General features: G+C 62.6%; 43 protein-coding genes and 2 pseudogenes. 22 read left to right on the top strand and 23 right to left on the bottom strand.

Translation table 11 applies throughout. From position 1 onward, the window contains the following. Positions 1-200: 200 nt before the first annotated feature. Both NKH12_RS18550 and NKH12_RS18545 read right to left on the bottom strand, forming a co-directional pair. The gene (locus NKH12_RS18550; protein ID WP_352954460.1) at positions 201-1,451 is read right to left on the bottom strand and encodes an RNA polymerase sigma factor; all 1,251 of its coding nucleotides are present in this window, start codon (positions 1,449-1,451) and stop codon (positions 201-203) included. Between the two features lie 7 nt (positions 1,452-1,458). After that, positions 1,459-1,827: a YciI family protein gene (locus NKH12_RS18545; protein WP_352954459.1), complete on the bottom strand. Its 369-nt coding sequence runs from the start codon at positions 1,825-1,827 to the stop codon at positions 1,459-1,461. Between the two features lie 241 nt (positions 1,828-2,068). Here NKH12_RS18545 and NKH12_RS18540 point away from each other — a divergent pair, with 241 nt between their 5' ends. From NKH12_RS18540 to NKH12_RS18530, 3 genes are all read left to right on the top strand, one after another. Further along, entirely contained in the window at positions 2,069-3,028 is a 960-nt protein-coding gene (locus NKH12_RS18540) for a TAXI family TRAP transporter solute-binding subunit (RefSeq protein ID WP_352954458.1), read from the top strand. A 158-nt stretch (positions 3,029-3,186) separates the two neighbouring features. Continuing rightward, on the top strand, positions 3,187-5,277 hold the full coding sequence (locus NKH12_RS18535) for a TRAP transporter permease (RefSeq protein WP_352954457.1): 2,091 nt from the start codon (positions 3,187-3,189) through the stop codon (positions 5,275-5,277). After that, entirely contained in the window at positions 5,274-5,651 is a 378-nt protein-coding gene (locus tag NKH12_RS18530; RefSeq protein WP_352954456.1) for a DUF1850 domain-containing protein, read from the top strand. The genes NKH12_RS18535 and NKH12_RS18530 overlap by 4 nt, the downstream gene beginning before the upstream one ends. Positions 5,652-5,725: 74 nt before the next feature. Here the strand turns inward: NKH12_RS18530 and NKH12_RS18525 are convergent, their stop codons facing one another. Continuing rightward, positions 5,726-6,169: a thiol-disulfide oxidoreductase DCC family protein gene (locus NKH12_RS18525; protein ID WP_352954455.1), complete on the bottom strand. Its 444-nt coding sequence runs from the start codon at positions 6,167-6,169 to the stop codon at positions 5,726-5,728. Positions 6,170-6,379: 210 nt separating this feature from the next. After that, a complete protein-coding gene (locus NKH12_RS18520) occupies positions 6,380-6,526 on the bottom strand; it encodes a hypothetical protein (protein WP_023801394.1) in 147 nt (48 codons plus the stop codon). 426 nt (positions 6,527-6,952) lie between these two features. On the opposite strand from NKH12_RS18520, the gene NKH12_RS18515 reads away from it, so the two are divergent. Both NKH12_RS18515 and ligD read left to right on the top strand, forming a co-directional pair. Continuing rightward, on the top strand, positions 6,953-7,459 hold the full coding sequence (locus tag NKH12_RS18515) for a YciE/YciF ferroxidase family protein (protein ID WP_027154740.1): 507 nt from the start codon (positions 6,953-6,955) through the stop codon (positions 7,457-7,459). A gap of 61 nt (positions 7,460-7,520) precedes the next feature. Continuing rightward, a pseudogene (gene ligD / locus NKH12_RS18510) lies at positions 7,521-8,539 on the top strand (DNA ligase D); the annotation flags it as partial. Positions 8,540-8,542: 3 nt separating this feature from the next. Here ligD and NKH12_RS18505 read toward each other — a convergent pair. After that, positions 8,543-9,217, bottom strand: a complete 675-nt coding sequence (locus NKH12_RS18505; RefSeq protein WP_352954454.1) for an ArsR/SmtB family transcription factor — start codon at positions 9,215-9,217, stop codon at positions 8,543-8,545. 68 nt (positions 9,218-9,285) lie between these two features. Here NKH12_RS18505 and NKH12_RS18500 point away from each other — a divergent pair, with 68 nt between their 5' ends. The 3 genes from NKH12_RS18500 (at position 9,286) to NKH12_RS18490 (ending at position 10,278) form a co-directional block, all read left to right on the top strand. Continuing rightward, positions 9,286-9,513 carry a DUF1127 domain-containing protein gene (locus NKH12_RS18500; protein WP_352954453.1) on the top strand — a complete coding sequence of 76 codons (228 nt, stop codon included), beginning with the start codon at positions 9,286-9,288 and terminating at the stop codon, positions 9,511-9,513. 91 nt (positions 9,514-9,604) lie between these two features. Then, positions 9,605-9,937 (top strand): NIPSNAP family protein, encoded by a 333-nt coding sequence (locus NKH12_RS18495; protein WP_352954452.1) that lies wholly within the window; start codon positions 9,605-9,607, stop codon positions 9,935-9,937. Next, positions 9,934-10,278: an antibiotic biosynthesis monooxygenase family protein gene (locus NKH12_RS18490; RefSeq protein ID WP_352954451.1), complete on the top strand. Its 345-nt coding sequence runs from the start codon at positions 9,934-9,936 to the stop codon at positions 10,276-10,278. Before NKH12_RS18495 ends, NKH12_RS18490 begins: the two co-directional genes overlap by 4 nt. Before the next feature lie 6 nt (positions 10,279-10,284). Here the strand turns inward: NKH12_RS18490 and mbfA are convergent, their stop codons facing one another. Next, positions 10,285-11,268, bottom strand: coding sequence for an iron exporter MbfA (gene mbfA, locus NKH12_RS18485; RefSeq protein ID WP_352954450.1), 984 nt, complete (start codon positions 11,266-11,268; stop codon positions 10,285-10,287). A gap of 178 nt (positions 11,269-11,446) precedes the next feature. Here mbfA and NKH12_RS18480 point away from each other — a divergent pair, with 178 nt between their 5' ends. The 3 genes from NKH12_RS18480 (at position 11,447) to NKH12_RS18470 (ending at position 13,746) form a co-directional block, all read left to right on the top strand. Next, positions 11,447-11,770 carry a hypothetical protein gene (locus tag NKH12_RS18480; protein ID WP_352954449.1) on the top strand — a complete coding sequence of 108 codons (324 nt, stop codon included), beginning with the start codon at positions 11,447-11,449 and terminating at the stop codon, positions 11,768-11,770. Positions 11,771-11,982: 212 nt separating this feature from the next. Then, a complete protein-coding gene (locus NKH12_RS18475; protein ID WP_352954448.1) occupies positions 11,983-12,966 on the top strand; it encodes a threonine/serine dehydratase family protein in 984 nt (327 codons plus the stop codon). Between the two features lie 93 nt (positions 12,967-13,059). Next, positions 13,060-13,746, top strand: a complete 687-nt coding sequence (locus tag NKH12_RS18470; protein ID WP_352954447.1) for a glutathione S-transferase family protein — start codon at positions 13,060-13,062, stop codon at positions 13,744-13,746. 72 nt (positions 13,747-13,818) lie between these two features. Here NKH12_RS18470 and NKH12_RS18465 read toward each other — a convergent pair whose 3' ends face one another. The 4 genes from NKH12_RS18465 to NKH12_RS18450 are packed head-to-tail and all read right to left on the bottom strand — an operon-like array spanning position 13,819 to position 17,376. Continuing rightward, on the bottom strand, positions 13,819-14,955 hold the full coding sequence (locus NKH12_RS18465; RefSeq protein WP_352954463.1) for an ABC transporter permease: 1,137 nt from the start codon (positions 14,953-14,955) through the stop codon (positions 13,819-13,821). A gap of 8 nt (positions 14,956-14,963) precedes the next feature. Continuing rightward, positions 14,964-15,884: an ABC transporter ATP-binding protein gene (locus tag NKH12_RS18460; protein WP_352954446.1), complete on the bottom strand. Its 921-nt coding sequence runs from the start codon at positions 15,882-15,884 to the stop codon at positions 14,964-14,966. Continuing rightward, complete coding sequence (locus tag NKH12_RS18455) at positions 15,881-16,720, bottom strand: HlyD family secretion protein (RefSeq protein WP_352954445.1); 840 nt, start codon at positions 16,718-16,720, stop codon at positions 15,881-15,883. The genes NKH12_RS18460 and NKH12_RS18455 overlap by 4 nt, the downstream gene beginning before the upstream one ends. Further along, a complete protein-coding gene (locus tag NKH12_RS18450) occupies positions 16,717-17,376 on the bottom strand; it encodes a CerR family C-terminal domain-containing protein (RefSeq protein ID WP_502910813.1) in 660 nt (219 codons plus the stop codon). The genes NKH12_RS18455 and NKH12_RS18450 overlap by 4 nt, the downstream gene beginning before the upstream one ends. Positions 17,377-17,518: 142 nt before the next feature. Here NKH12_RS18450 and NKH12_RS18445 point away from each other — a divergent pair, with 142 nt between their 5' ends. Continuing rightward, complete coding sequence (locus NKH12_RS18445; protein WP_352954443.1) at positions 17,519-17,992, top strand: CYTH domain-containing protein; 474 nt, start codon at positions 17,519-17,521, stop codon at positions 17,990-17,992. Then, positions 17,989-18,936 (top strand): CHAD domain-containing protein, encoded by a 948-nt coding sequence (locus NKH12_RS18440; protein ID WP_352954442.1) that lies wholly within the window; start codon positions 17,989-17,991, stop codon positions 18,934-18,936. The genes NKH12_RS18445 and NKH12_RS18440 overlap by 4 nt, the downstream gene beginning before the upstream one ends. A gap of 54 nt (positions 18,937-18,990) precedes the next feature. Here NKH12_RS18440 and NKH12_RS18435 read toward each other — a convergent pair whose 3' ends face one another. The 4 genes from NKH12_RS18435 to NKH12_RS18420 form a co-directional block, all read right to left on the bottom strand. Further along, positions 18,991-20,724, bottom strand: coding sequence for a SulP family inorganic anion transporter (locus NKH12_RS18435; RefSeq protein WP_352954441.1), 1,734 nt, complete (start codon positions 20,722-20,724; stop codon positions 18,991-18,993). 117 nt (positions 20,725-20,841) lie between these two features. Then, the gene (locus tag NKH12_RS18430) at positions 20,842-21,111 is read right to left on the bottom strand and encodes a helix-turn-helix domain-containing protein (RefSeq protein ID WP_352954440.1); all 270 of its coding nucleotides are present in this window, start codon (positions 21,109-21,111) and stop codon (positions 20,842-20,844) included. Positions 21,112-21,339: 228 nt separating this feature from the next. Beyond that, complete coding sequence (locus NKH12_RS18425) at positions 21,340-22,041, bottom strand: phosphatase PAP2 family protein (protein ID WP_352954439.1); 702 nt, start codon at positions 22,039-22,041, stop codon at positions 21,340-21,342. A 121-nt stretch (positions 22,042-22,162) separates the two neighbouring features. Next, positions 22,163-22,501 carry a hypothetical protein gene (locus tag NKH12_RS18420; protein WP_352954438.1) on the bottom strand — a complete coding sequence of 113 codons (339 nt, stop codon included), beginning with the start codon at positions 22,499-22,501 and terminating at the stop codon, positions 22,163-22,165. A 205-nt stretch (positions 22,502-22,706) separates the two neighbouring features. Between NKH12_RS18420 and NKH12_RS18415 the strand changes: the two genes are divergently transcribed. Next, positions 22,707-24,713 carry a PhoX family protein gene (locus NKH12_RS18415; protein ID WP_352954437.1) on the top strand — a complete coding sequence of 669 codons (2,007 nt, stop codon included), beginning with the start codon at positions 22,707-22,709 and terminating at the stop codon, positions 24,711-24,713. Positions 24,714-24,803: 90 nt separating this feature from the next. On the opposite strand, the gene NKH12_RS18410 is transcribed toward NKH12_RS18415, so the two are convergent. Next, complete coding sequence (locus NKH12_RS18410) at positions 24,804-25,565, bottom strand: ABC transporter permease (RefSeq protein ID WP_352954436.1); 762 nt, start codon at positions 25,563-25,565, stop codon at positions 24,804-24,806. Continuing rightward, the gene (locus tag NKH12_RS18405; protein WP_352954435.1) at positions 25,562-26,488 is read right to left on the bottom strand and encodes an ABC transporter ATP-binding protein; all 927 of its coding nucleotides are present in this window, start codon (positions 26,486-26,488) and stop codon (positions 25,562-25,564) included. The genes NKH12_RS18410 and NKH12_RS18405 overlap by 4 nt, the downstream gene beginning before the upstream one ends. 228 nt (positions 26,489-26,716) lie before the next feature. Between NKH12_RS18405 and NKH12_RS18400 the strand changes: the two genes are divergently transcribed. From NKH12_RS18400 to NKH12_RS18375, 6 genes and pseudogenes are all read left to right on the top strand, one after another. Continuing rightward, on the top strand, positions 26,717-28,075 hold the full coding sequence (locus NKH12_RS18400; RefSeq protein ID WP_352954434.1) for a cytochrome ubiquinol oxidase subunit I: 1,359 nt from the start codon (positions 26,717-26,719) through the stop codon (positions 28,073-28,075). Between the two features lie 11 nt (positions 28,076-28,086). Continuing rightward, the gene (locus tag NKH12_RS18395) at positions 28,087-29,091 is read left to right on the top strand and encodes a cytochrome d ubiquinol oxidase subunit II (protein ID WP_352954433.1); all 1,005 of its coding nucleotides are present in this window, start codon (positions 28,087-28,089) and stop codon (positions 29,089-29,091) included. Between the two features lie 201 nt (positions 29,092-29,292). Further along, the gene (locus tag NKH12_RS18390) at positions 29,293-30,063 is read left to right on the top strand and encodes a transporter substrate-binding domain-containing protein (RefSeq protein ID WP_352954462.1); all 771 of its coding nucleotides are present in this window, start codon (positions 29,293-29,295) and stop codon (positions 30,061-30,063) included. Positions 30,064-30,103: 40 nt separating this feature from the next. Next, positions 30,104-30,775 (top strand): amino acid ABC transporter permease, encoded by a 672-nt coding sequence (locus tag NKH12_RS18385; RefSeq protein ID WP_352954432.1) that lies wholly within the window; start codon positions 30,104-30,106, stop codon positions 30,773-30,775. 10 nt (positions 30,776-30,785) lie between these two features. Beyond that, positions 30,786-31,445 (top strand): amino acid ABC transporter permease, encoded by a 660-nt coding sequence (locus tag NKH12_RS18380; protein ID WP_352954431.1) that lies wholly within the window; start codon positions 30,786-30,788, stop codon positions 31,443-31,445. Beyond that, positions 31,423-32,147 (top strand): annotated as a pseudogene (locus NKH12_RS18375) (amino acid ABC transporter ATP-binding protein). The gene NKH12_RS18380 and the pseudogene NKH12_RS18375 overlap by 23 nt, the downstream one beginning before the upstream one ends. Before the next feature lie 256 nt (positions 32,148-32,403). Here the strand turns inward: NKH12_RS18375 and msrA are convergent. From msrA to NKH12_RS18360, 3 genes are all read right to left on the bottom strand, one after another. Next, a complete protein-coding gene (msrA, locus tag NKH12_RS18370) occupies positions 32,404-33,144 on the bottom strand; it encodes a peptide-methionine (S)-S-oxide reductase MsrA (RefSeq protein WP_352954430.1) in 741 nt (246 codons plus the stop codon). 110 nt (positions 33,145-33,254) lie between these two features. After that, complete coding sequence (locus tag NKH12_RS18365) at positions 33,255-33,533, bottom strand: hypothetical protein (protein WP_352954429.1); 279 nt, start codon at positions 33,531-33,533, stop codon at positions 33,255-33,257. A gap of 256 nt (positions 33,534-33,789) precedes the next feature. Next, a complete protein-coding gene (locus NKH12_RS18360) occupies positions 33,790-34,839 on the bottom strand; it encodes a TadE/TadG family type IV pilus assembly protein (protein ID WP_352954461.1) in 1,050 nt (349 codons plus the stop codon). Between the two features lie 163 nt (positions 34,840-35,002). Between NKH12_RS18360 and lepA the strand changes: the two genes are divergently transcribed. Then, the gene (lepA, locus tag NKH12_RS18355) at positions 35,003-36,808 is read left to right on the top strand and encodes a translation elongation factor 4 (protein ID WP_352954428.1); all 1,806 of its coding nucleotides are present in this window, start codon (positions 35,003-35,005) and stop codon (positions 36,806-36,808) included. A gap of 118 nt (positions 36,809-36,926) precedes the next feature. Here the strand turns inward: lepA and NKH12_RS18350 are convergent, their stop codons facing one another. The 4 genes from NKH12_RS18350 to NKH12_RS18335 form a co-directional block, all read right to left on the bottom strand. Continuing rightward, entirely contained in the window at positions 36,927-38,144 is a 1,218-nt protein-coding gene (locus tag NKH12_RS18350) for an XRE family transcriptional regulator (RefSeq protein WP_352954427.1), read from the bottom strand. 3 nt (positions 38,145-38,147) lie between these two features. Beyond that, positions 38,148-38,600, bottom strand: coding sequence for a hypothetical protein (locus NKH12_RS18345; protein WP_352954426.1), 453 nt, complete (start codon positions 38,598-38,600; stop codon positions 38,148-38,150). Then, a complete protein-coding gene (locus tag NKH12_RS18340; RefSeq protein WP_352954425.1) occupies positions 38,573-38,848 on the bottom strand; it encodes a hypothetical protein in 276 nt (91 codons plus the stop codon). Before NKH12_RS18340 ends, NKH12_RS18345 begins: the two co-directional genes overlap by 28 nt. A 218-nt stretch (positions 38,849-39,066) precedes the next feature. Next, on the bottom strand, positions 39,067-39,366 hold the full coding sequence (locus NKH12_RS18335) for a hypothetical protein (RefSeq protein WP_352954424.1): 300 nt from the start codon (positions 39,364-39,366) through the stop codon (positions 39,067-39,069). A 311-nt stretch (positions 39,367-39,677) separates the two neighbouring features. Between NKH12_RS18335 and NKH12_RS18330 the strand changes: the two genes are divergently transcribed. Then, the gene (locus tag NKH12_RS18330) at positions 39,678-40,304 is read left to right on the top strand and encodes a CDGSH iron-sulfur domain-containing protein (protein ID WP_352954423.1); all 627 of its coding nucleotides are present in this window, start codon (positions 39,678-39,680) and stop codon (positions 40,302-40,304) included. Positions 40,305-40,453 lie beyond the last annotated feature (149 nt).

Below are 40,453 nucleotides of genomic sequence, written 5' to 3'. Positions count from 1 at the left end.
CTCGACAACCAGAGAGAAGACGGACAAAACCCGTTTTACGGGGCATGCACATGTGGCATTTCGATTCACTCAAAACTTTCCCCGGACAGCCCTGCCGTAAACGGGGAGAAATGCCCGGCAGGGCAATGAGGGGCGGCGCCAGCGCTCGGCCTTAGATCCCAAACATCGGATCATGTCTGATCCCCGGCCTTTCCCGGACCTCATTCTTCGGCTGCGAGTCCCGCCCGTCGTTCCTGCAGGAACCGGCGCACGGCGGGGTCGCGTTCGAGGCCGATCGCCCGGTCATAGGCCTCAGTCGCTTCCCGAGTTTTGCCGAGCCTGGCCAGGAGGCCGGCGCGGGCGGCCCAATAAGGCTGATAATCATGCAGCCGCTTGTCGTCGCCAAGTTCATCAAGAGCGCTCAATCCCGCTGCTGCGCCGTCGGCCTCGGCAATGGCCACCGCACGGTTGATCGACACCACCGGCGAGCCGGCAATCACCGAGAGCGCGTCGTAAAGATGTCGGATCGCGACCCAGTCGGTCCGGCCGGTCAGCCGCCGCGTCGTATGGGCGGATTGCACGGCTGCCTCGAGTTGGTAGCGGCCGACGACGCCGCTGGTCGCGGCGCGCCTCAGCAGTGTCTCTGCTTCGTCGATCAAGGCGCCGTCCCACAGCGCGAGCTCCTGCTCGGCCAATGGCACATAGTCTCCGGCGGCGTTGCGTCGCGCCGCACGCCGCGCCTCGGCAAACAGCATCAGCGCCAGCAGGCCGAGCGCTTCCGGCTCATCCGGCATCAGCGACGCCACCAGCCGGCCGAGCCAGATGCCTTCGGTCGCGAGATTGCGGCGCCGGGTCTCGGTGCCGGCCGGGTCGGACCAGCCTTCGGCGAACGCGGCGTAGATCGCTTCCAGCACCGCATCCAGCCGCTCGCCAAGCTCTGCCCGCTCCGGCACCCGGAACGGAACGCCGGTCTCGCGGATGCGACTTTTGGCGCGCACTAGGCGCTGGCCCATCGTTGCCGGCGATACCAGGAAAGCCGAGGCGATCGTTGCCGCGTCGAAGCCCAGAATCGCCTGCAGGATCAGCGGCGCGCGCACGCCGGCCTCGATCGCTGGATGGGCACAGGCAAACATCAGCCGCAGCCGCTCGTCGGGCAGGTCTTCATCGACCATGCGGGCCTCGATCTCCTCGGCGATCAGCCTGAGATGGTCGCGGCCCGCTTCGCCGGTCAGCCGCCGTCTGACGGCGTCGACGCGGCGCCGGCGCGCCACCGCCAGCAGCCAGGCTTCCGGCTTCTGCGGCACGCCTGTTTGCGGCCAGCGCTCCAGCGCCGCCGCAAAGGCGTCGGCCAGCGCGTCCTCGGCGCCGGTCACGTCACGCATGCGCGCGGCGAGATAGGCGATCAGCTTCCCGTAGCTTTGCCGGGCGGCCGCTTCCGCCGCCGCCCGCGCGATCTCCGGGCGTCTGTCCATCACATGGTCATTTCTCAGATAAGTACTCCGTCATTTCCCAGATCGGTCGCACCTCGACCGTGCCGGTGCTGGCTGCCGGACAGCGCGCAGCCCATTCGATGGCCGTGTCGATGTCCGTCGCTTCGATCATGTAGAAGCCGGCAAGTTGCTCCTTGGTATCGGCATACGGGCCGTCGAGCACGTTGGTCTTGCCGTTGGCCATCCGCACAGAGGTCGCGGCCTGGGTCGGCTTCAGCCGGTCGCCGGCCAGCCAGGCGCCGGATTTCTTCAACGCCTCTGTATAGGCGCCATAGGCTGCGCTGATCTCGAAGGTCCTATCGGTCGGCGCATTCGCCATTGCGGCTTCGTCATTGTAGATCAAAAGCATGTATCGCATGGTCTTCTCCCGTTTTTCGAAGGCCGCATCGTTGCCGGCCGCACCAATGTCGCGCAGCCTGGCGCGATTTCGACAGACGCTGCAAAAATCTTTCGGCTCGGATGGCATCTCGCGCAAGCGGACACTCAATCGTTCGTCTAATCAGTGCAATACCGGGTTGGCATTTCCCGCCCGCTGTCTAAACTCGCGTCGGTTCGTGCTGGAGAGGGTGGTACGGCTGATATTTCAGGGAGGAAATCATATGCTCAATTTCAGGACGAAGTTTGTTGCCGCCGGCGCGCTGGCGCTGTCGCTAGGTCTTGGCGCGGCGTCGGCCAAGGCACAGGAATTCATCAACGTGCTGACCGGCGGCACTTCGGGCGTCTATTATCCGCTCGGCGTCGCGCTGTCGGAAATCTACGGCAAGGGCATCGAAGGCGCCCGCACCCAGGTGCAGGCGACGAAAGCTTCGGTCGAGAACCTCAACCTGTTGCAGCAGGGCAAAGGTGAGATCGCCTTCGCGCTCGGCGATGCCGTCAAACTGGCCGCCGAGGGCAACACCGAAGCCGGCTTCCCGGGCAAGCTCGATAAGCTGCGCGGCATCGCCGCCATCTACCCCAACTACATCCAGATCGTTGCCAGCAAGGAGTCCGGCATCAAGACGCTCGCCGACCTCAAGGGCAAGAGCCTGTCGGTCGGCGCACCGGCCTCCGGCACCGAGCTCAACGCCCGCGCCATCTTCGCCGCCGCCGGGCTGAAATACGAGGATCTTGGACAGGTCGAGTATCTGCCCTTCGCCGAATCGGTCGAGCTGATCAAGAACCGCCAGCTCGACGCCACGCTGCAATCGGCCGGGCTCGGCGTTGCCTCGATCCGCGATCTCGCCACGTCGGTGCCGATCAACGTCGTCGCCGTGCCGGCGGAGGACGTCGCCAAGATCGGCTCGCCCTATCTTTCGGTGGCCATTCCCAAGGGCACCTATGAGGGCCAGACCGAGGATGTCGCGACCGCCGCCGTTGGCAATTTCCTCATCACCCATGCCGACGTCTCCGACGAGACCGCCTATCAAATGACCAAGCTGCTGTTCGAAAATCTCGACCAACTCGCTGCTGCTCACGCCGCCGCCAAGGCGATCGACATGGCCAAGGCGCTCGACGGCATGCCGGTGCCGCTGCATCCCGGCGCCGAGCGGTATTACAAGGAGAAGGGGTTGGTGAAGTAGGGCGCTCCCTCCCCCTCGAGGGGAGGGTGCCGAGCGAAGCGAGGCGGGTGGGGTCGGTTCAGGCCGCGCACTGCCGCAACGACCCCACCCGTCCATCCGCCTTCGGCGGCTGTCCACCCTCCCCTCAAGGGGGAGGGGCGCCCGCCAGGAACCCGCCAATGACCGAAACCCCGACCGTTCTTTCCCCCACAGCCGAAGCCCCGGTCGAGGGCCTGCCGCCGGGTTTCGGCGAAGGCATCGCCGGCAAGGCCGCCTTTCTCATCGCCATCGCCTTCTCCGTCTTCCAAATCTACATCGCCGCCTATGGCAGCCTGCCGAGCCAGGTGGTGCGCGCCATGCATGTCGGCTTCTTGCTGCTGCTCGGCTTTGGCCTGATCGCCAATCTGCGCGCTACAAGCACACCGGCGAAAGCAGCGTTCTGGGTGCTCGGCGTGCTCGGCTTTGCCACCGGCCTTTACAATTGGGTGTTCTATACCGACCTCATCCGGCGTTCCGGCTTCCTCACCCCGCCGGACCTGATCGTCGGCACGGTGCTGGTCGTTCTGGTCTTCGAGGCCGCGCGGCGGCTGATGGGGCTGCCGCTTGCCCTGATCGCTTTGATCTTTCTCGCCTACGCTTTCTTCGGCAATCATCTGCCGCCGCCCTTCATCCATCGCGGCTATGATTTCGCTCAGCTCGTCGACACCTTCGCCTTTGGCACCGAAGGCATATACGGCACGCCGGTCTACGTCTCGGCCGCCTATATCTTCATCTTCGTCGTCTTCGCCGCCTTTCTCGAACGCGCCGGCATGATCGCGCTGTTCAACGATTTCGCCCTTGGCTTGGTCGGCACATGGCGCGGCGGCCCGGCCCAAGTCTGCGTCCTGTCCTCGGCGCTGATGGGCACGATTTCCGGCTCCGGCGTCGCCAATGTGGTGGCCAGCGGCCAGTTCACCATCCCGCTGATGAAGCGCTTCGGCTTCCGGTCCGCTTTCGCCGGCGCCGTCGAGGCGACCTCGTCGATGGGTGGCCAGATCATGCCGCCGGTGATGGGCGCGGTCGCCTTCATCATGGCCGAGACGCTGAACATTCCCTATGCCGAGGTGGTCAAGGCGGCGATCATCCCGGCGCTGCTCTATTTCGGCGCCTGCTTCTGGCAGGTCTACCTGGAAGCCGGCAAGGCCGGCCTGCAGGGCATGGCCAAGGCCGACCTGCCCAATCCGTGGGACGCGGTGAGAAGACATTGGCCGCTGGTGCTGCCGCTGGCCGCGCTTATCTATCTGCTGTTTGCCGGCTATACGCCGATCTTCGCCGGCACCATGGGTCTGGCGCTGACCATCGTGCTCATCCTCGGCACGCCGCTGGCGGCGCTGATCGGGCCGCTCGCCTTTCGCGTCGTCTTCTGGCTGGCGCTCGGGCTTGCCGCCGCCTCTTTCATGAGGTTCGGCGTCAATATCCTCAGTTTTGTGATCGCAGCGCTAATTGTCGCCTGCGTCACCTTCAGGGGCGGGCGCGAGACACTGCAGATATGCATAGATTCGCTGGCCGAGGGGGCAAAGAATGCGCTGCCGGTCGGCATCGCCTGTGCCATCGTCGGCGTTGTGATCGGCACTTTGACGCTCACCGGCATCGCCTCGACCTTCATCGGCTGGATCATCTCCATTGGCGAGAACAATCTGTTCCTATCGCTGGTACTGACCATGCTGACCTGCTTGGTGCTCGGCATGGGCATACCGACGATCCCCAATTACATCATCACCTCGTCGCTGGCCGGGCCGGCACTGCTGTCACTCGGCGTGCCGCTAATGGTCAGTCATATGTTCGTTTTCTATTTCGGCATCATGGCCGACCTCACACCGCCGGTGGCGCTGGCCGCCTTCGCCGCCGCGCCGATGGCCAAGGAGAGCGGCCTCAAGATCGGCATCCAGGCCACCAAGCTTGCCGTCGCCGGCTTCGTCGTGCCGTTCATGGCGGTCTACACCCCGGCGCTGATGCTGCAGGACCCCGGCCCGATCGCCGCCCAGTTCGGCTATCCCGTCGAGGTCGCCTATATCGTCGCCAAGGCCTGCATGGGTATTGCCCTGTGGGGCGCAGCCGCCGTCGGGTTCCTCGCCCGGCGCATGGTCTGGTGGGAACGGCTCGTCGCCTTCGCCGCCGGCGTGCTGCTGGTTGCCGCGCTGCCTGTCACCGACGAAGCCGGCTGGGCGCTCTCTTTCGTCTGGATCGGCTGGCACTGCTGGCGCGCGCGGCAGGCGTCCGGCGCCGCATGAGCCTCTGTATCCTGGCTGCCGGCAAGACGGTGACGCTCACTGTTGCCGCCTTCACGCTTTCCTGGACGCATTCGGTGGAAAAAACGCATTGGCAGGAAGACTGGAAGGTGATGCCTTCCGGCGTGCAGATCGCCGAGGCGCGGATCAAAGGCTCGGGCGCCGGCATGGAACCGCCGGAAGGCTCGGTGCTGCGGAACGGTTGGTGGGTCTATAAACCCAAGATGGCGCCGCAGCGAAGCCTTGCGCTCGCGGCCTCCGGCGCGACGGGTGAAGGCTGGACGCTGTGCACGGGTCAGGGCTGCCGCGAACTCGCCAATACGGCAGGCGACACGATCTTGCTGGAGCCGTGCGAAGGTTCGAGCCAGCCGCGGTAGCGGATGATTCCGGCAAAGGGGGGTGCCGATCCGCCGGCGGTATCGGGCAGGATAGAGGCCTTGCAGTGGCCGGCCTAGCCAATCAGCCGCCCTTTCAACTCGGCGGATGGAATCTCGCAGCTCTCTTTCCTGCCGAACAGCGCGTAACGGTTCTTCGCAACGCGATCGTAGAGCCAGTCGCGGAGTGGGCGCGGCAGCAGGAGTAAAGACCTCGCCGCCCGCCACGGCCAGCCGAGTTCGGCCATGGCGGCAACGAGACTGTCGAGCCGGGTAAACGCCTCGCCGTCGATGAGGGCCAGATTGGTTTCGTAGCTGTCGGTACGCAGCCTGTATTTTCGAAACAGCGCTTCACCGAGCGGTGACTGCGCCGTGGCGAAGCGGAAGCGGCTTTTGCGGTCGAGCCTGACCACCATGCGCACGAAGCCAGAACACAGCACGCAGACGCCATCGAACACGATCAACGGCTGGCTTGCATCGAAGGCTGGCTTTTCAGGAGGATGGTCTGGCTGGGTGGTCACGCGAGTCCCGGCTGCTTGGTGTCAAACGACACTAAGCTTGCCAGGGGCGAGATCAAAGCCCCAGAATCTCAAAGCCTTGAATCTCAGAACCTTGGCGATGTCGCCGCCGCCTGTCGGCGAACGCAGGACGTTCCGCGCGATAGGTCGTCGCACGGTGATCGGCGGCCGGCCTGCAGATCCGGCTGTCGTGACGGCTTGCCATGGTCGTCATCAGTGCGCGCTGATGCCGAGCGTGTGGCCGCGGCGTGCGCAAGCGGGGCCTGGGCCGCGCATGTAATAGCGCTCCGGCCGGTAGGTCGGCGCGACGAATTCGCGGATGGCGGCAGCGTAGCCGATGAGGTGCGTCAAGAAGTTCATTTTCCCTGTCCCTGTCCCTATTTCGGATGTCCCTTCCGAATTGCTGGGATCATAGCGTCGAGGCGTGAATAGTCGGTGAACACGATGTTAATCTTTGGTCAAAAAGGCCTTGGTTCGTGGCTGGAATGCGGCTGATTCGGGGTCTTTCCATGCAGTTCGTCGGCATTCCGGCTAGTGTGACTTTTGCATCACATATGTTTCGTTTGGATGTCGCTCTGACGCGCTTGTGTTTCAACTTTGGCCGGCGCCGCGAAATTTCCGTGCTTGCCCAAATTTCCCTGCTTGCTCGGAAAAGCCAGGAACCCGCCCGATCGCCGCACGTTGACGCTAAGAGCCGGGACCCACCCGGCCCCAGCAGGCAGCGGCTTCCGTGCGGAACCGCCGTCGGGACTCCAACACAGCAAGAACAATGGAAAGGCAAAAGCCATGGGTTTCTTTTCGAAAGACATCAAGACGCTGGATGACCTCTTCGTCCACACGCTGCGCGACATCTATTACGCCGAAAAACAGATCGAGAAGTCGTTGCCGAAGATGATCGACAAGGCGACCGATCCGCAGCTGAAAGCCGGCCTGGAGAAGCACCTCGGCCAGACCAAAGGCCATATCGAGCGGGTCGAGAAGGTGTTCGAGCTGCATGGCGTGAAAGCCAAGACGGTCAACTGCCCGGCCATCGACGGCATTCTTGAGGAAGCCGATGAAGTCAGCGGCGACATCGACGACAAGGACGTTCTCGACGCCGCCCTGATCGCCTCCGCGCAGGCAGTCGAGCACTATGAGATAACCCGTTATGGCACGTTGATCGCTTGGGCCAAGCAGCTTGGCCGCACCGACTGCGCCAATGTCCTGGCCAACAACATCAAGGAAGAGCAGGCGACCGACCGCAAGCTTACCGAGATTGCGGAAGCCAAGGTCAACCTTCAGGCCGCCGAGTAGACTGTCGATCGAGGCAGGGCCGGACAACCCGGCTTTGCCTCACTTTCCGTACCTGAACGTCGACCGTATGATGCGCCACGCTCGTTCGAGGGATTGCGCGAGGACAAACCGGCGGAGGAAGTCGTGCAGGAAAAGCCGAAAGCACCCGCAGGCAAGGCCGACACCAAGGCAAAGCCTGCCGGCGACAAGGGGATACTCACCTCTGTGAAATCCGCGCGGGCGGCGAACACCGTCGTAAAGCTTTCTCATCCCGACAAGCTTCTGTGGCCGCAGGAGAAGATCTCGAAGCAGGGCCTGCTCGATCATTACGCTTTGGTCTGGCCGCGCATGCAACAATTCGTCGTCAACCGGCCGCTCAGCCTGGTCCGCGCGCCGGACGGCGTCGAGGGCCAACGCTTTTTCCAGAAGCACGCGTCGGCCGGCATGCATGACAAGATCGCCAGGATGAAGGATCCGACGGACGGCGAGGAGATTCTGTTCATCCGCGATTTCGACGGTGTCGCTGCCTTGGTCCAGCTCGGTGTGGTCGAGATCCATATCTGGGGCTGCACCATCGACGAACTGGACAAGCCGGACCAGATCATCTTCGATCTCGATCCCGACGAAGGCGTCGACGTGAAAGCGGTGCGCGCGGCGGCGCTTGAAATTCACGGCCAGCTCGATGAGCTGTCGTTGCCGAATTTCGTCAAGACGTCGGGCGGCAAGGGCTACCATGTCGTCGTGCCGCTGAAACCTTCAGCGGATTGGGATGAGGTGAAAGACTTTGCCCATGATTTCGCCCGCGCCCTCGAGCAGGCGGCACCCGAGCGCTACACGGCGACGCTGTCGAAGAAGGCGCGCACCGGCAAGGTCTTCGTCGACTATCTGCGCAACGGCCGCGGCTCGACCACGGTGGCGCCCTATTCGTCGCGGGCCAAGAAGGGTGCTACCGTATCGATGCCGGCGATCTGGGCGGAGATCGAGGCGGGGTTGGTGCCGAACGCATTTCCGATCGGCGACAAGACGACGCTGAAGCAGTTGGCGAAAGCCGATCCGTGGGCGGATTTTTTCAAGCAGGGCAAGCCGCTCAAGCGCGGCTGACAATCATGCGAGAAACACCCTCTCGAAAGCCTGCTTGCCCGACGGCGAAAAGACGACCGCACGGCTGTCCTTTTCGCGCCGCGCCCATTTCTCCAGAAGGATCTTGTCGAGAATGGCAGCGCCCAGCGTGCCGGCCAGATGCGAGCGCCGCACGCTCCAGTCGAGGCAGGCTCGGCACAGCGGTCGTCGCGCCTTGCTCTCGACATCAATGCCGATCGCGGCGAAATGCGAGACGGCCGACGGCCCAAGCCTGATCTCCTTGTCGTCGCAGATGAGGACTTGTCGAGCGACAAGACGATCCAGCATCGCCACGGCCTGCTCGCCGGCGAGGTGGTCGTAGCAGACCCGCGCCACGCGCATTGCCGCATCACGCGGACCCGGCCGCACCCGCTGCGGCCCAACCGCAGCAGCGACGCCGGTGATAGCCTCGATCATGCCTGCCACCTGCGGCCCGGCGAGCCCGTAGTAGCGATGCCGCCCCTGGCTTGCCAGCGTCAGCAGCCCGCCTTCCATCAGTTTCGACAGATGCGAGCTGGCAGTCGGCAGCGAAACGCCGGCTTCGAGCGCCAGTTCGCTCGCTGTCAGTGCCGTACCGCCCATCAGCGCCGTCAGCATGTTTGCCCGCGCCGGATCGCCGACCAGGCTGGCGATGCGGGCTATGTCAGGTCCTTCACGCATAGTTCGTCCATCATCGAAGCATCCTTGTCAGATAATCACTATTCTCGGTTCAGATCAAGGAGACGACGATGACCGCAAGAGCCGCCCCCAGCGCCGTATCCGCTAGCCGCTTCGGCCGTCGGCCGTTCCCGTTCATCATCTTGCGCCGGGTGCTTCTGCGGCTCCTGGCGCGGTGGTACGACCGCCATCTGCAGCGCCTCGACCTCGCCGAGATTGACGAGCACCTTTTGCGCGATCTTGGCCTGACGTCAGACGACGTTCGCCGCGAATGCGCAAAGTCCTTCTGGCAAGCGTGATCAGCGTGGAAATTGCCTAGCACATCGTTCCACAGAATATTTCGACCCCGCTCGAACTGTCGGCGCAACGAATTCAGCAAGGAGACAAAAGATGACCATCACCTGCTTCATCCGCTACGAGATCGACCCGTTCGGCAAGGCGGCATTCGAGGAGTATGCCCGCAACTGGGGTCAGGCGATCCCGCGCTGCGGCGCCGATCTGATCGGCTATTTCGCGCCGCATGAGGGCTCGGCCACCACCGCCTACGCCGCCTACAACATCGACAGCCTTGCCGCTTACGAGGCCTACCGTGTCAGGCTCGCGGCCGATCCGGCCGGCAGGGCGAATTACGAATTCGCCCGGCGTGAGAAATTCATCCTGAAGGAGGATCGCACGTTCCTGAAGCTCGCTTCCGGGCCGCACGCCTCTCTGGTGAAGCTATGATCGCCGTCATCTTCGAGGTCGAGCCGGCAGCGGGCAAGCGCGACGCCTATCTCGGCCTCGCAGCCAACCTGCGCCCGCTGCTCGACGGCATCGACGGGTTTCTCACCATCGAGCGCTTTCAGAGCCTCACCGACCCGAACCGCATCCTGTCGCTGTCGTTCTGGCGCGACGAGGAGGCGGCGAAGGCCTGGCGCAACACGGAGGAACATAGGCAGGCGCAGAAGGCCGGCCGCGGCGGCATCTTTGCCGGCTATCGTCTGCGCATCGCCCATGTCGTGCGCGACTATGGCCTGACCGAACGTGCCGAGGCGCCTGAGGACAGCCGGGCGCTGCATGGGTAGGGATTGCTAAGCATTCCCGATCAGCACGCCCGCCGCGAACACCAGCCCGCCGCCCAGCACAACCTGGAAGGCGGCGCGCCAGAACGGCGTCTGCATATAACGGTTCTGTACAAAGGCGATCGCCCACAGTTCGAAGAACACCACCACGACCGCGAGAATTGTCGCGGTCCAGAAATACGGAATGAGGTAAGGCAAGGCGTGACCGAGACCACCCAGCGCCGTCATGACGCCTGTGGTGATGCCGCGTTTCACCGGCGAACCGCGGCCCGACAGTTTGCCATCGTCGGAAGCCACCTCGGTGAAACCCATCGAGATGCCGGCGCCGATCGAGGCGGCAAGCCCGACCAGGAAGGTCTGGAACGTGTCGTGCGTGGCAAAGGCCGCGGCAAAGATCGGCGCCAGCGTCGACACCGATCCATCCATCAGCCCGGCCAGTCCCGGCTGCACATAGGTCAGGATGAACTGGCGCTGCTCGGCCGCTGCCTCCTCGTCCTTCACCGCGCCCGGCACATGCTTTTGCTCCAGCCGCTGTGCCAGCGTCTCGTGACCCTGTTCGGCCACCGCCAGATCGTCGAGCAGCTTTCGCGTCGAGGCATCGCTGGTGCGTTTCGCCGCCTCGACGTAGAACAGGTACGCCTGACGCTCCATCGACTCGGCTTGGCTGCGCACATGTTCGATGCCGAGCGGCCTGACCAGCCAGTCGGGCTTGCGCTCGTAATAGCCCTTCACATGCTCGCGCCGGATCAGCGGAATGCGCTCGCCGAAACGCTCGCGGTGAAGTTCGATCAGCGAGTCGCGATGGCCGTCCTCCTCCTCGGCCATTTCCTCGAACACTTTGGCCGAATGCGGAAAGCTATCCGCCAAACCGTCGGCATAGGCACGGTAGATACGCCCGTCGTCTTCCTCGGAAGAGATGGCTAGCGCCAGGATCTCTTGCTCCGAGAGCGACTCGAAAGGACGGCGGTCAAAACCGAAAACACGGGAAAGCATGAGAAATTCACCCTAGTTTAGAACGATTCTAAACTAGGGTTTGGCGCGCCTTTGGTCAATCACGCCCGTTGGCCGGGCGTTCAAAATTAGGAACTCTGGGAATCCTTCTCTGCCCCTTAATTATTGGCGAATGTTCACCTATATAGCTGAACCTAAGCCAAGAGAAAGGAATCCGTAGATGCCGGCAAAACAGCCCGCCCATGCTTTCGACCCGAAGCCCGTTCTCGACCTGATCGCCGGTATCGAGGCCGACCTGCAGCGCCTCAAAGGCCTGGTCGAGCAGCAGGTCGAAAAATTCGATCCGGCCAATCCGCACAATAAGGCCCCTGACGGGAAGCTGACGGAGGAGGGCGTCGAGTGCTGCTACCGCCTGTTCGACGAGGGCAAATCGCGCTATTCGGTTGCCCAGCAGATGAAGATTTCCTTCGCCGCCGCCACCCATCGCTTCAACAACTGGCGCAAGATGGGCGGCGCTAAACGGCAACGAACGCTTTTGGGGTGACCGGTCGGCGAAGCCGATCAATCGACAATGATTTATCGATTGAAGCGACGAACGCCCGGAGCCATAGCGGAGGGCCGGGAAGGCGGTAGGTGACAGGCACACAGCCCTCTTCCTACTAGCGGGAATTTGTAACGGTCACATTTTTTCATTGGTGCGCCGCCTCCCTTTCCGGGCATCATGAGAGGTAACATGTCTTTCCACGGGACCACTTCATGATCGCACCGACGCCTCCCGCCATCGCCGATATCCACGCCGCAGCAGCGCGATTGTCCGGCCTGATCGTCGAAACGCCGCTGATCGAATCGCCGGAGCTGAACAAGCGCTTCGGCGCCAGGATACTGTTCAAGCCGGAGACGTTGCAGCGCACCGGCTCGTTCAAGTTCCGTGGCGCCTACAATAAACTGTCTTCGCTGAGCGACGAGGAGCGCAGCCGTGGCGTCGTCGCCTTCTCGTCGGGCAACCATGCGCAAGGCGTCGCCGCCTCGGCGGCGATGTTCGGGGTCAAGGCGGTCATAGCCATGCCCACTGACGCGCCGGCAATGAAGGTCGGCAATGTCAGGAAAATGGGCGCGGAAGTGGTTCCGTTCGACCGTTTCCGCGATGACCGAATGACGGTGGTTCGCCCGTACATCGAACGGGGCATGGTCCTGGTCCCGCCTTTCGACGATCCGGCCATCATCGCCGGCCAGGGCACGATCGGCCTCGAACTGATGGCGCAGGCGAAAGCGCTCGGCGTGAGCCTCGACGCGGTCGTCATTCCCTGCGGCGGCGGCGGCTTGAGCAGCGGCATCTCCATCGCGGTCAAGGATGCATCACCTGATACGGCCGTCTGGGCGGTGGAACCCGAGCATTTCGACGACACCTGTCGCTCCTTGGCCAGAGGTGCGCGGGTTTCGATCGAACCCGGCCATATCTCGATCTGCGACGCGCTCCTCACCGCCGAGCCGGGCGCGATCACCTTCGAGATCAACCGCAAGAATCTCACCGGCGGCATTGCCGTTTCCGACAGAGCCGCGGCACAGGCAATGCGCGACGCCATGGCTCACCTCAAACTGGTGGTCGAGCCCGGCGGCTGCGTCGGGCTGGCCGCGCTGTCGTCGGGCGAGATCGAGCTATCAGGCAAATGCATTGCCGTGGTGCTGTCCGGCGGCAATGTCGATTTCAGCACCTATGCGGAGATCATGGCGGCGGCTTAGGTGGCGATCAGTTCCGGTCGCGCGCCGATACAAAGCGTCAAAGCGCCCCTTGGGCGTCCAGTCGAACCAGCACCATTCAAAGGCTGACACGGAATGAAACTGCTCTTCAGCCGCAATCCCAATCCTCGCCTCGCGGTGGCGGTGGCACGCTATCTCGACGCTAAGGTAGAGTTTGAATTCGCCTCCCCCTTCGCTCCCGGGCAGGCTGAGCGATATCGCCCGCTAAATCCAAATCTTTCACTGCCCATACTCGTAGGCTCGGGGAAAAGCCTCTGGGAGACCGACGCCATAGCCTGCCGGCTGTCACGCGACGCGCATTCGGATCTCTGGCGGACCGGCGACGACGAACCCGAGATGATCCGATGGCTCAGTTGGGGCAAAGAGAACTTCGCGAGAGCTTGCGACGTCGTGCATTTCGAACGCGGGACCAAACAGCGGTATGGGATTGGCCCGATCGATCAGCACCGGGTTGAGGAGGGATTGAGGGACTTCCGCACTGCCGCTGCAACACTTCAGGCCGCGTTTTCCGAGCGAGAATGGCTGGTCGAAAATTCCGTTTCCTATGCCGACTTTCGAATGGCGACGTTTCTGCCCTTCAACGACGTCGCCAGATTGCCGCTCGACGATTACCCTTCGGTCAGCCGCTGGTATCGTCGGCTTGAAGAAATCGACGCCTGGCGCGATCCCTTCAAAGGACTGGACGCACCTGAATTGCCACCGGTCCCGGCCAGGCCAGACCCGCATAAAATTCTCGATCCGAATGATCATGCATCCAAGTGAGCTGAGCTGCTGTTCGAGTTGGAGTTTCGCCCTCCACTCATTTCGGCCATTTGCGTAGGCTGCTTGAGCTGACTAGTCCAGCGTCCGGCGGAATCGCACCAGTGCCACGCCGGCAAACAGCGCCACGAACACCACCAGCCAACCGATTTCGGTTGCGACCGCCGGCAGGTCGGCGCCCTTCAGCATCACCGCGCGGATGATGCGCAGGAAATGCGTCAGCGGCAGGATCTCGCCGAAGATCTGCGCCCAGCCTGGCATGCCGCGATAGGGGAACATGAAGCCCGACAACAGGATCGACGGCAGGAAGAAGAAGAAGGTGAGCTGCAGTGCCTGCATCTGCGTGCGTGCCATCGTCGAGATTGTGTAACCGAGCAGCACCAGCGCCAGCACAAAGACCAGAACCGCCGCAAGCAGCAGTGACAACGACCCGGTGAACGGAACGCCAAACAAAAGCTTGGCCGCCGCCAGCACCACCACCACTTGGACGGCGCCGACCACCAGATAAGGCAGCACCTTGCCCAGCATGATCTCAAGTGGGCTGGACGGCATCGCCAGCAGGTTTTCCATCGTGCCGCGCTCGGTCTCGCGCGTTAGCGCAATCGAGGTCATCATCACCATCGTCATCTGCAGGATGACCCCGAGCAGGCCGGGCACGATGTTGTATTGCGAGATACCTTCCGGATTGTAGCGCCGGTGCACCACCACTTCGAGCTGGCCCCGGGCAGCTTCGGCGGCCGTCTCCTGAATGCCGCGTGCCCTGAGCAGCGCCTGATTGGCGACGGTGCCGAGCGTCGAGATGGCGCCGCTGGCGACGGCCGGGTCGGTCGCGTCCGCTTCGATCAGGATCTGCGGCTGGTCGCCGCGCTCGACCCGCCGGGCAAAATCGGCGGGGATGGTGACGACGAAGGCGACGTCGCCACGCGCCATCAGGAATTCCGCCTCGGCGGCACTTTGTGCGACATGGTCGAACCGGTAATAGCCGGTGGTCTGCAGTGCCGAAACCATGGCCCGCGTGTAAGGATCGCTGCTCATCGCCACCAAGGCTGCCGGCAGGCTCTTCGGGTCGTTGTTGATGGCATAGCCGAACAGCACCAGCTGCATCAGCGGCACGCCCAGCATCATGACGAAGGTGATGCGGTCACGCCGCATCTGGATGAACTCCTTGATCAGCAGCGCGCCGAGCCTGGCGAGGGAAAAGACGCTGTTTATCCCGTTTCTCATCCCATATTGTCCTTCGAGCCTGACATGAACTGGATGAACACATCCTCCAGGCTGGTCTCGCCCGGCGTCACCGTGACGCCCTTGTACTGTTTCTCGACATCGGCGAGGGCTGCCTGAAGCGCCTTCTTGTCGGAACCGACGACATGCAGCGTCGCGCCGAACGGCGCCACCTGGTCGACGCCGGCCTTGCCCTCGAGCGCGACCGCAACCCGATCGAGCTGCGGGCCCTGCACGATGAAGGTCGTCAGTCCGGCGTTCCTGACCACCTCGTCGACCGTGCCGGTGGCCAGCATCTTGCCGTAGGAAATGTAGCCGATGCGGTGGCAGCGCTCGGCCTCGTCCATGTAATGGGTGGATACCAGCACGGTCAGTCCGCCGCTGGCCAGCCGGTGGATCTCGTCCCAGAATTCACGCCTGGCTTTCGGATCGACGCCCGCCGTCGGCTCATCGAGCAACAGCAATCTGGGCTTGTGCATGATGCAGGCGGCCAGTGCCAGCCGCTGCTTCCAGCCACCGGACAGTGTACCGGCCAACTGGTCCCTGCGCGAGGTGAGGCCAAGATCCTCCAGCGTCCTGCCGACATGCTCGTCAAGCGGCTTCAGCTCATAGAGCCGCGCCACGAATTCAAGGTTCTCGGCGATGGTCAGATCCTCGTAGAACGAGAATTTCTGCGTCATGTAGCCGACTTCCCGCTTGATCCTCAGACTGTCGGTGCGGATATCGAAGCCGAGCACCGTGCCTTCGCCCTCATCCGGCGTAAGCAGGCCGCACATGATGCGGATGGTCGTCGTCTTGCCCGAACCGTTCGGGCCGAGGAAGCCGACGATCTCGCCCTCTGCCACCGTCATTGTCACATGGTCGACGACGGTCTTGTCACCAAAACGCTTGACCAGGCCATGGACATCGATGGCGTTCATTTGCCGATATCCGCCAGATCGACATCGACGATCTGCCCCGGTTGCAGCGCGCCGGCATCGCCCTCCGGCCGAGCCTCGACCAGATAGACCAGCTTCTGCCGGGTCTCGAGTGAGTAGATCACCGGTGGCGTGAACTCCGGATCCGGCGACACATAGCTGACGCGAGCCTTCACGTCCGGCCCGCAGCCGTCGCAATGGACTTTAAGCAGCGTGCCGACTTTCACCGACGAAAACGCGTTTTCCGGCACATAGACGCTGAGCTTCACCGCGCCGTCCGGCAGCATCGAAATGACAGGTGCGGTCGGGCCGGCGGTGTCGCCCGGATTGCGGATCACGTCGTTGACGCGGCCGGGCGACAGCGCCGCCAATACACGCTTCGACAGCCGCCATCGCGCTTGCTCCAGCGCCGATTGCGCCTGGCTGACCTGATTCTCGGCGGCCTTGATCGTTTCCGGCCGTGCCGGCAGGCCGCCGCCGGCGTGATTGGCTTCCGCCTGGCCGACCTGCGCGTTGGCCGTGGCCACCGGCGCCTTGAGCACCTCAATCTCTTCCGGCCGTGTGCCGACCTGCTGGTCGGCAAGTTGCGCCTGGGCCTGGGCAAGGGCCGCCTCGGCTTGCGCGACGGCTATTTTTGCGTCGGCGCTTTCCAGCGTCACCACAGGCGTACCCGGCGCGACGCGGTCGCCGCGCTTGACCGAAATCGTCTCGACCTGCGCCACCTCGATCGGCGCGAGCAGCACATAGTCGCCCTCGACATAACCGACGGCGAGTGGTGCCGCCGGTGCGCAGGCGCTGAAAAGCAGGGCGGCGAGCGGCACAGAGCAGAGGAAACTCATGACCTACGATCCTTTCGGGCGGCCAATATGGCCCCAAGATTATCCGTCACCGCCGCCGCAATCTTGGTGGCCTCGGCATCTCCGATCGCTCGCCAGCCCATGCGGCGCATCACCGCCTCGCGGCCGATGCGGAAATAGACGACCTGGCCGATCAGCGTGAACACGGTAAGTCGGGTAGCCTCGCTTTCGGCCGGCTCGCCCGTTGCCTGCTCCCAGATCAGGCAGAGCCGGCGATGCGTCGGCTCGAACACGCCGTCATAGATGCGGTCGAGTGCCGCCGTCGGATGCGAAAGTTCACGCAGGACGAACTGCACGATCTCACCGGCCTCCGGCCTAGCCACGATGAAGGCCACCATCCGCTCCAACGCGGTGAAGAGTTGTGCCCGCGCCGCTTCGGGGTCGCCCGCTTCTGAATCGCCCCCATTGGAATCGCTTGGCGCCTGCAGATTGCCGATCGCCTGGCCGGCAATGGTCTGGATGGTGTCGACGATATAATCGGCCGCGGCCGCACGAAGCCCTTCCTTGCCGCCGAAATGATAGGCGATCGAGCCGATATTGGCCTTGGCCTCAGCCGCGATCTCGCGCGTCGAGGTGCCGTCGAAACCCTGCCGTCCGAACAGCGTCAGCGCCGCACGGACAAGTGCTGCGCGCGTCATGTCGGCGGGAGATGTCTCGCGACGCGGAATTTTGGCGTTTGTTGGCTTGCTCACACCAAGTATTTAATCAATCGAATGATTAAAGTCAACCCCGCCTGTCTCGTCTTGCCATCTCCAGCCGCACGCGCTTTATTGCGAAGCCATGGTCAAGGAAATCGAGCGCAAGTTCCTGGTCTCCGGCAATGAGTGGCGGGATCTGGTCGAAGCGGATATCCGCATTCGCCAGTTCTATCTCGCCGCCGCACCCGGCCGCTCGGTGCGCGTGCGCATCAGCGACGGCGCCTCGGCAAAGCTGACGCTCAAATTCGGCAGCAAAGCCCGCGAACGTGACGAATTCGAATATCCGATCCCTCTGGCCGAGGCGGAAGAGATGCTGGCCTTCGCGATCGGACGTGTCATCGAGAAGACACGCCACCATGTTAGGCATCGCGGCCATCTCTATGAAGTCGATGTCTTCGGCGGGACGCTTAGCGGTCTGGTGGTCGCCGAGCTTGAGACGCCCGAGGACGTGCCGGACGAAATGCTGCCAGATTGGCTCGGCCGCGAAGTCACCGGCGAGGAGAGGTTCTACAACGCGTCGCTCGCCCTCGAGGGGATTCCGGAGATCGCCGCATGAGTTATCGCATCAATCCGCGCCTGCCGTTGACCGGCGAGGTTCGGCGCATCCTCGCCGAGGAGATCGGCAAGGCGCGGGTTCATCTGGACACGGCACGCGACAGGCCGGAACAGGCGCTGCACAAATGCCGCAAGCGGCTGAAGAGCGTGCGCGCCTTGCTGCGACTGGTCCGTTCCGGAGACGAAACATTTTGCGGGACCGAGAATCAGTGCTACCGACAGGTGGCTGCCCTGCTTGCCGGTCCGCGCGAGGCAACCGCGCTGGTTGAAACCATCGACCGACTGGCAGCAAGCTTTCCCGAGCAAAGCGCCGGCGGCGGTCTCGATGCCGTTCGCGACACGCTCGTGGCGCGCCAGCACGAATTGCATGGTGGAGCCGGCCTCGGCGCAGCGATAGCTGCCGCGATTTCCGCTTGCGAGGAGGGTATCAGCCGGATCGATATGCTGGCCTTGCCCGACCAGCCGGAACAGGCCGCCGATGTGCTTGCCGAAGGCGCCCGCATCACTCTGCGTCGCGCCAGAAAGGCGCTGGACAAGGCAGGCTCCCGCGGCGCGGCCGATGATTTCCATGATCTGCGTAAGGCGGCAAAGACTCACGGCATGCATCTGTCGCTGCTCGGAAGGCTGTGGCCGACGCCGATCAAGGCCCGGCGCAAGGCGGTCGACGAACTCGGCGAAAGACTGGGCGAACTGCATGATGTGTTCGTCCTGCGAACGCTTCTCGATGCCGACGATCGGCCGCTCGGCTCTCCTCAAGAAACGCGGCTCCTGAACAAGCTGTTGAAGCGCTCGGAGAAAAGCCTGAAAAAGACCTGTCTCGCCGCGGCAGCCGATCTGTTCGGCGACAGCCCCAGGCGCTCGACAAGGAAACTCGCGCGCAAAGTGCGCGACGATCTGGCCGCTCCGCCGCACGAAGACGCCAGCGCGCCGGGCGCCGCCGTCTGACGCGGTCCTTGCGTCGGTATCCGTCCCAAGATCGTTGACAAAAGAGGAGGAGGTTTAGACCTCTCCCGGGGCGGCTTTCTTCAGTTGCGCCCGCGCATCCCTGATCGAGGCGGCGTATGTCACCAGCGGCCGTTTGACGCCGTGGTTGATCAGCATGCGACGTGTCTGCGGCGAAGCGCCTGAGATGATGAAGCGCACGCCGGCGCGCCTCGCCTTGTGAGCAGCGCCCTCGATGACGTTGGCCGCGGTCGAATCGAAGAACGGCACCGCCGAGCAGTCGAGGATGAAGTTCTTGCGCTGGTCGGCGATGCGGTCCAGCACCGTGGCGACGGTCGAGGCGGCACCGAAGAAGAAGGCGCCCGAAATCCGGTAGACGACGGTGTCGGCATCGCTCGCTTCGCTGGAATCGTATGCGTTGGCGGCGTCGGTTCTGTCGGCGAGATCGTCCTGCACCAGTCTCTGGTCCGGCTCAACCGCAATGCTCTTGGCCATGCGGTCGATGAACAGGATCGAGCCCAGCGCGAAGCCGACGACGATGCCTTCGGTGAGGTCCCGGAAGATGACGATCAGGAACGTCGCCATCAGCACCAGCGCGTCGCCGCGCGAGGCACGCAGCAACGTGGCAAAGGCCTGCTTCTCGAACATGTTCCAGCACACCACCGCCAGCACGCCGGCAAGGGCTGCAAGCGGGATGTAGCTGGCCAGCGGCGCCGCGACCAGCATCAGGGCAAGCAGGAGGACCGAGTGGATCATGCCCGAAACCGGTCCATGCGCGCCGGCCCGCACATTGGTCGCCGTGCGGGCGATGGTGCCGGTGGTGCAGATGCCGCCGAACAGGGCGGACGCGATGTTGGCAAAGCCTTGCGCCACGAGTTCGCAGTTGGAGCGGTGCCGCCTTCCCGTCATGCCGTCGGCGACCACCGCCGATAGCAGCGATTCAATCGCGCCGAGCAGCGCAAACGCCATGGCGTCCGGCAGGACGTCGATCGCCCTGTCGAAGCTGATCGGCGGAAAGGCCGGCATCTGCAGGCTGCGCGGGATGCCGCCGAAGCGCGTGCCGATCGTTTCGGCAGGCAGCGAGAACAGCGCCGCGACAAGCGACGCCAGACTGATGGCGATCAGCATGGCGGGCCATTTCGGCCGCCACCGCTTCATCAGGGCAATGGCGACGATGGTCAGTACTGCCACGGAGGTGGCGGCGAGATTGATCGTGCCGGCGGCCTCGCCGATCGCCATCAGCTTCGGCACCAACGGTCCAGGTTCTATGCCGGGGAGCTTCAGCCCGAACAACTCGACGATCTGGCCGGAGAAGATGATGACGGCGATGCCGGCGGTGAAGCCGACGGTCACTGGGTAGGGAATGAATTTGATGTAGGTGCCAAGCCTGAGATAGCCGATGGCGAGCAGGAAGATGCCGGCCATCATCGTCGCCAGCAGCAACCCGTCGACACCGACCCGCGTCACCGTTGCCGCCACCAGCACGATGAAGGCGCCGGCCGGTCCGCCGATCTGGAAGCGGCTGCCGCCGAGCGCCGAGACGAGGAAGCCGCCGATGATGGAGGTGTAGAGCCCGCGCTCCGGCGTCACGCCCGATGCGATCGCGATCGCCATCGACAGCGGCAGCGCCACGATGGCCACAGTCAGTCCGGCGATGGCATCGGCCTTGAAATGCTCTGGTGTGTAGCCCTCGCGCAGCACCGTCACCAGCTTCGGCGTGAACAGTTCGGAAAATGTCGGCTTTGCCGGACTTTGGGCCGGTTGATGAATTGCCCGTCGGGTTCGATCCATGGACTGCCTTCCGCTCCTGATGCATGTCGTTTTGGGACGACGACATGCATAAAAACCAAGGAGGCGGCGGGATCGTCGGCAGGACTGTCGGCGGTCGCCGTCGCGACTTTTGTCGGCTCAGCCGGGCGAGTTCTGCGGCACGATCGGCTTGAGGCGCACGCCCCTGCCGCCGCGCTCGCTGACCTGGTTCTCGCCGATCAGTTCCACGCCCGCCTCATCGAGGGCCTGGATGACCTTCATCAGCGTGTCGACCACGCCCCTGACCACGCCGTCGCTCGCTTCCATGCGCTGGATGGTTGGAAGCGATACTCCGGCGCGCTCGGCGAGCGTCTTCTGATCGATGCCGGCCAGCGCCCTTGCGGCGCGCATCTGCGCGGCAGTGATCATCGGTTAAAACTCCTGTCTGAGTCTGCGCCACATGTATAATACCGCCATCATGATGGTTCAACCATCATAATGCATGTGTCAGGCGTGCACGGGCGCTTGCGTCCTGGGGAGCCCCGCGCGCTACGCGTCGTGTATCGACAGTTTTCCTGCTGGCAGGTTGCGGGCGTAAGATCGTCAACACGCTGATTTGACCGCGCCGACCGACACAGCGCCGTCTGACCAGCCGGTTCAGCCGCCGACGGTCTGCCCGCGCCATCGCTGTAGCGCCCATGCGGCCAGCCAGCACAGCATCGCCCAGGCGAAGCCGGCGCACCAGCCGGCCAGCACGTCGGATGGCCAATGAACGCCGAGATAGACGCGGCTGATGCCGACCAGCAGGGTCGTCAGCACCGCCAGTGCCAGCACATAGATCTTGGTCGTTCGCCCAGGCAGGAAGCGCGACGCCATGCTGCCCAGCGTCAAATATGTCACCGCCGACAGCATCGCGTGGCCGCTCGGAAACGAAAGCGATGCCACGTCGGCGAGATGCGAGACCAGATCGGGGCGCGGCCGGTCGATTCCGAGCTTCAGCGTGCTCGACAGGGCCTGCCCGCCCGCCACTGCTACGAAAACGAGAAACGCTGGTCCCGGCCTGTGGATCAGCAGCAGATAGACAATCACCGCCGCCGTCATCAGCACGAGCACGCTGGCGCTGCCGAGGCTGGTGATGTCGCGCATCGCCCCTTCCAGCCACAGAGGTCCGATCGGATTGTCGGGCTGGCCAGCTTCACGGAAGGCGAGCAGGATTTCTGTGTCGAAGGCGTGCGGCGTAGTGTCTCGCGCCACCTCCATCAGTTCCTCGAACCCCCACAGTCCGCCAGCGATGACCAGTCCGGCCAGCAGCACCGGGAATTCGATCCAGTTGAGCAGCTTGCTTGCGGTATTCTTCATCGGCCCAATCGTCCTACAGCGCCGCGCGTCCTTTTGAACGCGCAAAGGACGCTGTAGCACTTTAATTTTTTGCGCATGATCCTTTCCGAAAATCGGCTCCGATTTTCGGGGTCATGCGTAATTACAATTTTTGCAGATAGGGTCCGAGTGTGATCAGCGCCACAGCTGCGACGGCGAGCACGATGCCGGTGGCCTGCAACGCATTGACGCGCTCGCCGAAGAACACCAGGGCCACCACGTTCACCGACACCAGTTGGATCACCGCCGACAGGCTGAACGATACCGACATGCCGAATTCACGGATCAGCCTCAGCATGATCAGATTGCCCGCCGAATAGAGCGCCAGCGTCAAAACGATCTTGCCAAGGGTAGGCGCCAGTCCCCATTGCTTCGCCGCCGTCGCCGCCAGCAGGAAGATCACCGTTGAAATGCCGAGCTGCCCCAGTCCCCAAAAACTCACTTTTTGTCCCTCTCGAAGCGGTGCTTCCGCGCCTGCCGCGGATCTTGTTTCCGAAGCGCCGGTCGCGGTCAAGCGGGACTGATCCTGGACACGAAATCGGGGCTGGAAATTGGCCGGCAACGTCATCAAACTGTGATCTCCCGGCGATACGCGGTCAGTCAAGCAACACGCTCCAGCCATCCCAAGAAGCCAGAGGCAGGCCCCCATGACTGAACATCGCTCGACCGGACATCTTTCTCCAAACGCTCATTTCCGCACCAGCTTGCTTGAGGAAAACGATGGGCCAGGAGCCAATCCCACAGCCAACCAGACGATGGGCGAGATCATCGCCGCGCGCTTCTCGCGCCGTGGTTTCCTGCAGGGATCGCTCGCGGCAACCGCCATCGCTGCTACCGTCAGCCCGCTCGCGCTGATCCTCGCCGACAATGCCCGCGCCGCCGCCGGCTCGGCCTTCAGCTTCGACGAGGTCGAGGCAGGCGTCGACGACAAGCATCATGTCGCCGCCGGCTATGACGCCGACGTGCTGTTGCGCTGGGGCGATCCGCTGTTTGCCGATTCGCCGGAATTCGATCCGACAAAACAGTCGACGCAGGCCCAGGAAAGACAGTTTGGCTACAATAACGACTATGTCGGCTATATCCCGATCGACGGCTCGGCCGAGCATGGCCTGCTGGTGGTCAACCACGAATACACCAATCCGCATCTGATGTTCCCGGGCCTTGTCACCATCGTCGATGGCGAGGCCAAGCAGGCGCCGCTGAGCAAGGAACAGGTCGATATCGAGATGGCCGCGCATGGCGGCACCATCGTCGAAATCCGCAAGGTATCAGGCAAATGGCAGGTGGTGCGCGACGGCAAGCTCAATCGCCGCGTCACCTCCAACACCGAGATGGCACTGTCCGGCCCCGTCGCCGGCCACGACCGGGTCAAGACCAGTGCCGATCCGACCGGCACGAAGGTCTTCGGCACCGTCAACAATTGTGCCGGCGGCGTCACGCCCTGGGGCACCTACGTCATGGCCGAGGAAAACATACACGGCTATTTCTCGGGCGAGCTGCAGGAAGGCCACAAGGAAGCCGCCAACTACAAGCGCATGGGAATTCCCGAAGGCGCCTATGAATGGGCTGCGCATTACGACCGCTTCGACATCGGCAAGGAGCCGAACGAGCCGAATCGCTTCGGCTGGATCGTCGAGGTCGACGTCAACGATCCGACCTCGGTGCCGCGGAAGCGCACTGCCATGGGCCGCTTCAAGCATGAGGGCGCTGAATCGATCGTCGCCAAGGATGGCCGTGTCGTCTTCTATCTCGGCGACGACGAGCGCTTCGACTATGTCTATAAATTCGTCACGGCCGGTAAGTTCAACGCCGAGGACCGCGCCGCCAACCTGGATCTTCTCGACGACGGTACGCTCTATGTCGCCAAATTCGCCGAGGACGGTTCGATCGAATGGCGTCCCATCGTCTTCGGCCAGGGCCCGCTGACGGCGGAGAACGGCTTTGCCAGCCAAGCCGACGTGCTGATCGAGACGCGCCGTGCCGCCGACCTGCTCGGCGCCACCAGGATGGACCGCCCCGAGGACATCCAGCCCAATCCGACGACTGGCAAAGTCTACGTCATGTTGACCAACAATTCTAAACGCAAGACGGACCAGGTCGATGCCGCCAACCCGCGCGCCGAAAACGCCTTCGGCCACATCATCGAGATCGTCGAGGACGGTGGCGATTTCACTGCCGCCAAGGGCAAGTGGGAAGTGCTGTTGAAATGCGGCGATCCCTCAGTGGCCGAAGTCGGCGCCACCTTCTCGACCGCAACGACCGCCAATGGCTGGTTTGGCATGCCGGACAATTGCGCTATCGATGCGGCCGGCCGGCTTTGGGTCTCGACCGACGGCCAGGGCCCGAAGGCCACCGGCCGCACCGACGGCTTGTGGGCGGTCGACACCGAAGGCGAGGCGCGGGCGACCTCGAAACTGTTCTTCCGCGTGCCGATCGGCGCCGAACTATGCGGCCCGCTATTCACGCCCGACGACCAGACCGCCTTCGTCGCGGTTCAGCATCCGGCCGACGGCGGCGAAGACTGGGAGACTTTTGGCCGTCCCTCTTACTATGAGGACCCGTCGACCCGCTGGCCCGACTTCAAGCCCGATATGCCGGTGCGGCCGTCGGTCGTCGCCATCACCAAGCAGGGCGGTGGCAAGATCGCGGTCTAGAGGTCATCTCGCCCAAGGTGCACGCCGGTAGTCGTGGAGGAGGGGTTTTGGTTCGACCGAAGCCCCTCCTTTCTTATGCCCAATTGCCGGTCAGTTCCGCAGCCGGTAGCCGGTCCGGAAGATCCACGCGACGATCGCTATGCAGATGAGCAGGAAAACGACGGTCATGCCGAGGCTGATGCCGATCGAGACGTCGGACTTGCCGTAGAAACTCCAGCGAAAGCCGCTGACCAGATAGAGGACAGGGTTGAACAGCGTCACCGTGCGCCAGATGCCGGGCAGCATGTCGATCGAATAGAAGCTTCCGCCAAGGAACGTAAGCGGCGTGATGATCAGCAGCGGCACCAGCTGCAGCTGCTCGAAGCTTCTCGCCCAGATGCCGATGATGAACCCGAACAGGCTGAAGGTCACCGCCGTCAGCACCAGGAAGGAGAGCATCCAGAACGGATGCTCGATGGTCAGCGGCACGAACAGCGACGCGGTCCCCAGGATGATCAGGCCGAGTATGATCGACTTGGTCGCCGCACCCCCGACATAAGCGATGATGATCTCCAGATAGGACACCGGAGCCGACAGCAGCTCGTAGATCGAGCCGACGAATTTCGGGAAATAGATCGCGAAGGAGGCGTTGGAGATCGACTGCGTCAGCAGCGACAGCATGATCAGCCCCGGCACGATAAAGGCGCCGTAGCTGATGCCGTCGATCTCGGTGATGCGCGAGCCGATGGCCGAGCCGAAGACGACGAAATAGAGCGATGTCGAGATGACTGGCGAGACGATGCTCTGCAGCACGGTCCGAAAAGCGCGCGCCATCTCCATCTTGTAAATCGCCCAGACTGCACGCAGGTTCATGCGTCCTTCCTCACCAGATTCACGAAGATCTCCTCGAGCGAGCTGTTTTGCGTGTCGATATCGCGGAACTGGATGCCGGCCGTCTCGAGGTCGCGGAGCAGCGAGGCGACGCCGGGCCGTTCGCTTTGGTTGTCATAGGTGTAAATCAGTCGATCACCGTCCGGCGAAAGCTCCAGCGCGTAGCGCGACAACGTCTCGGGTATGGTGGCGAGCGGACTGCGCAGTTCCAGCAACAGCCGTTTGCGGCCGAGCGTGCGCATCAGTTCGGCCTTGTCCTCGACCAGCACGATCTCGCCGCGATTGATGACCCCGACGCGGTCGGCCATCGCCTCGGCCTCCTCGATATAGTGCGTGGTCAGGATGATGGTGACGCCATTCTCGCGCAGCCGGCGCACCATCGCCCACATGTCCTGTCGCAGCTCGACGTCGACGCCGGCTGTCGGCTCGTCGAGGAACAGCACCCTCGGTTCGTGCGACAGCGCCTTGGCGATCATCAGCCGCCGCTTCATGCCGCCGGACAAGGTGATCGCCTTGGCGTCCTTCTTGTCCCATAATGACAGGTCGCGCAGCACTTTCTCGACGAAGGCGTGGTTGGCCGGCTTGCCGAACAGGCCGCGGCTGTAGTTGACCGTCGCCCACACGCTCTCGAACGCGTCGATGGTCAGTTCCTGCGGCACCAGCCCGATGAGGCTGCGTGCGGCGCGATAATCCCGGCTGATGTCGTGGCCGTCCACGCTGACCGTGCCCGATGAGCGATTGACGATACCGCAGACGATCGAGATCAGCGTTGTCTTGCCGGCGCCGTTCGGCCCGAGCAGTGCAAAGATCTCGCCGCGCTCGATATCGAGGTTGATCTCCTTCAGCGCCTTGAAACCGGTGGCGTAGGTCTTGGTGACCCCGGAAATGGAAATGATCGATGGCATGGCTGAAAAACGGCTGCTTGAAAGGAGAACTGTGATTCAATCCGCTGAATGTCGGTGCGCGCAGCCGGAAGTCAATGGCACTCCTGACAGTTCTGGACATCGGCATGCGACGACGCATCCACCGCTGCCGCAGTCCTGCGGCGTTCCGCCTCGCGTGACGCCACGCCGCTTTGACCGCTTGGCGCATCCGGCCTATCTTCCCTGACATAGCAGCAGCCGGAGCCCACCATGGACCCGCTCATCCTTTCGCGCATCCAGTTCGGCGCGAACATCTCGTTCCATATCCTGTTTCCGGCTATCACCATCGCGCTTGGCTGGGTGCTGCTGTTCTTCAAGCTTCGCTACAACGCCACAGGCGATACCGCCTGGATGCGCGCCTATTTCACTTGGGTGAAGGTGTTCGCGCTGTCGTTTGCCATGGGCGTGGTTTCGGGCGTCACCATGAGCTTCCAGTTCGGCACCAACTGGCCGGGTTACATGGAGACCGTCGGCAACATCGCCGGCCCGCTGCTCGCCTATGAGATCCTCACCGCCTTCTTTCTCGAGGCGGCGTTCCTCGGCATCATGCTGTTCGGCTTCCGCCGCGTCTCCAACCGCATCCACACCCTGGCAACCGTGCTGGTGGCCGGCGGCACCACCCTGTCGGCCTTCTGGATCATCGCGCTCAATTCCTGGATGCAGACGCCGGTCGGCTTCGAGATGCGCAACGGCGTAGCGCACGCTACCGACTGGTGGGCGATCGTCTTCAACCCGTCCATGCCCTACCGGCTCGTCCACATGCTGCTTGCCTCCGGCCTGACGGTTTCGTTCCTGATCGCCGGCCTGTCAGCGCTGCGCTATCTCTATGGCGACCGCTCGGAATCGATGTGGAAGGCATTGCGCACCGGTGTCTTCACCGCGGCGATCCTGATCCCCATCCAGATCTTCGCCGGCGACCAGCATGGCCTCAACACGCTCGAGCATCAGCCTCAGAAGATCGCCGCCATGGAGGCCAACTGGAACACCGGCCCCAATGTGCCGCTGGTTCTTTTCGCGCTTCCCGACGAGGCGGCAAGGGAGAACAAATTCGAGGTCGCCATCCCCGATGGCGCCAGCCTCATCCTCAGGCACAGCGCCAGCGGCGTCGTGCCGGGGCTGAACGACTATGTCGGCAACCATCCGCCGGTCTTCCCGGTGTTCTGGGCTTTTCGCATCATGGTCGGCACCGGCGTCCTGATGCTCGTCGTCTCCTGGTCGGCCGCCTTTTTCCTGAAGCGACGCCACAGCCTGCCGAAATCGCTGGCCCTGATGATGGTGCCGATGGCGCTGTCCGGCTGGCTGGCGACGCTGGCCGGCTGGTACACCACCGAGATCGGCCGCCAACCCTGGTTGGTCACTGGCGTGCTCAAGACCGTCGATGCCGTCGGCCCGGTCGCCGGCAGCCAGGTCGCGCTGTCGCTTGCGGTCTATCTCATGCTCTACGCGCTGCTTCTGCTCGCCTATCTCGGCGTGCTGGTCTATCTGGCGCTGAAGGCGGCGAAGGACGGCGATACCTCGCCGCTGCCGGGCGTTCTCGACGCGCCGCTGTCGCAACCGGCGGCAAAATAGGGAGAACGGTGATGACCCTCGACTGGCCGACATTGCTCCCCCTCATCTTCGCCGGCCTGATGGGCCTTGCCATCCTGATCTACGTCATCCTCGACGGCTTCGATCTCGGCATCGGCATCTTGTTCGCGGCGGCCGAGGACGCCGAGCAGGACACGATGATCGCGGCAATAGGCCCGTTCTGGGACGCCAACGAGACCTGGCTGGTGCTGGCCGTCGGCCTGCTGCTGGTCGCCTTCCCGCTGGCGCACGGCACCATCCTCACGGCGCTCTACATGCCGGTCTTCCTGCTCCTTGTCGGCCTGATCCTGCGCGGCGTTGCCTTCGATTTCCGTGCCAAGGTGCCGGCCGGCCGGAAGCATCGCTGGAACCGCATCTTCTTCCTGGGCTCGGTCATCGCCTCCCTGGCGCAGGGCTACATGCTGGGGATCTATGTGCTCGGCCTGAATGTCGGCCTCGGCGGCATGGCCTTCGGCGCGCTGGTGGCGCTCTGCCTTGCCGCCGCCTACGCGGCGATGGGCGCGGCCTGGGTCATCTACAAGACGGAAGGCGAATTGCAGAAGAAGGCGGTGCTCTGGCTGCGCCGGGTGCTGGTGCTGACCGCGCTCGGCATGGTCGCCGTCTCGCTGGCCACGCCGCTCGCCAGTCCGCGCATCTTCGACAAGTGGTTCGTCTGGCCCGCCATGCTCTATTTGTCGCCGCTGCCGATCCTGTCGGCGGTGCTGTTCGGCTGGCTGTGGCGGCAGACCTTCCATCTGCCTAAGGCGGACGACCGCCATGCGCTGACGCCGTTCTTGACGCTGGCCGCCATCTTCACGCTGGGCTTTGCCGGGCTCGCCTGGTCGTTCTATCCCTTCGTCGTGCCTGACAGGCTGACCATCTGGCAGGCGGCGTCCGCGCCTGAAAGCCTCGCCATCATCTTGGCCGGCACGGTGGTCGTGCTGCCGATCATCATTTTCTATTCGTTTTATGCCTACCGCGTCTTCGGCGGCAAGGCGACGGATCTGACCTACGACTGACAGGCAAATCTCCGCACTGCACAATATTTAGGCAGCCTGCTGGTCGGGCGGCTTTGGATCGTGAAGAGGCCTTCCCAATCCTACTGGGAAAGGGCCGACTCGCGCTGATTTCTACGGTTTGGCATGTCTGTTGCTTTGCCCTGGCGACCAATCGGTTTTGTTCAGTCAAAGGGGAAAATAATGAACCGTCGCAATGTGTGCATGCTGGCCTTCGCCGCCGTGGCGGGAATCGCCATGGCTCCGTTCCCGCAGGCCCGGGCTGACGCCTTGAGCGACATAGGGGCGCGGGGCACCATCCGCATTGCTGTGCCACAGGATTTCCCGCCCTTCGGCAGTGTCGGCGCCGACATGACGCCGCAAGGCTACGACATCGATATCGCCAATCTGATTGGCGAAAAACTCGGCGCCAAGGTCGAGATCGTCCCGGTCACCAGCGCCAACCGCATTCCCTATCTTCAGACCAACAAGGTCGATCTGGTCATCTCCAGCCTCGGCAAGAATCCCGATCGCGAGAAGGTCATCGACTTTTCCGAAGCCTACGCCCCCTTCTACAACGGCGTGTTCGCTCCGGCAGATGTCGCGGTCGCGAAGGCGGAAGATCTCGCCGGCAAGACCGTTGGCGTCACCCGCGGCGCGATCGAGGATCTCGAACTGACCAAAGTCGTGCCCGCGAGCGTCGAGATCAAGCGCTACGAGGACAACAACGGCACTATTTCCGCTTTCCTTTCGGGCCAGGTCGAGGTGATCGCGACCGGGAATGTCGTCGCCGCCGCCATTCTCGAAAAGAACCCGCCCAAGCGGCCCGAGCTCAAGTTCCTGATCAAGAACTCGCCTTGCTACATCGGCATGAACAAGGAGGAGCCGGCGTTGATGGCCAAGATCAACGGGATCATCGCCGCTGCCAGGTCCGATGGCGCCCTCAACGCGATTTCGCAAAAATGGCTGAAGGTGGATCTGCCGGCTGACCTGTGATCGCCGCCCGCCGCATGTGGTTTAGGCCAGACCGCAAGCCATGACTTATCAGTTCGATTTCGGCTGGCTGATCGAGTCTCTGCCGGTGCTGCTGAAAGGCATCCGGATCACCGTGCAGCTCATCCTGATTGGCGCGGTGTTCGGCGTCGCCTTGGGCATTGCCTGCGCTTGGGTGCGCGCCCTCGGGCCGAAATGGCTAAGACCCGTCGTCGCGACCTATGTCGAGCTGATCCGCAACACGCCGTTCCTCATCCAGCTGTTCTTCATCTTCTTCGGCCTGCCGTCGCTTAGCATCAGGATGTCGGAACTGACCGCCGCCAATCTCGCCATGATCGTCAATCTCGGCGCCTACAGCTGCGAGATTATCCGCGCCGGCATCCAGGCCACGCCACGTGGCCAGTTCGAAGCCGGCGCTAGCCTTGCCATGACCCCGTTCCAGACCTTCTGGTACGTGGTCCTGGTCCCGGCGCTGCAGCGCATCTGGCCTGCGCTTTCGTCGCAGATCGTCATCGTCATGCTGGGTTCGGCCGTCGTTTCGCAGATCGCCGCCGAGGACCTGACGTTCGCCGCCAACTTCATCCAGTCGCGCAATTTCAGGGCCTTCGAAACCTACATCGTCTCCACTTTGATCTACCTGGCGCTTGCGATCCTGCTGCGCCAGCTGCTGGCCGGCCTGGGCTGGATGCTGTTTCCAAGGAAGGCGTCTCTATGAGACAGGCGCCATGACCGAGTTCAGCTTCTGGGACATCCTGCGCAACCTGCTTTTGGCCGCCCGTTGGACCGTTGTCCTCTCGCTGGTCTCCTTCATCGGTGGCGGCATCGTCGGTGCGGCCCTGCTTTTCCTGCGCATCGGCGGCCGGCGTGGGATACAGCATCTGTCACGCGGCTACATCCAGCTGTTCCAGGGCACGCCGCTCCTGATGCAGCTTTTTCTCGCTTTCTTCGGCCTTGGCCTGTTCGGCATCGACGTTCCCGCCTGGCTTGCCGCTTGTGTCGCGCTCATCCTGTGGACCGCCGCTTTCCTCGCCGAGATCTGGCGCGGCTGCGTCGAGAGCATCGCCAAGGGCCAATGGGAGGCGTCCGCCAGCCTCGGCATGGGTTATCTCCAGCAGATGCGCTACGTCATCCTGCCGCAGGCGCTGAAAGTGGCGGTGCCACCGACGGTCGGCTTCTCGGTGCAGGTGGTGAAGGGCACCGCGCTCACCTCCATCATCGGCTTCGTCGAATTGTCGAAGGCCGGTTCGATCGTCACCAACGCAACGTTCCAGCCGTTCACCGTCTATGGCCTGGTCGCGCTCATCTACTTTGCTTTGTGCTGGCCGCTGTCGAAATCCAGCCAGCTCCTGGAAAGGAAGCTCAATGTCGCTCATCGCAATCACTGAGGTGAAGAAGCGCTTCGGCGACAACGAGGTGCTGAAGGGGATTTCCATCGACGTCGCGCCGGGCGAGGTCGTCGCCATCATCGGCAAGAGCGGTTCGGGCAAGTCGACGCTGCTGCGCTGCATCAACGGGCTGGAGACCATCGATGAAGGCTCGATCGTCGTCGCCGGCGCGCAGTTCCTGCCCGACGAGGTTCATCTCAAGGCGCTGCGCCTAAAGGTCGGCATGATTTTTCAGCAATTCAACCTGTTCCCGCATCTCACGGCCGGCGGCAATGTCATGCTGTCGCAGATGGTGGTGAAGAAGACGCCGAAAAAGGACGCCGAAGCGGTCGCGCGAAAAATGCTCGACCGCGTCGGTCTCGTCCACAAGTTCGACGCATTGCCGGACGAACTGTCCGGCGGTCAGCAGCAGCGCGTGGCGATCGCCCGGGCGCTCGCTATGCAGCCCATCGCGCTGCTATGCGACGAGATCACCTCGGCGCTCGACCCCGAACTCGTTGCCGAAGTGCTGGCCGTCGTCAAGGAATTGGCCGCGGAAGGCATGACGCTGGTGATGGTCACCCATGAGATGCGCTTCGCCCGCGACGTCTGCTCGCGCGTCGTCTTCATGCATCAGGGCGCGTCCACGAGATCGGCGCCCCCGAGGAGGTCTTCGCCAACCCGAGGACGCCGGAGCTCAGGCAGTTTCTGGGCATGCAATAGCGGGCATTGTTGCCCGCGCGCTCGCTGGAGCATCGGATGCCGAGGGACAGCGCTCCCTTCTGTCCTGCCGGACATCTCCCCCACAAGGGCCCGTAAGGGGGAGATTAGCAGCTTTGGCGCTTCGCTCACGCCTGCGACGTTGGAGATTGGCGAAAGCCGGGATGACGGCCGATCTCCCCCCCAAGTGGGGGAGATGTCCGGCAGGACAGAGGGGGGCGCGAAGGATCGCTACAGATCGTTTTTATCCTGAGCCGCATCAGCTCTTGTTGGCGGCCATCACCAGCACCGGCTTCTCGCTGTAGAGATCCGGAAAGAGCGTCTTCAAATTCTCGACCTTGGGCAGGTCGTTGTAGACGATGTAGGGATAGGTCGGGTTCAGCGTCAAAAAGTCCTGGTGATAGTCCTCGGCTGGATAGAAGGGTTTCCCGGTCTCCAGCGTGGTCACGATCGGCTCTGGAAACACCTTCGCCTTGTCGAGCTGGGCGATATAGCTCTCGGCGATCTTCTTCTGCGCGTCACTTTCGGCAAAGATCGTCGAACGGTATTGCGGGCCGCGGTCCGGACCCTGGTAGTTCAGCTGCGTCGGATTGTGCGCGACCGAGAAATACACCTGCAGCAACTGGCCGTAGGAAATCTTGGACGGCTCATAGGTGATCTCGACGGCTTCGGCGTGCCCGGTCCGGCCGGTGCCGACCGTCTCGTAGTCGGCGGTGTCCTCGGTCCCACCGGCATAGCCGGAGACGGCGCTGGTCACGCCCTTGACGTGCTGGAACACGCCTTGCACGCCCCAGAAGCAGCCGCCGGCGAAGACCGCCTTGGCGGTGCCGGTGCCGGGTTTCTCGTCCATCGCCGGCGGCGGGATCACCACCGCCTCCTCGGCCGAGATTGCCGGCGTCTGCCACAAGGCGGCGCCGGCCGCTGCGAGCATCAGCGCCGCAAGCGCGCTCCAGGCGAATTTCGTCGACCGTTTCGCGGCGGTTTTTTCAATGCCGGTCATCTCTGATCTCCCATGCATGAGTTTACGATTATACGACAGATAGACCCGTCGCGGTTTCACATTGCCGTGCGGGCGCGTGCATTCGGCCGCGCGCCCCTTCCGGACGCGGCCTACTTGGCCGTCCCCATCTCGTTGCAGGTCTTGGTCGCCGCCTCCTTTTTCATCGCGTCGGTTTCCATGGCAGCCTTGTCCATGCAGTCCTTCATCTTGTCGGCCGCCATCGGATCCGCGGGCTTCATCGCGTAGGTCGCCGGCTTCATGGCGTCAGTCGCCATCGCATCGGCCGGCTTCATCGCATCTTCGGCGCGCGCAACGCCGCCGGCAAAAAGCACCGTCGAGCAAAGCGCGAAGGCAAGTGCCGGCAAGGTCAGGCGGGTGAGGTTGGTCATGATGGTCTCCCAGGGTTGGTGGCGCGCCGGAATGGCGATCACATCAGCTCTTCGCCGCTGCCTGGGCCTTCGTTACAGCCATCACCGCTTCGTGATCGCTCCTTCCCCTCCCACAAGGGGGAAGCCAAACGGCGTCACCCTACTCCTTCGGATTTCGAACCGCTGCCACACAAAAACGCCGCCCGGGGCGACCGGACGGCGTTGAGATCTGATGCTGTGCGGACCCGCGCCCCTTATGGGCGCCGCGGTCGCCAGCCTATTGAGTAAGCACTGTTTGCGAAGGCCGCTGATTGAAGTCGCACTTGCCGGTCACGGTGTAGAAAAAGTCGGCGTTGGACACCGGGGCCGGTACAGTCGTTCCGCCATCCTCCCAGGCCTGCTTGCTGGGTTGGCCGCACGGCACGGCGGTGAAGATGTCCACCAGTTTGCCGTTCGCGACTTCAACGCCATCGATGTACAACCGGTTCGATGTGTTCGCGTCGTTCGATTTGAGCTTGGGTGTTTGGGCCGACGGCACATCCATCTGCAGATACAGCACATCCATCAGGCTGACGTCGATCACCGCGCCGGCGCCGTTCGCGGGGGTCATGGTGTTGGTGCAGGTGGTCAGGTATTTCTTGTTGCCGCTCGTCTGTGTAATCGCGCCGGTAGGCAGGCCGTTAAAATTCTGCACCGTCTTGGTCGTGCATTTTTGTTCCTGGACCTTCGTGCTCGTCGCTCCATTGACCGTATACACGGTCGACGTGCCGTAGCCTTTCGGATCGCCAAAATTGTTGTAGACATAGCTGATCCTCATCAACGGGTTGAGCGCCGTCTCGGTGAATTTCGTGCCGTAGAGCGTCATCGTCTTGTTCCAATGGCCCGACACCTTGTCGACCTTGAACGTGGTCTGCACCAGCGCCGGCCGCTTGCGCACCGCCGACGCGACGCCGATCTGCACCGTGTCGACGTGGGCGATCTGCATGAAGTTCGTCGGCATGGCAAACTTGGCCGAAGCATCGATGCTAGCGGTGCCGTCGGCGGCGACGACGAAGCTGTCGAGCTTGGCGGTGCCTTGCCCGCTATTGGCCGTAAACGACTCCTGCAGCTTCACCTGACGGTCCGCCAGTGACGTGCTGGTTGGCAGCGTCGTGATCGACAGCGTCGCGGCATCGAGCGCATTCTGCATCGATCCCTTGGTCGCAACGGCTGAGTTGTAGTCGATTGAAAAGCCCAGAGCGGCACACATCGGGATAAGCATGATAGCGAGTATCGGCGCGAGGGAGCCGCTCTCGGAATTGAGAAAATGACGTCCAGACTGTGGCATTGCTTGGCCCCCAAACGGTGACAGATCGTGGCCTGTCACGCAGGGCGCGGACTATGCCCTAATCTGATGGATCAAAGTTTAACGGCTTTGCGCCCGGCGGCGGCTTATGCGCCGCGCCCGCCGCCGCTTGCCCGGGCAAGCTCCCCCTGCTAAAGCGCGCGACATGACCACGCCGATCAAGAACATCCGCAATTTCTCCATCGTCGCCCATATCGACCATGGCAAATCCACGCTTGCCGACCGGCTGATCCAGTCCACCGGCGGGCTGGAGCTGCGCGACATGAAGGAGCAGGTGCTGGACTCGATGGATATCGAGCGCGAGCGCGGCATCACCATCAAGGCGCAGACGGTGCGGTTGAAATACCGCGCCAACAATGGCGGGGACTATATCCTCAACCTGATCGACACGCCCGGCCATGTCGACTTCGCCTACGAAGTGTCGCGGTCGCTGGCCGCCTGCGAAGGCTCGCTGCTGGTCGTCGATGCCTCGCAAGGGGTCGAGGCGCAGACGCTGGCCAATGTCTACCAGGCCATCGACAACAACCACGAGATCGTCGTGGTGCTGAACAAGGTCGATCTGCCGGCCGCCGAGCCCGAGCGCATCCGCGAGCAGGTCGAGGAGGTGATCGGCATCGACGCCACCAACGCCGTGCTGATCTCGGCCAAGACGGGGCTCGGCATTCCCGACGTGCTGGAGGCGATCGTCAACGATTTGCCGCCGCCGCGCGAGGGCGACATCACAGCACCGCTGAAGGCGATGCTGGTCGACAGCTGGTACGACGCCTATCTCGGCGTCATCGTGCTGGTCCGCATCATCGACGGCGTGCTGAAGAAGGGCCAGACCATCCGCATGATGGGTACCGGCGCCAAGTACCTGGTCGAGCGCACCGGCGTCTTCACGCCTGCCCGCATCAATGTCGACGAGCTCGGCCCCGGCGAGTTCGGCTTCTTCACCGGCTCGATCAAGGAAGTGGCCGACACCCGCGTCGGCGACACCATCACCGAGGACAAGCGCCAGACGGCGCAGGCCCTGCCGGGCTTCAAGCCGGCGCAGCCGGTGGTGTTCTGCGGCCTGTTCCCGGTCGACGCCGCCGATTTCGAGGATCTGCGCGCCGCGGTCGGCAAGCTGCGCCTCAACGACGCTTCTTTCTCCTACGAAATGGAAACCAGTGCTGCGCTTGGCTTCGGCTATCGCTGCGGCTTCCTTGGCTTGCTGCATCTCGAAATCATCCAGGAGCGGCTGGAGCGCGAGTTCAACCTCGACCTCATCGCCACGGCGCCTAGCGTGGTCTACCGCCTGCTGTTGAACGACGGCACGACGAAGGAACTGCACAACCCGGCCGACATGCCCGACGTGGTCAAAATCCGGGCGATCGAGGAGCCATGGATCCGCGCCACCATCCTGACGCCGGACGAGTATCTCGGCGGCATTCTAAAACTCTGCCAGGACCGGCGCGGCATCCAGGCCGACCTGTCCTATGTCGGCAAGCGCGCCATGCTAACCTACGACCTGCCGCTCAACGAGGTCGTCTTCGACTTCTATGACCGGCTGAAGTCGATCTCCAAGGGCTACGCCTCCTTCGACTATCATTTGACCGACTATAAGGAGGGCGACCTGGTGAAAATGTCGATCCTGGTCAACGAGGAGCCGGTCGACGCGCTGTCGATGCTGGTCCACCGCACGGCGGCGGAAAAGCGCGGCCGCCAGATGTGCGAGAAGCTGAAGGAGCTGATCCCGAACCATCTGTTCAAGATCCCGATCCAGGCCGCGATCGGCGGCAAGGTCATTGCCCGCGAAACGATCTCGGCGCTGCGCAAGGACGTCACCGCCAAATGCTACGGCGGCGACGTCTCGCGCAAGCGCAAGCTGCTCGACAAGCAGAAAGAGGGCAAGAAGCGGATGCGCCAGTTCGGCAAGGTGGATATCCCGCAGGAGGCGTTTATCCAGGCCTTGAAGATGGGGGATTGAGAGGCCGGCCTTCGGCCGGACGCGGTGGGTCGATGCGAGCGAAAATCCGGGTGGGAGCTGCTCGCGGCAGCAGGTCCCACCCCGGGGGGTGCGGCAGTGGAGTGACTTGATAACTTGATCAACGGATCCGGCGACGAAACTGAAGCACGTTCCCACTCTCTAAATCGAGCATTTCCGCCGCAGGCCTAAGTCGCACAATAGACATCTCACTCAGATTTGCGCCATCAAAGGTTCCTTCGTCTAAGGAAGCCAGTTGCTCCAACTCTTGGGAAGGCAGAGGCAGGGCAGACAGAATAGTCGATTTGGCAAATCCACCAGATCCTAGGATTGCTTCGAAGCCCCTCCGCAACATTCGCGGCCGTTCAAGCGGCATATCGCGAGGCGAGTCGTACGGTTCCCGGAGAGCACCCCGCCACCTTCTAACAGTCATTGAGCGGAAAAGCTGCGCCTTTCCTTCTTCATCGGTAAGACCGAGATCGTAAGCGCGCATTATCATCGCGCTAATAGACATCCCCCAACGTCTCTTAAGAGCGCAAAAATAATCCAGAGAGACAGCTCCAACCTCCGAAATAAATGCTTCGCGTGGAAAAAGCATTGCACCGGCAAATCTATGAGCCTGTTGCTCAATTAATTTGTGGGCCAGCGGCATCTTCGCTTGCTCAGGTGTTACATACTTATGGAGCACGAGATGGCCTAATTCATGGGCGGCATCGAAACGAGCACGAGCGCAACTTACATTTTCCACGTTGATTCCGACAAAAGCCTTTTGCAAAAGCTTGGATGTAAAACAAAACCCATCCTGCTTGTCGGATGGGATTCTTAAAGTAGCTACGGGGATGCCCGCGTTCTCCAACGCAAGGATCATATCGGGTATTGGCTCTGCCCGCAGTTTCCAATGCGAGCGGAGGTCGCTAGCGGCACGCTCGATATTATTATTTGTAATCAGGTGGAAGTTCTCTGGGATATCCAGATCAGGTAAAGAGAATGAAGAGAAATCGACCTCTGTATGCAAGAAGGAGTAAATTTCGCATAGCCAGCGAATTCGTTGCTCGGTCATCTCACGAGCATTCTTACTTTCAGAGGCCCGAGACCGCCAGTGAACGAGATCAATCGTTTCATTCCACGCTGGTGTCAGAAAAAAACTGGGAGGGAACTGCAGCTTTTCCGCAATTGTGCTGACTCGATGAGCCTGTGGCTTATCGTTACCGTCCTCGTAGCGCGAAATTGCTGCGCCGGTAACGCCGACTAAATCTCCAAGCGTATTTTTGAACATGCCTCGGGCAAGTCTAGCCTCCTTCAGCCGCTCGCCGCGAAAGTTTGGGGCACCAAAACTCATTGATCAAACTCTGATGATTTTATTTTGTTTCTTGAGACGGACTACCACTTCGTCTTTTTGGAGCTGTGGACGATAGACCTCCTTTCCGTCATCTGGCGACACGGGCGGACGTCCTATACCGAACATCGCGATGCGATGTAGGTCTAACCTCGTTATCCACGTCGCATAGTCGCCGTCTGGAACTGCAAGCATCAGTCCGCCCAGCGCACGATCCCTTCTCGTAAAGCGAGGACCGGACGCCCCGTGCAGCAACACAGCAAGGATTCCGCCTGACCAATCTAGGTCACGATTGGGAATATCGCCAAAGTTGAGCTCAAGCTGGCGAATCAAACCATGTGTGTCAGCCAATTCTCGTTTGTAGTCGGCAATCCGAGGTGCGTCCGACAGCTCCAGAAATGGTTCTTGAATGACAACAATTCGGCCCATCTTCAGCAGGATTTTTCCTGCCCATTGCATTCCAGATACCGAAAACTATACGGCACACCGTGCTGTTGCGACGCGAATACCATCGCTCTGATTGCGCAGCTGGATCGACGCGCCGCAAACTCTGCAAGCTTCAGCTCGAGGGGAAGCGCACTATCCGCGCGAAGCTCTTCATAGAGACGATCATAGCGCCAGGCGATATCTATCGAGAGTGTCTCAACGAACTCGGGATTGAGGTCGTAACGAAGGATTTCATGTGTTTGCTCTAAAAGCTCAGACACCCACCGAATCCTTTGCTAGCGAGATGACTTAAGCGAATCAACACTTTTGTGGTAAAAAGTCAAGCGTGCTAGGACTACGGTCCTTTCTCTCTGCCATGCGCCGCTCGACACCTCCTTGGCGCCCAACAATCGCCATCCACCATTTCGCCCTATAAATCGTTGTCGAAAGTGCGGATCGCCGTCCATCCGGGGACGCAGTCCGGCGCAACCGCGGCCGCCTAGAGTTGGCAGTATATAAAACTGAAAATTTTTGCCCCACGCTTGTAACCGCCAGGGGGCGCTTCGGCTCTTTCATCGATCACAGCGGCGGTGAATGCTTCATCGAGCCGCATAGTCTTCCAGCCGGTACCTTCATTGCTATCGCTGCCGCCGCGCATTTGGTAAACGCTCATGGCGTCGTTGCCAGCTGTGGTGACGCCAACGGTGTGGACCTCGACCACTCGAAAGAAGCCATCATAGCGAAGCTCCAGGCGCTTACCGCTTCGCAATGCATCGCAGGCAACGTTCCGCCAGAGCATGATCGGGCCTCACAAAACCATACGCTACATGGTGTCTGAGTCTGGATGGGTTTGTCGAGTGTACAATCGCCTTGGAACACGCCCCCATCCATAGCCTCCGAGGGGGGCGCTGTCCCGCCGGCATATCGATCAAACGGCGCTGCGAACTTCACTGGTTCTCGGTTTAGTCGAGCGATGCGTTGGCGATCCTTCACGCCCCCCTCTGTCCTGCCGGACATCTCCCCCACGAGGTCCCACGAGGGGGGAGATCGCTACTTGACGCCGTTCGCGCGGCAGCCCTAGCCTGCTGCCATCCACAGGAGACCCCACCCATGGCCGGCACGGTCGAAGGCGAAAAAATCGATGTCGGCTTTTCCGGCCGGCGCTGCATCCATTCGCGCAATTGCGTGCTTGGCGATCCGCATGTCTTCGTGCCCAACGCGCCCGGCCAGTGGATCCATCCCGAGGCGGCCAGCGTCGAGAAGATCGTGGCGATCGCCGAAAGCTGCCCGTCGGGCGCCATCACCTATGTCAGGAAGGATGGCGGCCCGCAGGAACAGCCGCCGGTGGTCAACATTGTGCGGCTCAGGGAAAACGGCCCTCTGGCCGTTCATGCCGAGATCGTGCTTGGCGGCGAGACGTTTTTTCGCGCCACGCTCTGCCGCTGCGGTGCGTCGGAGAACAAGCCGTTGTGCGACGGCAGCCACAGCAAGTCAGGCTTTGCCGCCACCGGCGAGCCGCCGCTGAAGGACACGCCGGCGCTGGACGCGCGAAACGGCCCGCTGACGGTGACGCCGACCACCAACGGCCCGCTCAGGCTCGAAGGCAATGTCGAGATCGTCACCGGCACCGGCCACACGGTCGACCGCACCACGCGCACCTTCCTCTGCCGCTGCGGCCATTCGGCCAACAAGCCGTTCTGCGATGGCAGCCACAAGCGCGTGGGATTTGTGGGGTAGGCGGTCAAGCGCTCGCCGCCAATCTCGGCCTTCGACAACTGCGCCCGGTTGATGTTAGTGTCCGATCCAAAAAGGAGTGAGTGATTTCAGCAGGTTGTGATTCTGTCGGATTGCTGAGATTCGACGGAGATCACGATGCCTTGGACCGA

Origin of the sequence: Mesorhizobium sp. M1322 (assembly GCF_040318085.1) — a bacterium.
GTDB lineage: Bacteria > Pseudomonadota > Alphaproteobacteria > Rhizobiales > Rhizobiaceae > Mesorhizobium.
Note: the sequence above shows the minus strand (reverse complement) of the source record. Positions and strands in the feature narration are given on the sequence as shown.

What these genes read in the sequence shown, in the direction of transcription:
- NKH12_RS18550 (WP_352954460.1), bottom strand. Translation starts at nt 1,451, where the DNA reads ATGGACAGACGCCCGGAGATCGCGCGGGCGGCGGCGGAAGCGGCCGCC.
- NKH12_RS18545 (WP_352954459.1), bottom strand. Translation starts at nt 1,827, where the DNA reads ATGCGATACATGCTTTTGATCTACAATGACGAAGCCGCAATGGCGAAT.
- NKH12_RS18540 (WP_352954458.1), top strand. Translation starts at nt 2,069, where the DNA reads ATGCTCAATTTCAGGACGAAGTTTGTTGCCGCCGGCGCGCTGGCGCTG.
- NKH12_RS18535 (WP_352954457.1), top strand. Translation starts at nt 3,187, where the DNA reads ATGACCGAAACCCCGACCGTTCTTTCCCCCACAGCCGAAGCCCCGGTC.
- NKH12_RS18530 (WP_352954456.1), top strand. Translation starts at nt 5,274, where the DNA reads ATGAGCCTCTGTATCCTGGCTGCCGGCAAGACGGTGACGCTCACTGTT.
- NKH12_RS18520 (WP_023801394.1), bottom strand. Translation starts at nt 6,526, where the DNA reads ATGAACTTCTTGACGCACCTCATCGGCTACGCTGCCGCCATCCGCGAA.
- NKH12_RS18515 (WP_027154740.1), top strand. Translation starts at nt 6,953, where the DNA reads ATGGGTTTCTTTTCGAAAGACATCAAGACGCTGGATGACCTCTTCGTC.
- NKH12_RS18505 (WP_352954454.1), bottom strand. Translation starts at nt 9,217, where the DNA reads ATGCGTGAAGGACCTGACATAGCCCGCATCGCCAGCCTGGTCGGCGAT.
- NKH12_RS18500 (WP_352954453.1), top strand. Translation starts at nt 9,286, where the DNA reads ATGACCGCAAGAGCCGCCCCCAGCGCCGTATCCGCTAGCCGCTTCGGC.
- NKH12_RS18495 (WP_352954452.1), top strand. Translation starts at nt 9,605, where the DNA reads ATGACCATCACCTGCTTCATCCGCTACGAGATCGACCCGTTCGGCAAG.
- NKH12_RS18490 (WP_352954451.1), top strand. Translation starts at nt 9,934, where the DNA reads ATGATCGCCGTCATCTTCGAGGTCGAGCCGGCAGCGGGCAAGCGCGAC.
- mbfA (WP_352954450.1), bottom strand. Translation starts at nt 11,268, where the DNA reads ATGCTTTCCCGTGTTTTCGGTTTTGACCGCCGTCCTTTCGAGTCGCTC.
- NKH12_RS18480 (WP_352954449.1), top strand. Translation starts at nt 11,447, where the DNA reads ATGCCGGCAAAACAGCCCGCCCATGCTTTCGACCCGAAGCCCGTTCTC.
- NKH12_RS18475 (WP_352954448.1), top strand. Translation starts at nt 11,983, where the DNA reads ATGATCGCACCGACGCCTCCCGCCATCGCCGATATCCACGCCGCAGCA.
- NKH12_RS18470 (WP_352954447.1), top strand. Translation starts at nt 13,060, where the DNA reads ATGAAACTGCTCTTCAGCCGCAATCCCAATCCTCGCCTCGCGGTGGCG.
- NKH12_RS18460 (WP_352954446.1), bottom strand. Translation starts at nt 15,884, where the DNA reads ATGAACGCCATCGATGTCCATGGCCTGGTCAAGCGTTTTGGTGACAAG.
- NKH12_RS18455 (WP_352954445.1), bottom strand. Translation starts at nt 16,720, where the DNA reads ATGAGTTTCCTCTGCTCTGTGCCGCTCGCCGCCCTGCTTTTCAGCGCC.
- NKH12_RS18450 (WP_502910813.1), bottom strand. Translation starts at nt 17,376, where the DNA reads ATGACGCGCGCAGCACTTGTCCGTGCGGCGCTGACGCTGTTCGGACGG.
- NKH12_RS18445 (WP_352954443.1), top strand. Translation starts at nt 17,519, where the DNA reads ATGGTCAAGGAAATCGAGCGCAAGTTCCTGGTCTCCGGCAATGAGTGG.
- NKH12_RS18440 (WP_352954442.1), top strand. Translation starts at nt 17,989, where the DNA reads ATGAGTTATCGCATCAATCCGCGCCTGCCGTTGACCGGCGAGGTTCGG.
- NKH12_RS18435 (WP_352954441.1), bottom strand. Translation starts at nt 20,724, where the DNA reads ATGGATCGAACCCGACGGGCAATTCATCAACCGGCCCAAAGTCCGGCA.
- NKH12_RS18430 (WP_352954440.1), bottom strand. Translation starts at nt 21,111, where the DNA reads ATGATCACTGCCGCGCAGATGCGCGCCGCAAGGGCGCTGGCCGGCATC.
- NKH12_RS18425 (WP_352954439.1), bottom strand. Translation starts at nt 22,041, where the DNA reads ATGAAGAATACCGCAAGCAAGCTGCTCAACTGGATCGAATTCCCGGTG.
- NKH12_RS18415 (WP_352954437.1), top strand. Translation starts at nt 22,707, where the DNA reads ATGACTGAACATCGCTCGACCGGACATCTTTCTCCAAACGCTCATTTC.
- NKH12_RS18410 (WP_352954436.1), bottom strand. Translation starts at nt 25,565, where the DNA reads ATGAACCTGCGTGCAGTCTGGGCGATTTACAAGATGGAGATGGCGCGC.
- NKH12_RS18405 (WP_352954435.1), bottom strand. Translation starts at nt 26,488, where the DNA reads ATGCCATCGATCATTTCCATTTCCGGGGTCACCAAGACCTACGCCACC.
- NKH12_RS18400 (WP_352954434.1), top strand. Translation starts at nt 26,717, where the DNA reads ATGGACCCGCTCATCCTTTCGCGCATCCAGTTCGGCGCGAACATCTCG.
- NKH12_RS18395 (WP_352954433.1), top strand. Translation starts at nt 28,087, where the DNA reads ATGACCCTCGACTGGCCGACATTGCTCCCCCTCATCTTCGCCGGCCTG.
- NKH12_RS18390 (WP_352954462.1), top strand. Translation starts at nt 29,293, where the DNA reads ATGCTGGCCTTCGCCGCCGTGGCGGGAATCGCCATGGCTCCGTTCCCG.
- NKH12_RS18385 (WP_352954432.1), top strand. Translation starts at nt 30,104, where the DNA reads ATGACTTATCAGTTCGATTTCGGCTGGCTGATCGAGTCTCTGCCGGTG.
- NKH12_RS18380 (WP_352954431.1), top strand. Translation starts at nt 30,786, where the DNA reads ATGACCGAGTTCAGCTTCTGGGACATCCTGCGCAACCTGCTTTTGGCC.
- msrA (WP_352954430.1), bottom strand. Translation starts at nt 33,144, where the DNA reads ATGACCGGCATTGAAAAAACCGCCGCGAAACGGTCGACGAAATTCGCC.
- NKH12_RS18365 (WP_352954429.1), bottom strand. Translation starts at nt 33,533, where the DNA reads ATGACCAACCTCACCCGCCTGACCTTGCCGGCACTTGCCTTCGCGCTT.
- NKH12_RS18360 (WP_352954461.1), bottom strand. Translation starts at nt 34,839, where the DNA reads ATGCCACAGTCTGGACGTCATTTTCTCAATTCCGAGAGCGGCTCCCTC.
- lepA (WP_352954428.1), top strand. Translation starts at nt 35,003, where the DNA reads ATGACCACGCCGATCAAGAACATCCGCAATTTCTCCATCGTCGCCCAT.
- NKH12_RS18350 (WP_352954427.1), bottom strand. Translation starts at nt 38,144, where the DNA reads ATGAGTTTTGGTGCCCCAAACTTTCGCGGCGAGCGGCTGAAGGAGGCT.
- NKH12_RS18345 (WP_352954426.1), bottom strand. Translation starts at nt 38,600, where the DNA reads ATGCAATGGGCAGGAAAAATCCTGCTGAAGATGGGCCGAATTGTTGTC.
- NKH12_RS18335 (WP_352954424.1), bottom strand. Translation starts at nt 39,366, where the DNA reads ATGCTCTGGCGGAACGTTGCCTGCGATGCATTGCGAAGCGGTAAGCGC.
- NKH12_RS18330 (WP_352954423.1), top strand. Translation starts at nt 39,678, where the DNA reads ATGGCCGGCACGGTCGAAGGCGAAAAAATCGATGTCGGCTTTTCCGGC.